This is a genomic window from Rhodoferax sp. OV413, from assembly GCF_900104385.1.
Lineage (GTDB): Bacteria > Pseudomonadota > Gammaproteobacteria > Burkholderiales > Burkholderiaceae_C > Rhodoferax_B.
Genome location: NZ_FNJA01000010.1, coordinates 1 through 57,671, shown reverse-complemented (window position 1 = coordinate 57,671; position 57,671 = coordinate 1). Strand labels below are relative to the sequence as shown.

Sequence of the window (57,671 nt, the reverse complement as noted above, 5' to 3'; positions counted from 1 at the left end):
CGGTGGTTTCGTCTTCGGCGAGCTTGAAGCTGGCGTTCTCGGCCGCTTCGGCGCCGGGGGCATCGTCGGGCGCTTGCATGGCGATGCCGCCCATCACCATGGTGGCCAGCGACTGGGTGCGCACCTTGAAGCCGCTGGCGCTGGCCTCCACGTCGACGCCGCTGGCATGCCAGAAGCGGGTATTGGCGCCGACAAACTTCTCGTACGGCGTGTTGACAAAGACCCGTAGCGTCACGCCCTTGCCGTCGGGGTCGAGCGCATAGGCGGCCACCTGGCCGACCTTGATGCGGCGAAAGTACAGCGGCGAGCCGACGTCGAGCGAGCCGATATTGCCGGCGTGCAGCACGAACTGCCGGCCCGAGGTGTCACGGGTGACGATGGGCGGGGCTTCCAGGCCGACGAATTTGTGGGTGGTGTCTTCGGACACGCCGGCATCGGCCCGGATGTAGGCGCCCGACAGCAGGGTGCCGAGTCCGCTGACGCCAGCGGCCTCCAGGCGCGGGCGAATCACCCAGAAGCGGGTGTCGTCGGCGATGAAGCTCTTGGCTTCTTTTTGCAGCTGCACCGTGGCCACGATGTGGGAACGGTCCTCGGCCAGGGTGATGGCGGTGACTGAGCCGATCTCCACCTCCTTGTACTTGACCTTGGTTTTGCCGGCCACCAGGCCTTCGGCGGTGCTGAAGCTGATCTCGATGGTCGGGCCACGGCCGAGTACGGTCTTGACCACCAGGGTCACGCCGACCAGTGCCGCCACGATGGGGACGATCCAGATCAGCGAGGGCAGCCAGCTGCGCTTCTTTTCGATGCTGGGCGTGGGCAGGTCGGACGCTGCGGGCGGATTAGGCAAGGGGTCTTGGCTCATGCGGTGGATTGTGCACAGGTGGTAAGGGGTGGGCCGGCGCAGGTGCTGGGGCATCGTCCCAGGTCAGGCGCGGGTCGAAGCTCAAAGAGGCCAGCATGGTCAGCACCACGACTGCGGCGAAAGCGGCAATGCCTACGCCGGCGGTGATTTCGGCAAAGCCCTGGATACGCACCAGGCCGGCCAGCAAGGACACCACGAACACGTCGAGCATGGACCAGCGGCCGATCAGCTCGACCATGCGGTACAGCCGGGCACGGTCTTCGCGGAAGCGCGGGCTGCGCCGCTGGGCCATCCAGACCAGGGTGGTCAGCGCGCCCAGCTTGAACAGCGGCACCAGAAAGCTGGCCACAAACACGATGGCGGCCAGGCCCCAGGCACCGGTGACCCAGAAGTAGATAACACCGCTGAGGATGGTGTCCACCTTGGTATTGAGCAGGTTGCTGGTGATCATCACAGGCAGCAGATTGGCCGGCAGGTACATCAGGTAGGCCGCCGCCAGCAGTGCCCAGGTGCGGTTCAGACTGTCGGTTTTGCGCCGGTGCAGCGGCGTGCCGCAAACGCCGCAGGCCTGGCCGTCGGCCGCACCTTGCCAGGCCGCACCGCAGTGGTGGCAGCCGACCAGGCCCAGGGAGGTGGCGGTGGCCGTGCCGGTCATTCCGTGGACTCGGCAAACGCCATGTGCCAGAAGTTGCGTGGCTGGAACGACAGGATCACGGTCAACAGCACGGTCAGCGCCACAAACGCGCCCAGCGCCGGGCCGATGATCACCTCGGCCGAGCTGGTGAGCTTGATGATGGCCACCAGCACGCCCAGCAGGAACACCTCGACCATGCCCCAGGGCAGTAGCGACTGCAGTATGCGCACCAGCCAGGCAAAGCCCAGCGGGCGGCGCTGGCGCGGCAGCGGCACCAGTAGATAGAGCAGGATCAGCAGCTGCGCCAGCGGAAACAGCAGGGTGGTGGCCAGCACCAGTAGCGCGACTTCGGCCATGCCCTCCTGGCTCAGCGCCTGCACGGCGCCGGCCAGCGTGACCTCGCTGTACTGGCCGCCGAGTGAGATGGCGACGATGGGGAACAGATTGGCCACCGCAAACATCAGCAAGCCCGCCACCACCATCGGCAGAATGCGCTGCTGCGCCCGGCCTGTGTAGCGCTCCAGCTCGGTGCCGCAGCGCGGGCAGCGCGCTACCTGGCCGCGGCCCAGAACCGTCTTGTGGTACACGGCGTCGCAGCCTTCACAAATGACGACGTGGGGGACTTGCTGCATGGCAGAGGTGCTCAAAGGGCGGGCGTAGGTGGTGTGCGATCAAGACCGGTACTTTAGTCGTTTTCCTGGGGCGGCCGGGTGTATTCCCTTACCAAGCCGTTGGGCAACTGCGACGACCGTCTTCGCTCTATTCAACGCCGTCTTCGTAAAGACATGATGAACGCCAAATGCGCACTAGCGGCATCGGCATGCTGTTCGGCCCGCGCCGCAATCAGGCGCTTTTGCTGCACCCCGAAACAGACAACCCTAACCAGCAGGTGTTTCCCATCTAGGCCACGCGGAACTGTCCCACGGTCTGCGACAGCGCCACGGCCTGCTGGCTCAGCGACTGGGCTGCGGCCAGGGCCTCTTCGACCAGCGCGGCGTTCTGCTGCGTACCCTGGTCCATCTGCGATATCGCCTGGTTCACCTGGGCGATGCCGGCACTTTGCTCGGCGCTGGCGGCACTGATTTCGGCCACCATGGTGGTGACGCTCTTTACGCCGTTGACCACCTCGCGCATGGTGGAGCCGGCCTGTTCCACCAGCTGGGTGCCCACGCCCACCTTGGCCACGGAGTCGTCGATCAAGCCCTTGATCTCCTTGGCAGCGGCTGCGCTGCGCTGGGCCAGGCTGCGCACTTCGCTGGCCACCACGGCAAAGCCGCGGCCTTGCTCGCCCGCCCGGGCAGCCTCTACGGCGGCATTCAGCGCCAGGATGTTGGTCTGGAAGGCGATGCCGTCGATGACGCTGATGATGTCCACGATCTTGCGCGAGGACTGGTCGATGGAGCCCATGGTGCTCACCACCTGCTGGACTACGTCACCGCCGCGCACAGCCATGTCGGAGGCGGAGCGCGCCAGCTCGTCGGCCCGGCGGGCGTTGGCGGCGTTCTGTTGTACGGTGGCGGTCAATTGCTCCATGGAGGCCGCCGTTTCCTCGAGCGCGCTGGCCTGCGACTCGGTGCGGCCGGACAGGTCGCTATTGCCGGCCGCGATCTCGGCTGAGGCGGTGTTGATCGACTCGGTGCTGTCGCGTACCTGGCGCACCAGATGGGCCAGCTTGTCGCGCATGGCATGGATGGCATGCAGGATGCTGGTCTGGTCGCTGGGCAGGGTATGCACCTCTACCGCTAGGTTGCCCTCGGCGATCTGGGTCACCACGTCTGCCGCGTACTGGGGCTCGCCACCGAGCTGTTGCACCAGCGTGCGCAGCATCTGCCAGGCCATCAGGGCAATGATGAGCATCAGCACCGCGCCGATGGACAGCAGGATGGCCGTATTGCGCCAGAAGGCATCCTCAATGTCGTCCACGTAGTCACCAAACCCGATGATCCAGTCCCAGGGTTCGAAATGGATGACGGCGTACAGCTTGTCTACCGGCTCCTTGACCCCGGGGCGCGTACCCGGTTGAATGACCGTGCCGACGGTCTTACCCTGCATCGATGCGCGGTAACGGTCTCCCGATTCCTTGCTGCCCTTTTCGTTGACGATGCCCACGCGCTTGGGGTTGGGGTGGACCAAGGAGACATCGTGCGAATAGCCGCGCACAAAAAAATACTTGTCTTTGTCCACGAAACTGCCAATGGTCTGGGAGGCTTCCTTGATCGCGGCCTCTCGCGAAAGGGCGCCGCTCTTTTCCTTCTCGTAGGATTTTTGCGCGGCGGCATGGGCCAATACCACCAGGTTGGTGAGCTGCGCCTTGCGCTCCTTCATCATCGATTGGTACAGCGTGGTCAAGGCCACGGCCGATAGCACAACCAGTCCCAGCAGGGTGGCTGCACACAGCCAAAGAATTCGGGTCTTGAGTTTCATGGGGGGCTTGTCAGGTTAGCTATTGAAGAAGTGACTACTGCTGTGGTGCACGCCTTATTGAATTAAAAGCGTATCCACGTGCGGGTTCGGCCGAGTGGTCGACGTTGCCCTGGTCACGCTGTCCAGCTTGAACAAGCCGACCATCCGCGTCAGATTGCCGGCCTGTTCTTTCAGCGACTCGGCGGCAGCGGCGGACTGCTCTACCAGTGCCGCGTTCTGCTGCGTCATCTGGTCGAGCTGGGCCACCGCTCCGTTGACTCTTTCAATGCCGTCGGACTGCGCGGTGGACGAGGCGGAAATTTCACCAATGATGTTGGCCACCTTTTGCACCGAGTCCACGATGTCTTGCATCGCGTGCCCGGCGTCGCCCACCAGGGTGGTGCCGGCCTGTACCTTGTCGACCGAGGCAGCGATCAGGCCCTTGATTTCCCGGGCTGCTTCGGCGGCCCGCCCGGCAAGACTGCGCACTTCGCTGGCGACAACCGCAAAGCCCCGCCCTTGCTCGCCAGCACGGGCCGCTTCGACTGCGGCATTCAGCGCCAGGATATTGGTTTGGAACGCGATGCCGTCAATCACGCTGGTGATGTCGGAAATCTTGCGCGAGCTGGTGTTGATGTCTTCCATGGTGGATACCACGCGCAGCACCACGGCGCCACCGCGGGCGGCCAGGCCCGCCGCCGAAGTGGCCAACTGGTGGGCGTTGTGCGCCGCATCCACACTCTGGCGCACCGTGTCGGTCAGCTCGGCCATGGAGGACGCGGCTTGCTGCAAATTGCTGGAGGTGTGCTCGGTGCGCAGGCTCAAATCCTGGGTACCCATGGCCACTTCTGCGCTGGCCGTTTGTATCGATTCGGCCGATTGCGAGATCTCGCCGACCAGGGATTTCATGCGGTCCTGCATGGTGCGGATGGCCTCCAGCAGCCGGCCGGTTTCGTCGGTGGCGTGTACTTCCACCGCCGATGTCAGATCGCAGTCGGCAATCCGCTCGGCCACCACCATGGCGCGTTGCACCGGTGCGGTGACGCTGCGCGTGATGCGCCAGGAAATCAGGCCGCCCAGCGCCAGCGACACCACGACCAGCACCAGCATGGTGGCCAGCGTATTGCGCTGCTGGGTTTTGGCCAGGGTCGATGCATCCAGCGACAGCTGGTCCTGCAAATCCACCAGCAGCGCTACTTTTTGACGCCACTGGGCTTCTTCTTCCTGCATCTTGCCGGTCAGGGTGCTGACCGCTGCCGTGCTGTCACCGCTGCTGCCCTGCGCGACCGCCTGGTCGATGGAGGGCAGGGCCCGCAGACTGGTTTTTACGATCTCCTGCAGGGCGGCCTTCTCTTCGTCTGTGGCCATGGCGGCGACCAGGCGCGACTGGGTCTGTGCATAGCGCGACTGGGCTTCGGCGACCTGTTTGACTTCGGCATCGATCTTCTGCATGTCGGTGAACAAGGTGACATTGCGGACGTGCAGCGCCAGTTCATTGATGTTGCCCATCAGGTTCCGGGCCAGCCGGATCTTGCTGGCGTTCACTTCGGTGATCTGTTCCAGCTGGCTGGCCATGCTGCGCAGGCCGAGCCCGCTGACCACGGCGACCGTCAGGAGAAGCGCCAGCACGGTGCCGAAGCCCAGGCCCAGGCGGCGCGCAATGGAGGAGGAAGATCTGGAGGTAGATGGCATGGAAGTCTTCGCTGGTTGGCAGGGCACTTAGGGGCTGATACGCTTGAGACGGAGCTCCAGACGGGAGCCGCGTTCTATCGCTGCATTGATTCGTTGCTGTCGGTCATTGGCAGACTGTGTTTTGTCGTTATCAATGGCTTGGCGGGTCTTGAACATTTCCAGATCGGCAATCGGCACGAGTTGCCGATTGCTAGATGGCCTGAACCGCGACAAGCCATTGACGGCCAACAGAATGCGCTGCTCTTCGGGCTTGCCGGCACCAAAGCCGGTCACAAATTTCTGAATGTTTTTCTTCAGCTCTGGTGGCAGGCTGGTTTTCCATAGCAGAGGGGATTGCGGTATCAGCGGCGACTCCCATACGACCTTGAGCTTGCGCGCCATGTCGGGAAAGTCGCGTTGAAAAAAGGCCAGCTCTTCGTTGTTGGCCGTGGCGACATCCACGGTGCCCTGGGCCAGCTTGGTCAGGTTTTGCTGGTGGCTGCCGACCTCCACCGACTGGAAAATTGTTTTTGTGTTGTTGATGCCGCTTTTATGGAACGCGAAGTACAGCGGCACCAAGTAGCCAGAGGTGCTTTTGGGGTCGCCGTCGCTGAAACGCAGGCTTTTGGCCTGCTGCAGTACCTGGTCGAGAGATGCAACCGCTGCCCCGCTCTGCGCGACCAGAATGGATTTGTAGCCCACGCTGCCATCCTGTGCGACCATTTGGGCAAATATTTCGCCCGCTCCACTTTCCACCACATCCAGGGCCGGGACATTGCCCATCCAGGCGATGTCTATTTCCCCGGCAGAAAATGCCTTGACGATGTCGCCCTGGTTTGTGTAAACCCTGAGCTCCACCGCTTGCGCCACGGCCAGGCCCAGGCGCTTCACGAATGGCTCCCAGTTGGCCCGGGTTTCGTCCGGGGCCCGGGGCGAGATCAGACCAAATACCAAGGCGGAATGGCCTGTCTTGGCCTGTGCTTGGGCGGGTGCCGGCAGGCCCATACAGACAGCCGCCAGACCCGCAATGATGTGCCGACGTGGATGGTGCATGTTCAGCAGACGGGTAGCTGCGCCGTCAGGCGGGAACGACCGAGATACCGCGGCTGGGCAGGTTCAAGGACACGGCGTCGCCCAGTTTCCAATCGGTGGCAACGTCGGACGACACCACAAAAATCGGTCCCAGGCCGGTATCCACCGTCAGCTCGTAGATGCTGCCCAGATAGGCTTTCTTGGCGATCACGCCGGCCAGTCCGCCGTCGCTCGGCTTGCCTACCGTCCAGGCCTCGGGCCGGATGGCCGCCTTGATGGGGCCGGGTTGGACCGGGTGCAGGGCTTTCAGGCGCAGCGTGCCCACCTGTATGCTGCCGTCGGCCAATGCCTGGCCTGGAAACAACATCGCCTCGCCCATGAAGCCGGCCACAAATTCGCTGCAGGGGCGCTCGTACAGATCCGAGGGCGTACCGGCTTGCGCGACCAGGCCCTGGTCCATCACGATGATCTGGTCGCTGACCGCCAGGGCTTCGCTCTGGTCGTGGGTCACATAGGCCACGGTCAGGCCCAGGCGCTGCTGCAGCCCGCGGATTTCTTCGCGCATGGAGCGGCGCAGCCGGGCGTCCAGGTTGGATAAAGGCTCGTCAAACAGCAGTACCGAGGGTTCGAGCACCAGGGCCCGGGCTACCGCCACCCGCTGCTGCTGTCCGCCCGATAGCTCGCTGGGCAGGCGCTCGTCGTAGCCATTCAGGCCCACAGCGGACATGGCGGCGTGTGCGCGCTCCAGGATTTCGGCAGCCTTGACGCCGCTGACGCTCAGGCCGTAGCTCACGTTTTCCAGCACGCTCATGTGTGGGAACAGCGCATAGCTTTGGAACACCATGCTGACGTTGCGCTCGGCCGGGCCCAGGTGGGTCACGTCACGGCCGTCGATCAGGATCTGGCCCGAGCTCGGCGTTTCCAGGCCGGCGATCATGCGCAGCGTGGTGGTTTTGCCGCAGCCGGAGGGGCCCAGAATCGTGGTCAAGCTGCCCTTGGGCACCGTGAAGCTGATGCCTTTGACGACCAGCGGCGAGCGCTCGCCGCCATAACGTTTGCCTACGTTCTTGAATTCAATGCCTGCTTGGGTCATTTGGAATATTCCTTGGTGTGTTGGGTGGGTAGGGGGTGGTGCGGACGCTGCAGCCATGGGCTACTTGTTGGCGCCCACTGCGCGGCGGCCCAGCTTGCGTTCGCCGACAAAAAATTGGATCAGGGCCGTGACCAGGGACATCAGCAGAATCAGTACCGTGCAGTAGGCCAGCGCGACCCCGTAGTCGCCATTGCCGACCCGGCCAATGATGTAGGTGGTGGCCAGTTCGTACTCGGCCGTGACCAGGAAAATGACCGCCGACACGGTGGTCATGGAGCGCACAAAGCTGTAGACCAGCGCGGCCACCAGGGCTGGCTTGAGCAGCGGCAGTACCACCCTGCGCAGGGTCGTCATGCTGCTGGCCCGCAGCATCACCGAGGCTTCGTCCAGCGACTTGTCCAGCTGCTTGAAGGACGCGGTGCCGGCCCGCACGCCGACAGGCAGGTTGCGGAACACAAAGCACAGCACGATCACCAGGCCGGTACCGGTGAGCTCGACCGGCGGCACATTGAAGGCCAGGATGTAGCTGACACCCAGTACCGTGCCGGGGATCGCAAAGGTCAGCAGCGCAGAGAACTCAAACAAGCCCTTGCCGCGGAATTCGGTGCGGGCCATCAGCCAGGCGATCAGCAAGCCGATGCTGGCGCAGATGGGCGCTGCAATGGCGGCCAGCGTGATGGTGGTGAACAGCGAACTCCAGGCCGTGCCCGCCCAGACCAGGCCATGCTCGCCCATCTGCACGTCGAACGCGGTCTTGAAATGCATCAGGGTCAGGCTGTAGTCGCGCCCCCAGATCTTGACGAAGCCGCCCGCGAAGGCGAACAGGTAGACCACCACCGTAAAGGCCAGCCAGGGGCCGGCCACCCAGGTGCAAACGCGGCGCACCAGGGTGGGCAATTCCATGGGCACGCCCGCATCGCCTTTGCCCGATACCGTGGTGAAGCTGGTGCTGCCCAGAATGCGCCGTTGGACGAAAAACACAGTCAGCGCAAAAACCGTCAGCACCAGGGCCAATGCAGCCGCCATGCCCTGGTCCAGCGAGGCGCCGACGATGGCAAAGAAGATGTCGGTGGACAGCACCGCGTAGTCGCCACCCAGCAGGATGGGGTTGCCGAAGTCGGCAATGCTCTCAATAAAGCCCACCAGGAAGGCATTGGCCAGGCCCGGCGCCAGCAGCGGCAGGGTCACGGTGGTAAAGGTCTTCATGCGGCTGGCCCGCAGGGTCTGCGCGGCTTCTTCCAGCGACGGGCTGATGCCCTGCACCACCCCGCGCATGATCATGTAGGCAATCGGGGTGAAGGCGAATAGCTGGGCCAGCCATACACCGAACACGCCGTAGAACCAGCGCGAAGGGACGATGCCAAACCACGACTCCAGCAACTGGTTAATGATGCCCGCCCGGCCAAACAACAGTATCAGCCCCAGACCAACCACAAAGGGTGGCGTGATGATGGGCAGCATGGCCAGCGCGCTCAGCGGCTTCTGGATGCGTTTGTCCGAGCCGCGTTCGGAGATCAGGGCAATCATGGTGCCCAGCACCGTGGTGCCGGCCGCCGTCAGCAAGGCCAGGTACAAGGTATTCCAGGCAACGCCGCAATGCACGCCGGAGCGCAGGCAGCCCAGGCCCCATACCCGTTCGGTGCCAATGCGGTTCCACACGGCAGCGATGGCAAAGTTACCGTCTTCGGTATAGAAGGCCGCGGCCAGGGATTTGGCCACCGGAAACACCACGAACAAGCACAGCAGTGCCGCGCAACCCACCACGGTGGCCGCCACAAACACATCGCCGCGGAAGTAGCCGAGCCGCGCAATGCCCGAGCCCAGCAGCATCACCAGGCAGACCAGCACCACGAAGCCGCCCCAGCCGATGCCAAATTGCCCTTGCGGTAGCGCACCCAGCGCGGCATTCAGCCATTCATACGACCAACCGGTGGCGCCGATGGTGAAGCCGCTGACCCCGATTCCCAGCAAGCCGACCAGCGCACCGGCAACCAGCACGCCACCCTGGCGTCGGCCGGCGGGCAACAAGGCGCCCAGCCCTGCGATCAGCAGGCCGGCCATGCCTGTCCAGAGCCAGGCGCGGCCATGCACGGCGGCTTGCGTCACACCATTGGCCGACACCTGCTCGGAAAACAGTTTGGACATGGCCGAAAGCAGCGAGCCGCTTTGCAGGAAGTACCACGGCAAGGCGAGATAGGCGGCGAAGCCTATGAGGACCCATGCGTATATCGCACGCTGGGTTCGTTCTGTAAATTGGACTGGCATAGAAGGGAACTCGGTGGAGATGGATAGGCTGCGCTGCAGGGCTGTATCGGCGGCCCCCGCGCGGGGCTCGCCGATACGGGCTTACTTGGCCTGGTTGAAGACCTTGCGTTCCCAGTTCAGGATCAGTTGGCGCCGCACGGCTGCCTGGCCGTACTTGGCGTAGTCGTAGTCGATCAGCTTGATTTTTTTGAAATCAGGGATGCGCGGGTCCAGCGGCGTGCTCTTGTTGGACGGCAGCTGGAACTGTTTGGCGGTCACGCCGAACTGCTGTGCGCCTGGTGTCAAGGCCCATTCGTAGAGCTTCTTGGCGTTGTCTAGATTGCGCGCGCCTTTGATGAGCGACATGGAGCCGATCTCGGCGCCTGTGCCGTCCGCCGGCGTGATGGCCTCTACCGGGAAGCCCTGGGCTTTTTCGCCTGGCGCATCGTGCACAAAGCTGATCGACACGGCAGCCTCGCCACGCGCCACCGCCTTGATCGGGCCAACGCCGGAGCGCGGGTAGGTGCTGACGTTCTTGTGCAGCGCCGCCAGGTACTCAAATGCCTTGTCTTCACCCATGAGCTGTACCAGCGTGGCAATCATGGTGTAGGCCGTGCCGCTGGCGCGCGGGTCGGATACCTGGATCTCGCCCTTGTACTCGGGCTTCAGCAGATCGGCCCAGACCTTGGGGATGGGCAGCTTCTTCTTGGCCAGCAACTCGGTGTTGTAGCCAAAGCCCAGTGGGCCCGAGTACACGCCCACCGTCTTGTAGCCAGCCTGTTCGGCTTGTTTTTGCGCCCAGACATGCAGCTGGGGTAGGGTGGCAGATTTGTATTCCAGGGTCAGGTTCTGTTCGGCTGCCAGCAGATGCGGATCGCCTGTGCCGCCAAACCAGAGGTCGGTTTTGGGGTTGGCGCGCTCAGCGGTGATTTGCGCCAAGGCCTCGCCCGAGCCTTTGAGGGTCATGTTGACCTTGATGCCGCGGGTTTTGGCAAAAGTGATCTGGATCAAATTACACCAGTCTGCCTGGGCGGAGCAAATCACGTTGACTTCGCCGCCGTCCTGCGCGAAGGCGGGCATGCCCAAGGCAAGCAACAAGGGGGCAATGAGGAAGCGGTTCTTTTTCACTCTGGTCTCCTGGAATATGGACCCCGTGGGTCCGTTTGAAAAATAGGGAATCTGTAGAAGCTGTGAACTCCAAGGGGCTGGCGTCACGGGTCGTTGCTAGCCTCGGAGCCCGACGGCATGACCACGCTGACCCCCAGGGTGTCCAGCTGTACGCTGACGGGCGAGTCCACCTGGCGCGGCTGGCCTTCGCCTTGCACCAGCACCAGCAGAGTGCCCAGTGCTGTAAGTACCTGGTATTCGGTATTGCGGCCCAGGAAGGCGCGCGACAGCACTCTGCCGGCCAGTCCGGTGCCGCTGGCCGGCTCCAGCCGCCAGGCGTGCGGCCGCACCACCAGGCGCACCTTGCCTTGGCGCCGCGTCAGCCCTGCGCCTACACGCAGCGGGCCTAGATGCACCGTGCCGGCCGCATCGGCCTCGGCATCGAACATCACGGCGTCGCCCATGAAGGCCGCCACGAACTCGCAGTGCGGCGTCGCATACACCTGTTGCGGCGTGCCTATCTGCATGATTTGGCCATCGCGCATGACCACCACGTTGTCGCTCACCGCCATGGCCTCGTTGTGGTCATGCGTGACGTAGACCACGGTCAACCCCAGGCTTTGCTGCAGCGCGCGGATGTCCTCGCGGATGTGGCGGCGCAGGCCTGCATCCAGGTTGGACAGTGGCTCGTCCAGCAACAGAACCTGGGGCCGCAAGGCCAGGGCTCGGGCCAGGGCCACGCGTTGCTGCTGGCCGCCGGACAGCATGGCGGTATTGCGGGTGGCGCTGGCCTCCAAACCGACGGCCGTGAGCGCCGCCATCGCATGGTGGTCGCACTCCTGCGCCGGCAGGTTCTGCATGCGCAGGCCGTAGCCCACGTTGTCCAGCACGTTCAGGTGCGGGAACAAGGCATAGCTCTGGAACACCATGCTGATCGGGCGCTGCGTGGCGTCCATATCGGTCACGTCGACGCCGCCGATCTGGATCCGGCCAGTGGTTGGCTGCTCCAGCCCGGCCACCATGCGCAGCAAGGTGGTTTTGCCGCAGCCGGACGGCCCGAGCAGGGTCGTCAGCTGCCCTGGCGGAATGCGCAGCTGCACATTGTTCAAGGCCCGCACGCCGTTGGGAAACACCTTGTGCACCGCCTCGAACTGCACCGCGCTAGCCATGCGACAACTCCTGCGGCCAGCGGACCACCGCGTCCACGCCAACGATGCGGTCTTGCTGCACGCGGTTGAACAAGTCCACCGTGGCATCCATGGACACCGCGATTTGCCGGCAGATCGACAGCCCTAAGCCCACGCCGGTGGCGCCAGACGAAGACTGGAAGGGCTCGAACAGGCGGGATTGCACGGCCTCGTCCATGCCGCCACCGTTGTCCCACACCAGCAGCTCGGTGCCGCTGGGCAGCACCCGTATCACCAGGCCCAGCGCACCGCCCTTGGGGGTGTGGTGGATGGCATTCGACAGCAGGTTGCGCACCATTTCCCCCAGCAGCCAGGGGTCGGTGAGCAGCCGCACCGGAATTGCCTGCAGCGCGAAGTCCAGCTTCTTGCGGGCCAGCAGCGGCGCAAATTCCAGCACCACGTCGCGGGCCACGGCCATCAGGTCGACTTCGGTCCAGTGTGCGCGGCGCACCAGCTGCTCCACCTTGGCCATGGCCAGCAGCTGGCGTACCAATGCGCTGGACCGGTCCACGGTGGCCAACATCTTGGGCAGGGTGTCGCGGGTTTCCAGCTGCCCGGACATCACGCCCTGCAGCTGGGTGCGCAGCACCGCAAACGGCGTGCGCAGCTGGTGCGAGGCGTCGGCCAGAAATTTCTTCTGCTGGTCCAGCGAGGCCTGTTGCTGCTGCATCAGGCCATTCACCGCGGTGGTCAGCAGCGCCAGTTCGGCGGGCTGCTGGTTCGGCACCGGGCGCAGGTCATCGGGCTTGCGGTCGGCCAGGTCTTGGCCCAGCAGCAGCACCGGCTGGAAGGCCTGGCGCAATACCCACCACAGCGCGCCGGCAAACAGCAGCGTTTTCAAGGCCCACCATTCCCCGGCGGACAGGTCCAGCGGCCACAGGCTGTGGAGCGCATCCAATGCCAGCAGCAAGCCGACAGCCCAGGCGAAGACAAACCAGCGGATGGAGCGGCCGACCTTCCAGGGCCGGACGGCGGCCAGGCGCCGCCAGGATCGGGGTGCACCCGCGCTCATGGTGCGTCCTGCTTGTCGGCCAGTGCATCGTCCATCAGGTAGTAGCCGACGCCGCGCAGGGTGACCAGGCTGGCGCCCGAGCCCTGGATGCGTTTGCGCAGGCGGTGCACCAGCACCTCGATGGCGTCCGAGCCGGCCTGGCCTTCGTCGCCAAACACGGTCTGGTGCAGGTTTTCCTTGGCCACGGCCTGGCCGGGGTGCAGCATCAAGGCCTTGAGCAGGGCCAGCTCGCGCCCCGGCATCTCTAGCGGCAGCGCACCGCGGAAGACACGGCCCTTGTCCAGATCCAGGCGCAGCGCCCCGCAGCGGAAGTCTTCCACGCCCAGGCTGCGGCGCACCAGCGCCTTCAAGCGGGCCACCAGCTCTTCCACGTCGAAGGGCTTGCTCAGGTAGTCGTCGGCGCCGGAGTTTAGGCCCAGTACCCGGTCTTCCACTGCAGTGCGGGCGGTCATCACCAGCACCGGCAGGCGCGAGCCTTCGTCGCGCAGGCGCTGCAGCACCTCCAGGCCATCCAGGCCGGGCAGGGTCAAATCCAGCAGGGCCGCATCAAACTGGCGCTGCCGCAGCATCACCAAGGCCTCGATGCCATCGGCGCAGCAAACCACCTGGAACCCGCGCGCCACCAGCATGCGGCTCAGCGCATCCACCAGGTTCAGATCGTCTTCCACCAACAGAATATTCATGCCTGCATCATGCCGGCCCGTACGGGGGGCAGCCACAGAGAAAACGCCGACAGTTGGTGATAGCTAGGTGAAAGCTTGGGCTGGCCCGTGGTGGACCGCGCCTTGTCTACCGCATTGCGGTTTCAGTATGAAAAAGGCTTCTGGCGCATATCTTACTTGTGCAAGATGCTATTTAATATGTAGCAAATGGGGCTGAAAGATGCCGCTTACAGTGCCTCTTCTTCGGCTTCACTTTTGGGCACGAACACCTTGTGGGTTTTGGCGTTGAAATCCATCAAACCCGCGTAGCGGCCCCAGGCGATCATGGTCTGGAAGATGCGCTCGGGGTTGTCGTAAGGCAGGGCGCTGGCGATGTCCTTGACCACGCGGTCGGCTTCTACTTCTTCATACTCGTGCAGCAGGGCAAGGATGATGTGGAACAGCCGCAGCTTGAACACCTGTTCGGCAAAGATGGCGCGGCGGCCGGCGGGCTCGGCGGCCACAAAGCGCCGCCCCAGTTCGGTGAACACCACCTGGTCTTTCGGCGTGTCGATCAGCTCCAGGATTTCTGCCGCCTTTACCAGCGCAATCGTTTCGCCAAACTCCTTGCCGATCTCGTCGGAAATGTCGTAGATATTGGATAGCTCTGGCGAGTCGTTCAAGATGCTCAGCAGGCCCAGGATCTGGCCCACCGGCACCAGCGGTATCGACTCCATGCGGCTGCGCGCACGCGAAATCGGCTGGCCGGCCACTGGTACCTCGGCGGGGATGTCCGGCAAGGTGGTGGTGGTGATGCATTCGTGGATCAGGCTCACCAGGCGTTGGAATTCGGGGCTCTTGGTGTCGCGCGGGTAGGGCAGCGGGTTGTCCAGCACCAGGCCGAGTCGGCCCGGGCGCGGGAACAGCACCACGATGCGGGTCGCCATCTCCACCGCTTCCTCGATGTTGTGCGTGACCATGAAAATCGAGCTCAGCCCCATGCCGGACGTGCGCCACAGGCTGATCAGTTCCTGGCGCAGGTTTTCGGCGGTCAGCACGTCGAGCGCGCTGAAGGCTTCGTCCAGGCACAGCAGGCGCGGCTGCGACACCAGAGCCCGCGCAATGCCTACGCGCTGGCGCATGCCGCCCGACAGCTCGCGCGGATAGGCCGCGTGGTAGTTGCCCAGGCCGATCAGCTCGATGGCGCGGTTGACGGCGGCGTCGCGCTCGGCCCGGCCGATGTTGTGTGCCATCAAGCCCACGGCCACGTTCTGCTCCACCGTCAGCCAGGGGTACAGCGCAAAGGTCTGGAACACCACCGAGGCTTCGTCGTTGATGCCGTGCAGGCTTTCACCCTTGTGCAGCACCCGGCCGGACGTGGGCTCGATCAGCCCTGTCAGGCAGCGCAGGATGGTGGATTTGCCCGAGCCCGACTGGCCCAGCAACGCCAGCAACTCGCCTTCGTGCACGGCCACGTCGATCTGGTCCAGCACCTTGAGTTCGTGCCCGCCCGCGGTGGTGAAGGATTTGGTGACGCCGCGCAGCTCGGCAATCGGCGGCTTGGTGCGGGTGGAAGTGTTTGGGGTGTGCATATCAAAGATCAATCGAGTCGGAAGCGGCGTTCTGCAAATCCATACAGCCGGCGCCACACCAGCTTGTTCATGGCCACGACGAAGAGCGACATCACGCCGATGCTGGCGATGATGAGCGGCGTGTCACCGCTTTTGGTGACTTCGGCAATAAAGGCGCCCAGGCCGTCGGCCTTGAGGGTGGTGCTGCCCCATGTGGCCAGCTCGGCGACGATGCTGGCGTTCCAGGCGCCGCCGGCCGCGGTACAGGCGCCGGTGACCCAGAACGGAAAGATGGCCGGCAGGATCAGCGTGCGCCACAGCTTCCAGCGGCGCAGGCCGTAGATGCGGGCCACTTCCTTCATTTCGTTCGGGATCGCCATGGCCCCGGCGATCACGTTGAACAGGATGTACCACTGCGTGCCCATGGCGATCAGCAGGATGCTGCCCCAGTTCATGGGCGTGTGGGTGGCGACAAACAGGCCGACCACGATGGGGAAGGTCATGTTCACCGGGAACGATGCGCCGATCTGCGCCAGCGGCTGGGCATAACGCGCCACGCGGGGGTGGAAGCCAATCCACACGCCAATCGGCGTCCACACCAGGGTGGCCAGCACCGTCATGGCCAGCACCCGCAGCAGGGTCAGAAAACCCAGCCAGACGATGTGCGCAAACGTGCCGGTGGTCAGTGCCCCATGCAGCGCCGCAATTGCGGCCAGCGCGCCGAGCACGGCCTCGTAGCCCAGCCAGGCGGCCAGCACCATGCCCGCTATCCGCAGCGGCCAGCCCACGGCCTCGGTCCGCCGGCGTTTGCGTGCCGGCTGCTGGCGCCGCAGGCGTGCCTCCAGGGCGTCGGCCAGGGGCTGCCAGACGCGCAGGTCCAGCCAGGTGAACACATAGCTGCCGCGCAGCAGTTGGTAGACCCAGGAGGTGGGTGCCAGGCCGGATTCGGTGAGCTCGATCTTGAACTTGTCGGCCCATACCAGCAGAGGCCGCCATACCAGCTGGTCGCTGGCCAGGATCAGGAACAGCATGGCGGCCACGGCCCACAGGGCCGCCTGGTTGTCGCCCCTTTCAATCGCCATCGCCATGTAGGAGCCAAGGCCCGGCAGCTTGATGTCCTGGTTCATCACGCTGATGGCTTCGCTCTGCGCCACAAAGAACCAGCCGCCGCCGAAGGACATCATCGAGTTCCAGATCAGGCTGTGCGCCGAGGCTGGCAGCTCCACCGTGCGAAAGCGCTGCCAGCGGCCCAGGCCGTAGGTGGACGCCGCCTCCTGCATGTCGGTAGGCACGGTGACCATGGAGTGGTAGAAACCGAAGGCCATGTTCCACACCTGGCCGGTAAAGATGGCGAAGATGGCCGCGCATTCCACCCCCAGCAGGCTGCCGGGGAACAGCGCCATGAAGCCGGCCACGGTGGCCGACAAAAAGCCCAGCACCGGCACCGACTGCAAAATGTCCAGCGCCGGGAGTATCACCGCCCGCGCGGCTTTGTTCTTGGCCGCCAGATAGCCTAGCGAGATGGCAAAGAACAGCGAGAAGCCAAAGGCAATCCACATGCGTAGCAGGGTGCGGCCGGCGTAGTAGGGGATCTGGCGGGTGGAGAAGTCCAGCTCCGGCACCGTGGCCGGATCAAAGGCCACCAGCATGCCGCGGCCGAAGTGCATCACGCTCCACAGCAGGCCGAACAGGCTCAGCAGTACCAGGCCATCGACCCAACTGAAACCTTGCCGCTGCGTATCTACCTTCAATTGGGGCGCGGTGCTTTTCATCGATGGGACGCAGTGGGCTGACAGTTAAACAGAGGGCAAGCGGGTCGGCCCGCTCGTTGGCAAGGCGGCCATTCTGGCGACGGTCGGTGTAAATTTGGTGAATCGATGCGCGGGTGGCGTGTAAATTTTTGATAAAGATGCGGCTGCAGGCGGCCTGGTGCCGGGCACGCACCGCCCCACCAGCGGTGGGGGCCTGGTTCTCAGTAAACTAGCGCAGCAGCCTTCTGGCCTTATCCCTATCCACCCCATCCACCCCTGGGCTCGGAGCCCGTCGTTAATGCCGTCATCTACGCCACGTATTTCCCTGGGGGCCTCGGGCCTCGACATCAGCCGCCTGGTCTATGGCGTCTGGCGCTTGGCCGAGAGTGCCGACACCTCGGTGCCGGCCACTCTGCGCAAGATCCACGCCTGTCTTGACCAGGGCATTACCACCTTTGACCATGCCGACATCTACGGCAATTACGCTTGCGAGGCCTTGTTTGGCGAAGCGCTGAAGGCCGAACCGGCGCTGGCCGCGCGCCTGCAGACCGTCACTAAGTGCGGCATCATGCTGGCCTCGTCCAAGTACCCGGAGCGCAAGGTCAAGCACTACGACACTTCGGCTGCGCACATCCGCGCCTCGGTCGATGCCTCGCTGCAGAAGCTCGGCGTGGAGGTGATCGACCTGCTGTTGCTGCACCGCCCCGACCCGTTCATGGACCCGGCTGAAACCGGCGCCTGCCTGGACCAGCTGGTGCAGTCCGGCAAAGTGCGCGCGGTCGGCGTGTCCAACTTCCAGCCCTGGGACTGCGAGCTGCTGCAGTCGGCCATGCAGACCCCGCTGGCCAGCAACCAGATCGAACTCAGCCTGCTGGCGCAGCAGCCGTTCACCGATGGCCAGTTGGCCTATCTGCAACGCAAGCAGTTGCCGCCCATGGCCTGGTCGCCATTGGCCGGCGGCGCGCTGTTTGGCGATGGCGCAGCGGCCCAGCGCGTGCGCCCGGTGCTGCAAGCCCTGGCCAGCCAGTATGGCGTGGGCCTGGACGCGGTGGCCGTGGCCTGGTTGCTCTCCCACCCGGCGCGCATCGTGCCGGTGCTGGGTACCAACGACCTGGGCCGGGTGCAGGCCCTGGGCGATGCCTTCAAGGTCCGCATCGACCGCGAGACCTGGTACCAGCTGTACAGCCTGGCGGCTGGTGTGGAGGTGCCATGAGCCGTGATTTGCGCGACGCCTTCGGCTGCTTTGCCACCGGCGTGACCTTGGTGACCACCCACTGGAACGGGCAGGACTACGGCATGACCTGCAGCTCGTTCAACGCGGTGTCGCTGGACCCGGCGCTGGTGCTGTGGAATATCCGGCACAACGCCACCAGCCATGAGGCCTTTGTGCGCGGCGGCGGCTATACCGTCAGCGTGCTGGGCAGCGAACACAAGGAGCTGGCCCAGGCCTTTGCCCGCGGTACCCAGGCCGAGCGCTTTGCGGCGGCCAAGTTTTCGCGGCGCAAGAGCGGGCGGCTGCAACTGGTCCATGCCCTGGCTTGGTTTGACTGCACCCTGCAGCAGGCCGTGACCGCGGGCGACCACGACATCCTGATCGGCCAGGTCGACCAGTACGGCAGCCGGGCCGGCAAGGGCCTGGTGTTCGAGCGCGGCCAGTTCGCCGTCGATACGCTGACGGTCGGCGCTGCGGCCAGCTCGCCGTTTTGACCATGCACACACCTACTGACTGGTTGCTACCAGATTGGCCGGCGCCCGCCCATGTGCATGCGGTGTTCACCACCCGGGCCGGCGGCCATTCGGTGGCACCGTATGACAGCATGAACCTGGGCGACCATGTGGGCGATGTGCTGGCCGACGTGCAAAGCAACCGCCAGGTGTTGGCTCAGGCGCTGGCGGCGCAGCCGGTGTTTTTGCAGCAGGTGCATGGCCGGGTGGTCGCGCGCTTGGAGGCGCCGAGTGCCGAGACCATCGTCGCCGATGCCAGCATCAGCACCCAGCCGGGTCTGGCCTGCACCGCCATGGTGGCCGACTGCCTGCCGGTGCTGTTCACCGACCGGCGCGGCAGCGTGGTGGCCGCCAGCCATGCGGGCTGGCGCGGCCTGCTGGGCGCAGACGGCCAGGGCGTGCTGGAAACGACTTACAAGGAAATAGTGGCTCTGGCGCAGGCAGAATCTGCGCCAAAAGCTACAGAAATAATAGCGTGGCTGGGTCCGTGCATCGGCCCGCAGCAGTTTGAGGTGGGGCCCGAGGTGCCGGCGGCCTTTATGGCCCAGCATCCGCAGGCGGCGGCCTTGTTCGTGCCGCACGGCCCGGGCAAATGGCTGGCCGATCTGCCCGGCCTGGCGCGTTTGCGGCTGCAGGCGCTGGGTGTGAGCGGCATTTATGGCAACGACGGCAGCCCAGACTGGTGCACCGTCAGCAACCCGTCACGGTTCTTTTCGTACCGGCGCGACGGGGTCTGCGGCCGCATGGCTGCCTGCATCTGGCTTGGCCGCTAGCTGGACTGCCTGCTGCGCAGCATGCTCGGCGGCCTCGCGCCGCTTGATGGCGCGGCGCCGCGCGGGCGCGCCCATCAGGTAAACCACCAGTGTCACAGGACCCAGTCCATAGAGTACAAACGTCATAACGCCACCCAGCACGGTGCCGTTACTATTAGTCGCTTCCGCGACAGCCATCATGAGGGCCACGTAAATCCAGCCAATGGGAACGATGTACATCAAATAGTGCTCTGTAGGGGGCGATTTTTAGCCGTATTGTTATCTTAGATAACATGCTTTGTGAGGAGCCACTATGCATTCTGAATCAGACTGGGCGCAAGCCGCCCAGCAATTCCAGCAAACCCTGGGAGACGGCTGGACCCGGGCTTGGGCCCAGGCCATCAAGCCTATCCAGGGGCTGGATCTGGGCACCACTGCCAGTCCGGCGGCATTGCCCAAAATCTCTTTTTCTCCCACCAAGCTGCAGGAATTGCAGCAGCAGTACCTGCAGGAGTCGGCCGCGCTGTGGAACCAGAGCGTAGACGCAGCCGCCATCCGCAAGGACCGGCGCTTCTCCGCCGAGGCCTGGACCGAGAACCCGCTCACCACCTACACCGCTGCCGCCTACCTGCTGACCAGCCGCACCCTGATGGGCCTGGCCGACGCGGTGGAGGCCGACGACAAGACCCGTTCGCGCATCCGCTTCGCCATCGAACAGTGGATGGCCGCATCGGCGCCCAGCAACTTCCTGGCGATGAACGCCGAGGCGCAAAAGCGCGCGCTGGAGACCCAGGGCGAGAGCATTGCCAAGGGCCTGAAGAACCTGATGCACGACATGCAGCAAGGCCATGTGTCGATGACCGACGAAAGCCTGTTCGAGGTGGGCCGCAATGTGGCGACTACCGAGGGCGCGGTGGTGTTCGAGAACGAGCTGTTCCAGCTGATCGAATACAAGCCGCTGACCGCCAAGGTCTACGAGCGCCCGTTCCTGCTGGTGCCGCCCTGCATCAACAAGTTCTACATCCTCGACCTGCAGCCCGAGAACTCGCTGATCCGCTACGCGGTAGAGCAGGGGCACCGCACCTTCGTGGTCAGCTGGCGCAACCCCGATGCCTCGCTGGGCAGCAAGACCTGGGACAACTACATCGAAGACGCTGCTATTAAAGCCATAGCGGTAACCCAAGATATCACGGGCGCCAAGACCATTAATGCCCTGGGCTTTTGCGTGGGTGGCACCATCCTCAGCACGGCGGTAGCGGTGCTGGCGGCGCGTGGCCAGAAGCCGGTCGCCAGCCTGACCCTGCTGACCACGCTGCTCGACTTTGCCGATACCGGCATCATCGACATCTTCGTCGACGAAGCCATGGTCAAGTACCGCGAGCAGCAGCTGGGCAAGGGCGGGCTGCTGCCGGGCGGCGATCTGTCCAGCACCTTCAGCTTCTTGCGGCCGAACGACCTGGTGTGGAACTACGTGGTGGGCAACTATCTGAAGGGCGAAACCCCTCCGCCGTTCGACCTGCTGTACTGGAACAGCGACTCCACCAACCTGCCCGGCCCGTTCTATTGCTGGTATCTGCGCAATACCTACCTCGAAAACAAGCTGGTCGAGCCCGGCAAGGCCGTGGTCTGCGGCGAAAAGGTCGACCTGCGCGATCTGGACATGCCGGCCTACATCTACGGATCGCGCGAAGACCACATCGTGCCGATTGGCGGCGCCTACGCGTCCACCCAGCATCTGCCGGGCAAGAAGCGCTTTGTGATGGGCGCCTCCGGCCACATCGCTGGCGTGATCAACCCCCCGGCCAAGAAGAAGCGCAGCCACTGGACCAGCGACAGCGCCAAGTTCCCGGCCGCGGTGGACGACTGGGTGGCCAGCGCCACCGAGCACCCGGGCAGCTGGTGGACCGACTGGTCGACCTGGCTCAAAGGCCATAGCGGCAAGCAGGTGGCGGCACCTACCAGCTACGGCCACGGCAAGTACAAAGCCATCGAACCCGCACCCGGCCGCTACGTCAAGGCGCGGGCTTCGTAAGTAATATTGAGTAACAAAACCTGTGTTTTCAGGCCCTACACTGCACCGCAGACCGGCCTGAGCACCGCAAAGAGTTCTAATAAACCCAACACCCAGGAGCAAGAAAATGGAAGACATCGTCATCGTTGCAGCAGCCCGTACCGCCGTCGGTAAATTTGGCGGCAGCCTCGCCAAAATCCCGGCCACCGAACTCGGTGCCCACGTCATCAAAGAGGTGCTGTCGCGCAGCGGCCTGAGCGCCGAGCAGATCGGTGAAGTCATCATGGGCCAGGTGCTGGCCGCCGGCGCCGGCCAGAATCCGGCCCGCCAGGCCGTGCTGAAAAGCGGCCTGCAGCAAGGCACGCCCGGCCTGACCATCAACGCAGTCTGCGGCTCCGGCCTCAAGTCGGTGATGCTGGCAGCCCAGGCCGTGGCCTATGGCGACAGCGAGATCGTGATCGCCGGTGGCCAGGAAAACATGAGCGCCTCGCCCCACGTGCTGCTGGGCAGCCGTGACGGCCAGCGCATGGGCGATTGGAAGATGACCGACACCATGATCGTCGACGGCCTGTGGGACGTGTACAACCAGTACCACATGGGCATCACCGCCGAAAACGTGGCCAAGAAATACGGCATCAGCCGCGAAGCCCAGGATGCACTGGCCCTGGCCAGCCAGCAGAAGGCCGCTGCCGCGCAGGAAGCCGGCAAGTTCGTCGCCGAAATCGCCGCGTTGAGCATTCCGCAGCGCAAGGGCGACCCCATCGTCTTCTCGGCCGATGAGTTCATCAACAAGAAGACCAGCGCCGAGGCCCTGGCCGGCCTGCGCCCCGCGTTCGACAAGGCCGGTGGCGTGACCGCCGGCAATGCCTCGGGCCTGAACGACGGCGCCGCCGCCGTGATGGTGATGACGGCCAAGAAAGCCGCCGCCCTGGGCCTGACCCCGCTGGGCCGCATCGCCAGCTTTGCCACCAGCGGCCTGGATCCGGCCTACATGGGCATGGGCCCGGTGCCCGCGTCGACCAAGGCCCTGGCCCGCGCGGGCTGGAAAGCCCAGGACCTGGACCTGCTGGAAATCAACGAAGCCTTTGCCGCCCAGGCCTGCGCCGTGAACAATGAAATGGGTTGGGACACCAGCAAGGTCAACGTCAACGGCGGTGCGATTGCCATCGGCCACCCGATTGGCGCGTCCGGCTGCCGTATTCTGGTGACCTTGCTGCATGAAATGGCCCGCCGCGATGCCAAGAAGGGCATTGCCTCGCTGTGCATCGGCGGTGGCATGGGAGTTGCACTCACCATCGAACGCTAGTTTTATTAGCGTATTTTTTAACAAGCAAACTATTCACCTCTTAGCATCAGCAAGAACGTAATGATCCCAGAGCATCCGTGGAACTGGCTTTGCCAGGCCACTGGATGCGCCCCCTGCAAGGGGGTGGGCGAAAAGCGCTTGCGCTGTAGCCTGGGGGTGTACCAATAACTCAGGAGATAAAAATGGGACAAAAAGTAGCGTACGTGACCGGCGGCATGGGTGGCATCGGGACCGCCATTTGCCAGCGGCTGCACCAGGATGGTTTCAAGGTCATCGCTGGTTGCGGCCCGACCCGCGACCACGCCAAGTGGATCGCTGAACAGGCGGCCCTGGGCTTCACCTTCTACGCCTCGGTGGGCAATGTCGGCGCGTGGGAGTCCACCGTCGAGGCCTTCACCAAGACCAAGGCCGAGCACGGCACCATCGACGTGCTGGTGAACAACGCCGGCATCACCAAGGACCGCATGTTCCTGAAGATGTCGCGCGAAGACTGGGATTCGGTGATCGAAACCAACCTGAACAGCATGTTCAATGTCACCAAGCAAGTGGTGGCCGACATGGTGGAAAAAGGCTGGGGCCGCATCATCAACATCTCGTCGGTCAACGGCGAAAAAGGCCAGGCTGGACAAACCAACTACTCGGCTGCCAAGGCCGGCATGCATGGTTTCTCCATGGCTCTGGCGCAAGAGCTGGCCACCAAGGGCGTGACGGTCAACACCGTCAGCCCGGGCTACATCGGCACTGACATGGTGAACGCCATCCGTGAAGACGTGCTGGCCAAGATCGTCGCTACCGTGCCGGTCAAGCGCCTGGGCAAGCCCAGCGAAATCGCCTCCATCATCGCCTGGCTGGCGTCGGAAGAAGGTGGCTACGCTACCGGTGCCGACTTCTCGGTCAACGGCGGTCTGCACATGGGCTGATAGCCCCTGGGCTACTGTAAAAACGCGCTTTGGCGGGTTTTTTTATGGCTGGGATGCTGGTGTGGCAGGCACGGCCGGCACCGGCACCACGGTCACGCTCTCGCGCAAAACGCCGCCGCTTTGCGCGCTGCCTTCCACGCTGGTGGGTGCGCGCATGCGGGCTTCGCAGGCGATGCGGTCCGCGCCCTGGAAGGCTTCGCAGCGCTGCACAGCATTCTTGTCGTACTGGCCGGGCGCGGCTGTCAGGCCGCCGCGGCGGGCTTCGGCCAGTGCGCGTTCGGCTTCGATGCGGCAGGTGGCGGCGTTCTGGTTCGAGCTGCCGTTGTTGCACACCGCCATCTCGCGCTGGTACTGGGCTTGGGCCGCAGCCGAGGGTGCGGGGTCGGCGGCCAGGGCACCTGCTGCCCACAGGCTGGCCAGGGTGGCAGCCAGCAAGGCGCGGCGTGGGAAGAAGGGGTGGAATGGCATGCGGGAGTCCTTGGGTAACACAGGCTCTTAATATGCACTGCGCAGCAGCCGCGGACTGTGCGCTTGCGCACACAAGTTTCGTTGCGGTTGATTTGCTATATTTTTAAGAGCTGCCTGCGCAATCAGAATATGCGCTACAGGCCATTTTTGTATAAATCCTTGGCCAGCTGACCCAGGGTGGCCATGGCAGCTTCCAGCTGCTCGGTCCACGGGTGGCCGTAGTTGAGCCGGATGCTGTGGCGCCAGCCCTGGCGGGCCGAGAACATCGGCCCCGGCGCGATGCTGATGCCCTGGGCCAGGGCCCGCTGGTGCAGCGCCAGGGTGTCGAAGCCTGGCGCAAATTCGACCCACAGAAAATAGCCGCCGCTGGGCTGCACCACCTTGATGTCGACCGGGAAGTAGCGGCCCAGCGCGGCCAGCAACTGCGCCTGCTGCGATTCCAGGGTGTGGCGCAGCCGGCGCAGATGCTTGTCGTAGCCGCCGTGCTGCAGGTAGTCGGCCAGGGCGGCCTGGGCCGGCTGGCTGGCGCTGAGGGTGGTCATCAGCTTCAGGCGTTCAATGGCCGGGCCAAAGCGGCCGGGGGCCACCCAGCCCACGCGGTAGCCGGGTGCCAGGGTCTTGCTGAACGAGCTGCAGTGCATTACCAGGCCCTGGCGGTCAAAAGCCTTGGCCGGCAGCGGCGCCTGGCTGCCGAAGTACAGCTCGCCGTACACATCGTCTTCGATCAGCGGGATCTGGCGACTCGCCAGCAGGGCTACCAGCCGCTCCTTGCTGGCCGCCGACAGGCTGGCGCCGGTGGGGTTCTGGAACGTAGTCATCAGCCAGCAGGCTTTGACCGGGTGGCGCTTCAAGGCCTGCTCCAGCGCGTCCAGGTCCAGGCCGTGCTGCGGGTGTACCGGGATTTCCAGCGCGCGCATCTTCAGCCGTTCCAGCGCCTGCAGGCTGGCGTAGAAGCCCGGCGACTCCACCGCGATCAGGTCGCCGGGCTGGGCCACGGCGCTCAGGCACAGGTTCAGCGCCTCCAGCGCGCCGCTGGTCACGACCAGCTCTTCGGCCGGCTGGGCCAGGCCCATGCCCAGGTAGCGCAGCGCAATCTGCTGGCGCAGGCTGGCGCTGCCCTGGGGCAGGTGCTGCACCGATTCCCAGGGCTGGGCGCGGCGCGCGCTGGCGGCCAGCGACTTTGCCAGGCGCGGCAGCGGAAACAGCTCGGGCGACGGAAAGGCCGAGCCCAGCGGCGCGATGTCGCGTTGCTGGGCCGCACCCAGCACGGCAAACACCAGTTCGCTGATGTCCACCTTGGCCGCCACCCGCGCCGGGGCGGGCGCAGCACGGGCTGTCGCCATGGGGGGCAGCGCCACGGCGCCGGTCACGTAGTAGCCCGAGCGCTGGCGCGCCCGCACCAGGCCTTTTTCTTCCAGCCGGTAATAAGCCTGGAAGGCGGTGGACGGGCTGATGCCGTGCTGCGCCGTCAGCGTGCGGATGGAGGGCAGGCGGCTGCCGGGCGCACGCTGGCCCGAGCGGATGTCGGCCGCCAGCAGCTCGGCCAGCTGTTCGTAACGTTTCATGCGTGCTCCAACTGAGCCGTAGATTTTTGCATTTTTGGCATCTGGTATGGTTTTTTAAATGCCAACTGCTGCTTACCAGATGGCCCCAAGTCCGGCATGATTTGGCCATCGTGAAAACCACTCTGCGCTCTCTTGTTCTGCCCTTCCTGCTGGCCGCGGCTGCCAGCCAGGCGGCCCCGCCCGTGTTTGAAGACAGCATTGCCCAGCGCACCCTGGCCTGCACCGCCTGCCATGGCAAGGAGGGCCGGGCCGCCAGCGACGGCTACTACCCGCGCATCGCTGGCAAGCCGGCTGGCTACCTGTACCACCAGCTGCTGAACTTTCGGGACAACCGGCGCCACTACGGGCTGATGACGCAGATGGTCGATCCGCTGAGCGACGCCTATCTGCTGGAGATCGCCCAGTACTTTGCGCAGCTGGATCTGTCGTATCCCGCGCCCCAGCCGAGCAGTGCACCCGCCCAGGTGCTGCGCCGCGGCCAGCAGCTGGTGACCCAGGGCGATGCGGCGCGGCAGATCCCGGCCTGCGCCCAGTGCCATGGCGCGGCGCTGACAGGCGTGGCGCCGAATATCCCCGGCCTGCTGGGCCTGCCGCGCGATTATTTGAACGCCCAGCTCGGCGCCTGGCGCACCGGCCAACGCCGCGCCCACGCGCCCGACTGCATGGCCACCGTGGCGCGCCAGCTGAGCCCCGAGGACGTGTCTGCCGCCACCGCCTGGCTGGCGGCCCAGCCGCTGCCCGCCAACCCGCACCCGGCCACGGCGCTGCCGGCCCTGCAGCCGGGAGCCCAGGCCATCGCTTGCGGTAGCGCGCCATGAAGAAGATCGCCTTCGCCTTGCTGGTCGCCTTAGGTTTGGCTGCCCTGGTCTGGCATCTGAACCTGCGCGACGAGGCCGATCTGGCCGCGCCCGTGCCTGCCATCGCAGTCACCCCCGAGCTGCTGGCGCGCGGCGCCTATTTGGCCCGCGTCGGCAACTGCGCGGCCTGCCACACCACCCGCGGCGGCACGCCGTATGCGGGCGGGCGCGGCATCGATACACCGTTTGGCACGGTCTACAGCAGCAATCTCACGCCCGATGCGCAGACCGGCATCGGCAATTGGTCGCCGGCCGAATTCTGGCGCGCGCTGCACAACGGCCGCTCTAAAGACGGCCGCCTGCTGTACCCGGCCTTTCCCTACACCAGCTACACCGCGGTCACGCGCGCCGATTCGGACGCGCTGTACGCCTATCTGCACAGCCTGCCGGCCACGGCCCAGGCCGCCACGCCGCATGCACTGCGCTGGCCTTTCAGCACCCAGCCGGCGTTGGCGGTATGGCGCGCGCTGTACTTCCAGCCCGGTGTGCTGCAGCCAGAGCCGCAGCAGTCGGCCGAATGGAACCGTGGCGCCTACCTGGTGCGCGGCCTCGGCCACTGCGGCGCCTGCCATACCGCGCGCAACGCGCTGGGCGCCAGCGACGACCAGCTGGACCTGGCGGGCGGCCTGATCCCGATGCAGAACTGGTACGCGCCAGCCTTGACCTCGCCGCACGAAGCCGGAGTCGCCGGCTGGCAGCGGGCCGACGTGGTGCGCCTGCTGCAAACCGGCGTGGCACCGGGGGCGACGGTGCTGGGCCCGATGGCCGAGGTGGTACGCCAGAGCACCCAGCATTGGTCGCCGGCGGACCTGGCCGCCGCCGCCACCTATCTGCAGGCCTTGCCCCAGTCCGAAGCCAAAGTGCCGGCGCGCGACCTGCCTCCGACGCCTGCCCGGGTGGCTGAGCGCGGTGCCCAGCTGTATGAAAAGCATTGCGTGCAATGCCACGGCGCCCAGGGCCAGGGCGTGGCCGGTGCGTATCCGGCGCTGGCCGGCAACCGCGCGGTCACCATGGCCAACACCGCGAACCTGGTGCAGACCGTGCTCAACGGCGGCTACGCGCCGGCCACGGCCGGCAACCCGCGGCCCTTCGGCATGCCGCCCTATGTGCTGGTGCTGAACGACAGCGATATCGCCGCGGTGCTCACGCATATCCGCAGCGCCTGGGGCAACCAGGCGGGCGCGGTGACCGAACTGGATATCAACCGATTGCGCGCCAACTAAAAGGATGAAAAAAAGCGCATACCTCAAATGAATGATGTACTTTTGGCTTGAATTGTCCACAATCCATGCTCGTCGGGAAAAATCACGAGGAGCACACCATGGGCATTCTTCTGGTTCGGGGCTCGCAAGGCCCAGAGGTTCAGCGGCTGCGCAAAGCGCTGGTGGCGAAACTGGGGGCCGATGCCCAGGCCTTTCCGAACCTGGCCCAGGGGGACCAGCTGGATGCCGATGTAGAGGCCGCGGCGCGGCGCTGGCAGTCGGGCGTGGGCCTGGTGGCCGACGGGGTGGTCGGGCCATACTGCCAGCAGCTGCTAGGCCTGCTTGCCGAGCCGGCCATGGATGTGCTGCTGAGCGTGGACACGGTGCGCAAGCTGTTCCCCGCCACCAAGCCGGCGAATATCGCGCGCTACCTGCCCTATGTGGCGGCCGCGCTGGGTGCGCTGGGCCTGACGGATCGGCCGATGATTTGCGCCGCCCTGGGCAGCATCCGCGCCGAGACCGAAGGCTTTTTGCCGATCTCCGAATTCCAGTCGCAGTTCAATACCGCCCCCGGCGGCCCGCCGTTCGGCCTGTACGACGGCCGCAAGAGCCTGGGCAATAGCAAACCCGGCGACGGCGCGCGTTTCAAGGGCCGCGGCTTTGTGCAGCTGACCGGCCGCTTCAATTACGAAACCTACGGCAAGCTGCTGGAGATCGACCTGGCCGGCAATGCCGACCTGGCCAACGCGCCCGAGGTGGCGGCCCTGCTGCTGGCCACCTTCCTGGCCGACCGCAAGGACGCCATGCGCGAGGCCCTGGCCAGCGGCGGCTATGCGGCTGCGCGCAAGCTGGTCAACGGCGGATCGCACGGGCTGGACCGCTTCCGCGATGTGTTCCGCCTGGCCGACGGCGTGTGGCCAGCCGAGGCAGTGGCTCCGCGGGTGGGCGCAACCAAAGGCAAGGGCAAAGCCGCTGCGAAGAAGGCAACCGCAAAAGCCGCACCGGTAGAGCGCCAGCTGACGGTGCGCAAAGACCCGACCGACCTGAACGACCGGCACTACCAGCCGCCGCCGCTGGGCCTGGCGGATGCGTTTCCGTCGGACGCCGACATCCAGGAGTTCCTGCCCGCCTACACCCAGGCCGGGCTGATCCTGGACCAGGGCAGCGAGGGCGCGTGCACCGGCTTTGGCCTGGCCTGCGTGGTCAACTACCTGCGCTGGTACAAGGCCGGCGGGCCGGCCAAGATGGCGTCGGTTAGTCCGCGCATGCTGTACAACTTTGCCCGCCGCTACGACGAGTACGACGGCGAAAACTATAGCGGCTCCAGCTGCAGGGGAGCGCTCAAGGGCTGGTTTAACCATGGCGTCTGCCTGGACGATGACTGGCCCTACAGCCAGCCCCAGCCGCGTTACGGCTATGCGCGCAACGCCACCAACCACACTCTGGGCGTGTACTACCGGATCGACCTGAAATGCATCACCGACCTGCAGGCGGCGATCCAGGCGGTGGGCGCGGTGTATGTGTCGGCCTTCACCCACGAGGGCTGGCACCAGCTGCCCCGGCAGAAGAAGGCGCCGGCCGGCCATGCCCAGATTCCGCTGATCCCGTTCGACGGCCGGCCGTCGGAAACCGATGGCCATGCGTTTGCGCTGGTGGGCTTCAACACCCAGGGCTTTGTGCTGCAGAACTCCTGGGGCAACGGCTTCGGCGTGGGCGGCTTTGCCGTGCTCAGCTATGCCGACTGGCTTGCCAACGGCATGGACGCCTGGGTGGTGGCCATGGGCGTGCCCGGGGTGGTGGTGGGCCGCGTCAGCGTGGTGGCTTCGCAAGCCCAGGCGGTGGCCGGCGGTGCAAATACCGGCCTGTGGTGGAGCGAAGACCAGGCCTACCAGCACAGCGTGGTGCTGGGCAACGACGGCCGCGTCAAGCGCTATCTGACCGAAGACGAACTCAGCCGCACCCTGGGTCACCAGGTCTGCGACCTGCCCGACCAGTGGTTCCGCGGCCCGGCCAGCGGTGCCGTCAAGCGCCTGGTGATCTACGCCCACGGCGGCCTGAACAGCGAGAACGACGCGATCCAGCGCGCCCGGGCCATGGGCCGGCATTTCGAGGGCAACGACTGTTACCCGCTGTTCCTGGTCTGGAAGACCGGCCTGATGGAGTCGCTGCGCGGCATCATCAGCGACGCCTTCCACAAGCAGCCGGCGCTGGCCGGCGGGGTGGCCGAATGGATTGCCGACAAGACCGACTTGGCGATCGAGAAAACCATAGGCCGGCCGCTGGCCCGGCCGATCTGGAGCGAGATGAAGGAAAACGCCGAGCTGGCCTTTAACTCCGGGCGCGGTGGCGAGCTGCTGATCAAGGCACTGGAAAAGCTCATGGCCACCTGGGGCAGCAAGCTGGAGATCCATCTGGTGGGCCACTCGGCGGGTTCTATCATTTTGGGCCACCTGCTCAGCACGCTGGCGCGGCGCGGCGTGCCGACGGCCGCCGTCACCTCCATCCACCTGTATGCGCCGGCCTGTACCGTGGCCTTTGCCAACAAGCACTATGCGATGGACCCCGAGGTGATGGCCCGCCTGCACCTGCAGGTGCTGTCCGACCGGGTGGAGCGCAACGATACCGTGGCGGCCGTTTACCGCAAGTCGCTGCTGTACTTTGTGTCGAACGCGCTGGAGGTGGATTTGCGCACGCCCATTCTGGGCATGGCCAATGTCTACAACGAGCGCTACGACGGCTGGGACGGCGGCTCCAGCACTGGCGATGCGCTGAAGGACTGGCGCCGCGCCGTGGCCAAGGCCGGCCTGGACACAGGGCGCCTGCAGCTGCTGGACCAGGACACGGTGCTTACCGCGCTGCCCGACCGCCAGATCAAGGCCAGCCACGGCGGATTTGACAACGACTTGGCGGTGATGACCCAGACCCTGGGCTTGATCCTGCGCGGCCCGCTGGTCCAGGTGGTGGACGATTTGCGCGGCTTTTAGAACCGGGTAGACGGCATCCTGTCCGGCACCCAGGTTTTTGCAGAGCAAGTACAGTGGCGTGATGAATGCTCCCACTCTCCAAGCCAACGGCCGCGCGTTTGCGCACATCGCCAAGTTCCACCCTGAATTGACGGCCTTGCGCCGCGACCTGCATGCCCACCCCGAGCTGGGCTACGAAGAGGTGTACACCGCCGCCCGGGTGGCCCAGTCGCTGGAGCTCTGCGGCGTGGACGAGGTGCACACCAACATCGGCAAGACCGGGGTGGTGGGCATCATCCGCGGGCGCAGCAACCACAGTGGCAAGATGGTTGGCCTGCGCGCCGACATGGATGCCCTGCCCATGACCGAGATGAACGACTTCGCCTGGAAGTCGGCCAAGGGCGGGCTGATGCACGGCTGCGGCCATGACGGCCACACCGCCATGCTGGTCGGCGCGGCGCGCTACCTGGCAGAGACCCGCAACTTCGACGGAACGGTGGCGCTGATCTTCCAACCCGGCGAAGAAGGCTACGCGGGCGCCAAGGCCATGATCGACGACGGCCTGTTCGATCGCTTCCCGGTGCAGGCGGTGTTCGCCATGCACAACTGGCCGCATATGCGACCGGGAACGATTGCGCTGAATTCGGGTGCGATGATGGCCGCGTCCGATCGCGTGACCATTGAGATCACCGGCCGTGGCGGCCATGGAGCCCACCCCTACCAAAACATCGACCCGGTGCTGGTTGCGGCCCATACCATCACGGCGCTGCAAAGCGTGGTGTCGCGCAACATCCGCGCGATCGACAGCGGCGTGGTCAGCATCTGTGCGGTGCAGACCGGCGACCTGGGCGCGATGAGCGTGGTGCCCAGCAAGGCCACCTTGGTTGGCACGGTGCGCACCTTCAACCCTTCGGTGCAGGATCTGATCGAGCGGCGCATCACCGAGCTGTGCAGCGCGGTGGCCCTGGGCTTTGGCGCCACGGCCTCGGTGAAGTACGAGCGCCTGTACCCGCCAACTATCAATTCCAGCACCGAGGCCTTGTTCACCATGCGGGTGGCCGAGTCCATCGTCGGTGCATCCCAGGTGGTGCGCGATCTGGACCCGAGCATGGGTTCGGAGGATTTCTCGTTCATGCTGCAGGTCAAGCCCGGCGCCTACATGCGCATAGGGCAGGGCACCGAGAACGGCCCGGGCAGCTGCGCGCTGCACAACAGCCGCTACGACTTCAACGACGCCATCCTGCCACTGGGCGCTGCCATGCATGCCAGCCTGGCCGAGCAGTTCATGCCCTTGGCTTGAGTCGATTTACTATCAAAATAGTAGCTGCTGGCGCTGGTGAAATATGCGCTAGAGCCGGATTTTTCTTGAATATCCGCTGGTGTGTATCAGCGGCAGCCTGACTTCAACGATGGGCACAGGTACAGGTCGAACGACTTGCCAGGCTCCAGGGTCAGGGTGTAGCCGCGGCAGACATGGCCGTGTATCGCAGTCACGTTGTAGGTGCCTTCGGGCAGGCTCAGCTCCACCAGCGGTCCGGCCGCGTCCTGGCTGAAAACCCGGCGGCCTTGCAGGTCGTCGATCTCCAGCCGCAGCACGGCATTGGGCCCGGGACGGGCGGTTTCACCCGCGGGGTACAGGCCGCGCAGCCATTGCAAGGTATGGGTCAGGTACTTGCCGTTGCCCGCAGGGTTGGCCGTAGCGTGGATCGACAAACGGGCTTCGGCGGCAGGTACATCTTGCGCGGTGGGGGTGGGCAAAGCGGTGGGCGTGTTGAGCGTCTGGGACATGTGCGGATGGGCCTGTCTGCGGTTCGGTTTAGGCTGCAATCGAGTCGCTGCTGTCATTGGCGCGGCGGTTGCGCGCGCGTTTGACCAGCACCGTCACCAGCAGCGCAGTCGCCGCCGAACCCGCCATCACCGGCGAGTTGCTGAGAATCTTCACCAGGCCATCGACGGCCTCTACCTGTACCTGCTGCACATGGTGGACCAAAGCTACCACGTCGCTCGGGCTCACGCTCTGCGCGTCTTCCATGCGCACCTGCAAATCCTGCCAGCCGCTGCGCAGACGGAACTGCGCAAAGATGCCGTTGGCCACCGCGACCAGCGACAGCACACCCAGCGGGCGCAACAAATGCTCGAGCAGGCGGCTTTGTTCGGCCGCCGGGCCGGCCGCATACACCTGGCCCACCAGTTGGGCGATGCGGTCGTCCGACACGGGTTCGCCCGGTTCTGGGGATGCGGCTGCTAAAGCATGGCGGTTGGGTTGCATGGCTGTCGTCCTGGTTATGGCCACCCGCCCGTGGCGCTGGTGGCTTTTATTGTTCCTGGGCAGCTGCGGATACACGCGCTGCCGAGAACAATTTTGCACCCTGCGCGGCCGCAACAGTATGTCTGCGACGTCTAGCTTATGTTGCATTTGTAATATTACGAAGGCAGCAGCAGCGCCAGGGCCCGCGCCAGGTCGGCGCGCTGCATGGGCTTGGTCAACAGTTTGGAGACCCCGGCGCTGGCCGCTCGCTGGGCCAGCGAGGCGCCGCCGTAGCCGCTGACCATCAGGATCGGCAGTGTGGGCGACAACTTGCGGATCGCCTCGGTCAGCTGGATGCCGGTCATGCCGGGCATGACCTCGTCGGTCACCACGGCGGCAAAACGATGGGGTTCGTCGCGCAGCGCCTGCAGCGCGGCGACCGGGTCGGTGTAGCCGACCGGCTGGTAGCCCATGCCGGTGAACATTTCTTCGGCCAGGGCCACCAGGGTGGGCTCGTCGTCGACCACCAGCAGGGTCTGGCCGCCACCGGCGGAGGCCAGTGCGGCGCCAGCCTTGGCCGCATCCAGCGCATCGGTGCATTCCGGGAAATACAGGGTGAAGCGCGCGCCCTGGCCGGGCTTGCTCTGTACATCGATGGCGCCGCCGAATTCGGCCACCACGCCGTGCACCACGGCCAGGCCCAGGCCGGTGCCCGCATGCGCACTGCGGGTGGTGAAGAAGGGCTCGAACAACCGTTCCATCACCTCGGGCGTGATGCCGGTGCCGCGGTCGGTGACGCTCAGCACCAGGTAGGGGCCGGGCAGCAACTGGGTGTGTGACAGCACCCGCAGCGCCGGCACTTGTTCGCGCACCAGCTGCACGCCGACCATGCCGCCCTGCGGCATGGCCTGCATGGCATTGGTACACAGGTTCATCACCGCCTCGAAGGCCTGGGTCGGGTCGCCGCGCAGCAGCGCGCCATGGGCTTCCAGTCCGCGCTCCAGCACGATGCCGGGGCGCAGAGTGGCGGCCAGCAGGGTCAGCACTTCTGCCACGATGGGCTCCAGTTCGAACACCGTGGACGCGCAGCCGCCGCCCCGGCCGAACGACAGAATCCGCTCCACCAGCGCCTTGCCGCGCAGCGCGGCCTGCAGCACCTTGTCGAGGTGCCGGGCCTGGGCGCTGCCGGGGGCGGCCGCGTCCTGCGCCATTTCGCCAAAGCCGACGATGGCCGCCAGCACGTTGTTGAAATCATGCGCCACGCCGCCGGCCAGCTCGCCCAGCGATTCCAGCTTGTTGGCGCGCGACAGCTGGGTTTGCAGGGCCGCCTGGGCGGTGGCGCGGCGCTGGTTGGCACCGTGCACCAGGTGTACCGAGGCAGCCAATACTGCCAGCAGCAGCACCAGGCCTACAGCGGTGAGCTGGGCGGCTTCGCGCCAGGACACCAGCATCACGTCGAGGTCGCGGGTCAGCACCACTTCCAGGCCGTAGCGCTCCAGGCTGTGCAAGGCCACCAGGCGTTCTGTGCCGTCGGGCAATTGGCGCAGTTCGGTGCTGCGCTGGGTGGCCAGGCGTTTGGCGATGGTGGCTTCGTCCCAGCGGGCCTTGTTGACCACGCCGCCGACCAGCAATACACCATCGCGCCGGAACACGGCCATGCGGGCGTCTGCCGCGGGCGAGGCTACCGAGAACGCGCCCAGCAGCGCTTCAGCTGGCATGGTGGCAAAGATCCAGCCGCCCGAACTATCCAGCGGCCGGGTGAAGGGCACGGCCATGGTCACCAGCATGGCGTGGCTGCGCGGGTCGGCGAAGGGCCGGCTGACGGCCACCGCGTCTTCGTCCAGCTGGTTGAGCCCGGGGGCGAACGAGGCCAGGTCGGGCATGGCGGTCGGGACGGATGCGGCCAGCAGCCGGCCGCTGCGGTCGACCAGCGACAGCGAATCGACCATGGACATTAGTTCGGTGCGGGTGCGCAGCGCGCGCTCTGCGGCGGTGCCGGTAGTCGGCAGGCTGCCTTCTTCCAGCTCGACCTGCATGGCGTGCAGGCCGGCGTTCATACCGCGCAGCTCGCGGTGGATCTCGTCGGTCAGCGCTAGTGACAGCAGGCTGAGTTCGCGTGCCTGGCTGTCTATGGTTTCGCCGCGCAGATGCCAGAGGGCCACCACGGCGGTCACCACCAGGGACAGACCCAGGCCCAGACCGACCGCCCACAGCCGCGGCACGGTAGCCCAGCGCTTGCGCAAAATGCCTTGCATACTTCCCCTGTTGCGTGTGCCGTTGGCTATCGCCGATACTTTGCGACTTAGCTAGCGTACGAATCCATGAACACTACCACCGCCCCGCACATTCTAGTGATCGACGACGACCCCAGTATCCGTGAGCTGGTGGTCGAATACCTGGGCAATAACGACCTGCGGGTCAGCGCCGGCGGCTCGGGCCGCGAGCTGTTCGAGCTGGTCGACCGCGAGGCCATCGACCTGGTGCTGCTGGACCTGAAGCTGCCCGGCGAAGACGGCATGCAGCTGGCGCGTACCCTGCGCGAGCGGGCTGCCGTGCCCATCATCTTCCTGACCGGCCGCAACGAAGAGGCCGACCGGGTGATGGGCCTGGAGCTGGGCGCCGACGACTATGTGACCAAACCGTTCAGCCCGCGCGAGCTGCTGGCCCGGGTGCGCGCCGTGCTGCGCCGCTACCAGGTGCAGGCCACGCTGCCTGAGCGCGACAACAGCCGGCGTGCGTTCCGCTTTTCGGGCTGGGAGCTGAACCTGCGGACCCGCCGCCTGGTGTCGCCGACCGGCGAATCGGTAGAGCTGTCGAACGGCGAGTTCAGCCTGCTGGGCGCGATGTGCCGGGCGCCGCGCCGGGTGCTGTCGCGCGACCAGCTGCTGTCGATGTCGCGGCTGCACGAAGCCGAGGTTTACGACCGCACCATTGATGTGCAGATCCGCCGCCTGCGGCTGAAGGTCGAGGTGGATTCGGCCAACCCGGCGCTGATCCTGACCGAGCGCGGCGCCGGCTACTTGCTGGCCAGCGAGGTCGAGACCCTGTACTGAGCGCATCGGCCAGCCGTCCGCTTAATCGGAGGTGCTGGTCGACCACATGCGCAGACGGCTGTGGACCTTGGTGGTACCGGGCACATTGCTGGCGATCTTGCGTGCCTGCGACTCCTGGATCGGGGAATTGATCCAGCCGCTGAGGGTGATGGCGCCGTCGTCGGCCAGTACTTTCACATTCTTCACCGTGCTGTCGCCCAGCGACTTGCCCAGTGCGTCGGCCACAGCCGCGGCCAGCGCCTTGTCATTGGAGGGCGCGGTACTGGTGGGGGCGGCGCTGGCCACGATGCTGGCTGCGTCCGTGGCGGCCACGCTGGAGGACATCAGGAAAGGGCCGGCGGCAAGAGCGAGCAGGGCGCCAGCGGCGATACGGGAAATGCGGGGTGTCATAAAAAGCTCCTTGTGGGATGCGCCCATGTGGCGCGATGGAGTGATCTTCGCGCCGCCGCGGTGCACCGGTATGACGGCCCAAGCCGGCTCTATGACATCTGTAACCTGTGGGTAACTTCGCGCTGATTTTGCTATTAATATAGTAGCTGCTAGCGCAGGTGGTTTGTGCGCTGCAAGGATTTTTGTTTCAAATTTCCGCAGCGTGGCCCAGACGGGCAAGCAGCCTGCGGGTTATCATTTGTCGCGCCTCGCGCCCCCTCTTTTCCAGGAACCTGCACACCATGAACACCAGTACCCGCACCGTCTCCATCGAACGCACCGAACGCCCCTGGGGCTGGTATGAAAACATGCACGAGGCGCCGGGCCACAAGGTCAAACGCATTGGGGTGCACCCCGGCCAGCAGCTGAGCCTGCAGAAGCACCACCAGCGCGCCGAGCACTGGGTGGTGGTGATCGGCACCGCCATCGTCACCGTGGGTGACAAGGTGGTCGAACTGCAACCCGGCCAGCATGTGGACATAGCCATCGGCGAAGTGCACCGCCTGGCCAACAAGACCAGCTCGCCGGTGGAAATCATGGAAGTGCAGTACGGCAGCTACCTCGGCGAAGACGATATCGTGCGCCTGCAGGACGATTACGGCAGAGAGTGATTGCACACCCCCCAGGCTTGCCCACTGCGTGTGGCCGCCAACCCCCTTGCAGGGGGCGATACCAGTGGCCCGGCGGAGCCGGTTCCACGGTATCTCTGGAAGGGGCCTCGCTGCGCTGGCCCTTGGGGTTTTAGGGGCTAGATTTGTGGCCGCAGGTTCTTCAGCATGTCCCGCACCATCGCATCCAGGTCGTATTCGGCCTTCCAGCCCCAGTCCTTGCGGGCGGCCTGGTCGTCGATGGAGCGCGGCCAGCTGTCGGCTATCGCCTGGCGGTAGTCGGGCACGCAGTCCAGGCTGAAGCCAGGTACGTAGCGTGCAATCGCCTCGGCGATCTGCGCGGGGGTGAAGCTGATGCCGCCCAGGTTGTACGAGCCGCGTTCGCGTATTTTTTCCGCGGGTGCTTCCATCAGTTCCAGCGTGGCGCGGATGGCGTCGGGCATGTACATCATCGGCAGGGCAGTGTCGGCGGCCAGGAAGCTGGTGTAGCGGCTGACTTTCAGCGCCGCGTGGAAGATCTCGATCGCGTAGTCGGTGGTGCCGCCGCCGGGTGCGGTCTTCCAGCTGATCAGGCCCGGGTAGCGCAAGCTGCGCACGTCCACGCCGTGGTTGCGGTAGTACCAGTTGCACCAGCCTTCGCCGGCCAGTTTGGAAATTCCGTACACCGTGGTCGGATCCATCACCGTCTGCTGCGGTGTGTTGTCGCGCGGGGTACTGGGGCCGAAGGCGGCGATCGAGCTGGGCCAGAACACCCGCTGCAGCTTGTGGGTGCGGGCCAGTTCCAGCACGTTCAGCAGGCTCTTCATGTTCAGATCCCAGGCCCATTTTGGGTGCTGTTCGCCGCGCGCCGACAGGGCCGCGGCCAGCAGGTAGATCTGGGTGATGTGGTTGCGCTCCACCACCTCGGTAAGCGCGCCGTTTTCGGTCACGTCCAGTGCTTCGTGGTGCACGCCGGACAAGCGGCCCTGGGGCACCTGGTCGCTGGTGATGACGGCCTCCGCGCCGTGGCGCTGTACCAGGGCCTGGGCCAGTTCGGTGCCGATCTGGCCGTTGGCGCCGATGATGAGAATTCGGGTATCCATATTTTCCTTTTGCGCTTAGGCATCACTGCAGTGAGGGCTTGCATACCCTCACTGCAGTGATGCCTAAGCGCATCCTTATTAATTAATCAGAGCTAACTCGCGTCCGGCCTGGATGAAGGCCGCCACGGCGCGTTCCAGGTCGGGCCGGGTGTGGGCTGCACTCAGCTGTACGCGGATGCGGGCCTGGCCCTTGGGTACGACCGGGAAGAAGAATCCCACCACGTACACGCCCAGCTCCAGCAGCCGGGCTGCCAGTTGCTGGGCCACCAAGGCGTCATACACCATGATGGGCACGATGGGGTGGTCGCCGGGCTTGATGTCAAAACCGGCCTGGGCAATCGCGCTGCGAAAGTAGGCGGTATTGTCAGCCAGGGTGTCGCGCAAATCGGTGGAGGCCTCGAGTAAATCCAACACCGCAATCGATGCGCCAACGATGCTGGGCGCCACGGTGTTGGAGAACAAATAGGGCCGCGAGCGCTGGCGCAGCAGCTCGATGACTTCGCGCCGCGCGCTGGTAAAGCCGCCGGACGCGCCGCCCAGCGCCTTGCCCAGGGTGCCGGTGATGATGTCCACTTTACCGAACACACCACGGTGCTCGTGCGTGCCGCGGCCGGTCGCGCCCAGGAAGCCACTCGCATGGCATTCGTCGATGCCGAGCAGTGCGCCGTACTGGTCGCACAGTTCGCGCATCACGTCCAGCTGGGCGATGGTGCCGTCCATGGAAAACACGCCGTCGGTGAACACCAGGGTGTGGCGCGCGCCGTCCGCTTTGGCCTGCTGCAGCTGGCGCTCCAGGTCTGCCATGTCGTTGTGCGCGTAGCGGTAGCGCTTGGCCTTGCACAGGCGGATGCCGTCGATGATGGACGCGTGGTTCAGGGTGTCGCTGATGATCGCGTCCTGCTCGCCCAGCAATGGCTCGAACAGGCCGCCGTTGGCATCGAAGGCCGCTGCGTAGAGGATGGTGTCTTCGGTGCCCAGGAATTTGGACAACCGGGCTTCCAATGTCTTGTGCAGGTCTTGCGTGCCGCAGATGAAGCGCACCGAACTCAGGCCGTAGCCATGGGTTTTGAGTGCATCTGCGGCGGCCGCCACCACCGCCGGGTGGCTGGACAGGCCCAGGTAGTTGTTGGCGCACAGGTTCAGCACCTCGCGCGTCGAACCGTCGGCGGCCAGGGTCTGGATGCGTGGGCCCTGGGCGCTGGAGATCACCCGCTCGGCCTTGTACAGACCAGCGTCTCGGATGCTGTCCAGCTCCTGCTGCAGATGGGCGTAAAACGGGGCGGTGGTGGTGCTCATGGCGTTCCTTCCGGGTAGGTGAGGTACTGGGGGTCGGGCACAATGGTGTGTGCAGTAAATTGAAATTGTGCTGTATATCGAACAAAAAATCAATATAGTGGATAAATTCTGGAGGCAGACCATGGCGCAACGCTCTCCCAACACCAGCCCTGCGGCAGCCACAAGCACCCCTAGCGCCGAGCCTCCGCGCGTGGGCGATACCCTGGCCGCGCTGCGCCAGGCGCAATCGCTGTCGCTGGACGCCTTGTCGCGCAAGGCCGGTGTCTCCAAGTCCATGCTGTCGCAGATCGAGCGCGCCCAGGCCAATCCCACGGTGGCGGTGGTATGGCGGCTGGCCAATGCGCTGGGTGTGCCGCTGGGCGATCTGCTCGGTGCGCCACCACCGCCGGCCGCTCCGGCGATTACCGTGGTGCCCGCCCATGCTACGCCGTCGCTGCGCAATCCGGATGGAGCCTGCGAGCTGCGCATCCTCGGGCCTATCGACCTGGCCGGCCAGTTCGAGTGGTATGCGCTAAGCCTGCAGGGCGGCGGCGCGCTGGAGTCACAGGCGCACGAGGACGGCACGCGCGAACATCTGACCTTGCTGACCGGCGCGGTAGAAGTTGTGTCGGGCGACGAAAAGCAACGCCTGAAGCCGGGCGAAACCGCCCGTTACGCCGCCGACCGGCCGCATCTGATCCGCAACCTGGGCAAGAGCGAAGCCACGGCCTGGCTGGTCGTGGTGCATGCGCTGTAAGCTATTAAAAGAATAGCTGCTTGCGCTGGTGGAATTTGCGCCGGAGGCCGTTTTTTATCTAAAGCGGCGGGCCAGAGTCAAACGCCCAGTTCCTTGAATACCTCTTTGGCGGTGCGGAAGCTGTCGATGGCCGCGGGTGCGCCGCAGTAGACAGCGGTTTGCAGGAACACTTCCTTGATCTCGTCCTTGCTGACGCCGTTGGTCAGCGCGCCGCGCAGGTGCAGCTTCAGTTCGTGCGGGCGGTTCAGCGCGGTCAGCATGGCCAGGTTCAGCAGGCTGCGGGTCTTGCGGTCCAGGCCTGGGCGGTTCCAGATCTCGCCCCAGGCGTACTGGGTGACCAGCTCCTGCATGTCGCGGTTGAAGTCGTCGGCGTTCTGGATGGCGGCGTCCACATACTCGGCGCCCAGCACCTCGCGGCGGGTTTTCAGGCCTTGGTCAAACAGCTCTTGGTTCATGGGGATTTCCGTCAAAAAAAGGATGCACCACTCTACGCGATGTGTTGCTGCAGCCCCTCGACCAGCGCATCAAAGGTGGCGCGGCAGCGCGGACTGTGGCGCAGGTTCTCGTGCATGGTGATCCAGGTCTCCAGCGGCAGGGCGACCTGCTCGGGCAGCAGCCGCTGCAGCTCTGGCTTGTGCCGGGCCAGCGCCACCTGGCAGATGCCGATGCCGGCGCCGGCCTGTATCAGCGCCCAGTGCGCGAGGTCGCTGTCGCTGCGCAGCGCAAAGTTGTCGCGCTTGAACACGCCCCGTAAGGACTTGCCGACGCTACGGATAAACGGGGTTTCGGTGTCGAAGCCGATCAGCGCGTGCTGCGCCAGGTCGGCCAGGCTGCGCGGTGTGCCGTGCTGCTCCAGGTAGCGCTGGTGGGCGTGCAGGCCCAGCTCGACCTGGCCGATGCGGCGCGCCACCAGCAGCTCTTGCTGAGGCCGCAGCATGCGCACGGCGATGTCGGCCTCGCGGTGCAGCAGGTCTTGCACGCGGTTGCTCAGCAGCAGCTCGATTTTCAAGTCGGGGTACTGGGCGCGCAGGCGGGTCAGGATGGGCGGCAGCACCTCCACGCCAATGATTTCGCTGGCCGTGATCCGCACCGTGCCGCGCACGCCTGCGCCCTGGCTGGCGGCGGTGCGCTGCAGGGCGGCCGCCGTGCTGGCCATGGCTTCGGCGTCGCTGCGCAAGGCCAGCGCGGCCTCGGTGGGCAGCAGGCCGGCCTGGGAGCGGGTGAACAAGGGCAGCTTCAAGGCTTTTTCCAGCGCCGCAATGTGCCGGCCCACCGTCGGCTGGGCCACGCCCAGCGCGCGGGCGGCGCCGGACAGCGAACCTTCCTGCAAGACGCCTAAAAACGAGCGGTAGAGTTCCCAGCCAATATCGGTTGCCATGCATAAATGTATAGCCGATGGTGCATGTTGGGTAATTCCATTTGAACGCCGCAGCTTCCAGAATCGCCCCATCACCACTTTTTTGGAGCACCTCATGGACAGCAAGCAGACAGTTTTGGTTCTCGGCGCGACCGGCGGCATAGGCGGCGAAATGGCCCACCAGCTGCGCGACGCCGGCTGGACGGTACGCGCCATGCAACGCAGCGTGCCGGCGGCCGGTGCGTTGAAGGACGGCATCCAGTGGCTGCGTGGCGACGCCATGGAGCGGGCCGATGTGCTGGCCGCGGCCCAGGGCTGCGGCGTCATCGTGCATGCGGTGAACCCGCCCGGCTACCGCCGCTGGGCCGAGCTGGTGCTGCCCATGCTGGACAACACCATCGCCGCCGCCAAGGCTGAGCGCGCCACCATCGTGCTGCCCGGCACGGTCTACAACTACGGGCCGGACGCGTTTCCGCTGCTGACCGAGACCTCGCCCCAGCAGCCGGTGACGCGCAAGGGCGCGATCCGGGTGGCAATGGAGCAGCGCCTGCAGGCCGCCAGCCAGCAGGGCGCGCGGGTGCTGGTCGTGCGGGCGGGCGACTTCTTTGGCCCGCAGGCTGGCAATAACTGGTTTGCCCAGGGGCTGGTGAAGCCGGGGCTGGCGGTGCGCAGCGTCAGCAATCCGGGCCGCGTCGGCGTGGGCCACCAGTGGGCTTATCTGCCGGATGTGGCTCGGACCATGGTCGCCTTGCTAGCGCGGCGCGAAACCCTGGATGCGTTTGCGAGCTTCCACTTTGGTGGCCACTGGGATGCCGATGGCAGCCAGATGGCCGAGGCGATCTGCCGGGTGGTGGCCCGGCGTACGGGGGCTACTGCGCGGGAGGCGGCTTTCCCCTGGTGGCTGCTGCGGTTGGCTTCGCCCTTCGTGGAAACGCTGCGCGAGATGCAGGAAATGCGCTATCTGTGGCAGCAACCAGTGCGGCTGGATAACGGCAAGCTGGTAGATGTGCTGGGGCGCGAGCCGCATACCGCGCTGGATGCGGCGGTGGAGGCGACGCTGGAGGGGCTGGGCTGTTTGCCGGTGGCCGGGGTGGAATCAGGTTTGCTATTGAATCAATAGCTGCTGGCGCATGTGGATGCTGCGCTAGGCCCTGTTTTTGTGCATGAAGATCAGGTGTAGCGCTTGTTGCGCAGGTTGTTCTTGATTTCCTGCAGCTTGGGCGTCAGGTGCTCGCCGCCGATGCGCAGCGCCACGCAGGTGGCGAGGATGTCGATGATCATCAGATGCAGCAGGCGCGACACCATGGGGCTGTAGCGCTCGTAGCCTTCGGGGTGGTTGGCGGCCAGGTGGATGTGGCCGGCGGATGCCAGAGGCGAGCCGCTGGTGGTGATGACGATGGTGGTCGCGCCGTTCTTGCGCGCGATGTCGCAGGCGTCCATCAGGTCGCGGGTGCGGCCCGAGTTGGAGATGATCACCACGCAGTCGCCCGGGTCCAGCATGGACGCGCTCATCACCTGCATGTGGCCGTCGCTGTAGGCAATGGTGTGCACGCCCAGGCGGAAAAATTTGTGCTGCGCGTCCTGCGCCACGATGCCGGAATTGCCGGCGCCGTAGAACTCGATGCGCTTGCCGGTCTTGTAGGTGGCGGCCAGGGTTTCGGCGGCTTTTTCCAGCGCGCTGGTGCTGGCTTCGTTGCGGTATTTGAGGAAGGCGGCGACGGTGTTGTCGATCACCTTGACCATCACATCGCTGGTCTTGTCGTCCACGTCCACACTGCGGTGGATGAAGGGCACGCCCTCGCTCACGCTGCCGGCCAGCTTGAGCTTGAAGTCACTCAGGCCGTCATAGCCCATGCTGCGGCAGAAGCGCACCACGGTGGGCTTGCTGACGTGGGCCCGGTCGGACAGCTCGCTGACAGGCAGGTTGGCAAAGGCGCGCGGGTCGGTCAGCACCAGCTTGCCCACGCGCTGCTCGGCCGGGGCTAGCGACGAAAGGGAAGCTTTGATGCGGTCTAGCATGATTTTTTAACTCTCTTCGCTCCAGCAGTAGCCATCACGGGCAATCATCGCGCTGGAGGCGCTGGGCCCCCAGGTGCCAGCCACGTAGGGGCGTGGGCCGGCGGCGTCGTTCTTCCAGTGTTCGATGATGGGCTCGACCCAGCGCCAGGCTTCTTCTTGCTCGTCGCTGCGCACAAACAGGTTCAGGCGGCCGTCGAGCACGTCGAGCAGCAGGCGCTCGTAGGCGCCCACGCGCTCGGAGCCGAAGCGCTTGTCGAAGTCCAGGTCCAGCTGCACCGGCGCCAGCGACTGGCTGGCCGAGCGGCTGCGGTTGCCCTGGGCTTGCGCCAGCAGGTGCAGTTCCAGCCCGTCCTTGGGTTGCAAATTGATCACCAGGCGGTTCGCGGCGCCGACCGGCGCGTTGAAGATCGGGTGCGGCGTCTGGTGGAAGTTGACCACGATGTGCGCGTCGCGTCCGGCCAGGCGTTTGCCGGTGCGGATGTAGAAGGGTACGCCGGCCCAGCGCCAGTTGGCGATTTCGGTGCGCAGTGCGACAAAGGTTTCGGTCTGGCTGTCGGGGCTCACGCCCAGCTCTTCGCGGTAGCCCGGCACCTTCGAGCTGCCCGACTTGCCGGCGCTGTACTGGCCGCGGATCACGTGCTGCGACAAGGTCTCGGCCGTCCAGGGCTTGAGCGAGCGCAAGACCTTGAGCTTTTCGTCGCGGATCGCATCGGCGTGCGAGTTGATCGGCGGCTCCATGCCGATGGCGCACAGCAATTGCAGCGCATGGTTTTGCACCATGTCGCGCAGCGCGCCGGTGTTTTCGTAGAAGGCACCGCGCTTTTCCACGCCCAGGTCTTCGGCAATGGTGATCTGGATGTTGGCGATGTGCTCGCGCTTCCACAGCGGCTCGAACAAGGCGTTGCCAAAGCGCAGCGCAAACAGGTTTTGTACCGAAGGCTTGCCCAGGTAATGGTCGATGCGGAAAACCTGGTTTTCCTTGAAGCAGCGGCGCACGGTTTCGTTGATCGCGCGGTTTGAGGCAAGGTCGTGGCCCAACGGCTTTTCCAGCACGATGCGGGTCTTGTCGGTGTTCAGGCCGGCGGCAGCCAGCTGTTCGCAGACGGTGGTGAACAGGCCGGGCGCGGTGGCCACGTACATCACTACCGAGTCGGCGTTGCGTTCTGTGAGCGTGGCGGCCAGGGTGGCGTAGTCGCCGGGCATGGACAGGTCCATGCGCTGGAATTCCAGCAGGGCGGCGAAGCGTGCGAACTCTTCGGCGTTCGGGCGCTTGGCGCCTTCGACGCTGTCAAAGCGCGACTTGATGAGTTCGCGGTACTGGTCGTGGCTCAGGTTGTCGCGGCCTACGCCGATGATGCGGCCGCCTTCGGGCAGGGTGCCGTGGCGGAAAGACTGGAACAGGGCGGGCATCAGTTTGCGCCAAGCGAGGTCGCCGGTGCCGCCGAAAAGGACTAGATCAAAGCTCATGGGGAAGGTGCATCCAAAATGATGATCGACAATGTAACTTAGTTTCAGGTTTTTGCAAATGCAGCCGCTAAAAATACTTTTTCCGGCCAGTTTACTTGGTGTTTTCCCGCTTGTGGCGCTTTCAAACTGCAGGATAAGCTGGGTTGGTAATCTAGTTACTCTTGGGTCTCTATGAAACAAACTATTTGGGCTGTAGCCGTGGCTGCCTTGGCGATGGGCGTACCGGTTGGTGCCATGGCCCAGGGGCAGGTCAACATCATCTGTTCGGTGCAGGCCGAGTGGTGCAGCATGCTGTCTACCGTGTATGCGCGGACCACCGGGGTCAAGGTGAATATGTCGCTCAAAGGCTCGGGCGAAGCCCTGGCCCAGCTGACGGCCGAGAAAGAAAACCCCAAGACCGACCTGTGGTTCGGCGGCACCGGCGACCCGCATCTGCAGGCCGCCGAGCAGAACCTGAGCCTGGAGTACAAATCGCCGCTGCTGGCCCAGCTCCATCCCTGGGCCCAGCAGCAGGCCCAGCAGTCGGGCTACAAGACCGTGGGCATTTATTCGGGGCCCTTGGGTTTTGGCTACAACACCGAGCTGGTCGCCAAGAAGAAGCTGCCCATTCCCAAGACCTGGGCCGACCTGCTCAAGCCCGAATACAAGGGCGAGATCCAGGTGGCGAACCCGGCCTCCAGCGGCACGGCCTACACCATGATCGCCACCCTGGTGCAGCTGATGGGCGAGGACAAGGCTTTTGACTACCTGAAGGGCTTGCACCAGAACGTCAGCCAGTACGCCCGCTCTGGCACCGGCCCGATCAAGGCGGTGGCACGCGGCGAAACCGCCATCTCCATCAGCTTTGTGCACGACGCGCCGGGCGAGAGGATGCAGGGCTTTCCGGTGGACACGGTGACCCCGGCGGACGGCACCGGCGCCGAGATTGGCTCCATGAGCCTGATCAAGGGCGCGCGGAATCTGGAGGCCGCCAAAAAGTTCTACGACTGGGCGCTGGCTCCGTCGACCCAGGAAATGGGTGCCGCGGCCAAGCAGTTCCAGCTGCCCAGCAACAAGAGCGCCAAGCTCGACGAGCGGGTGCCCGACTTCAAGAAGATCAAGTTCATCAACTACGACTACGCCAAATACGGCTCGAGCGCCGAGCGCCGCCGCCTGATAGCCCGCTGGGAAAAGGACGTGAACTCGCTCCCCCGGTGATTGACACACCCCCAGGCTACACACTTCGTGTTTTCGCCAACCCCCTTGCAGGGGGGCAACAGCAGCAGCCTGGCGGAGCCAGTTCTGCGCTGTTCTGGAAGGTGCTGCGTGGCGCTTACCGGTGGACCAGTGGCAGGGAGGCTGGCCCGCAAGATTTCGTAACCCGAAAGATGGCCGCACAGCCGCTGCAGGGCGGTTTTGTTTGTACCATCCAAGAGTTTGCACCGCGTGGGTGCGGCTCTTGCTACAGCGAAGGAACCCCGCGTCTCCTTGGGTTCTGACTACTTTGAAGACAACCATGTCCCAACTCGACTCCCTCAAGCAATTCACCACCGTGGTGGCCGATACCGGCGACTTCAAGCAGCTCGGCGTGTTCCTGCCCACCGATGCCACCACCAACCCATCGCTGATCCTCAAGGCAGTGCAAAAAGCCGACTACCAGCCGCTGCTGGCCGAGGCCGTGGCCAAGTACCGCGGCCGCCCGCTGGACGAGATCACCGACCGGCTGATCGTGCGTTTTGGCTGCGAAATCTTGTCCATCGTGCCGGGCCGTGTGTCCACCGAAGTCGATGCGCGCCTGAGCTTTGACACCGCCGCCACCGTGGCCCGCGGCAAGCGCCTGATCGAGATGTACGCGTCCGAGGGCATTGCCAAAGAGCGCATCCTGATCAAGGTGGCTTCCACCTGGGAAGGCATCCAGGCCGCAGCCCAGCTGGAAAAAGCCGGCATCCGCACCAACCTCACCCTGCTGTTCAGCTTTGCCCAGGCCGTGGCCTGCGGCCAGGCCAAGGTGCAACTGATCTCGCCCTTCGTCGGTCGTATTTACGACTGGTACAAGAAGACCGCCGGCGCAGCTTGGGTCGAAGCCGATATGGCCGGCGCCAACGACCCCGGCGTGATCTCGGTGACGCAGATCTACAACTACTACAAGCGCTTCGGCATTGCCACCGAAGTCATGGGTGCGAGCTTCCGCAACGTGGGCCAGATCACCGCCTTGGCCGGTTGCGACCTGCTGACCATCAGCCCCGACTTGCTGGCCCTGCTGGCCGAGTCCAATGCACCGCTGAACCGCACGCTGGACGCGAAAGCCGCCAAGGCCATGGACCTGGAAGAAGTCAAGCTCGACGAGGCGGCTTTCCGCTTCGCCCTGAACCAGGACGCGATGGCCACCGAAAAGCTGGCCGAAGGTATCCGCGGCTTCGTGGCCGACGCCATCAAGCTCGACAAACTGCTGGCGGCCTAACCAGGAACTCAGGAAATCAAAAAATGGACGCATTCCACCGCCCCCGTTGTGACAACGTGCCCGCCTGGGCACAGCTCCAGGCCCAGTACGCTGCCACCGGTGCGGCGCTGGATTTGCGCCAGGCTTTTGCCGCCGACCCCGGCCGCTTCGCCGCCTTCAGCCAGGACGCGCCCTATGTGTTCGCCGATCTGTCGAAGAACCGGATCGACGCGGCCACCCAGAGCCTGCTGTTCGACCTGGCGCGCCAGACCGGGGTGGAGGTACACCGCGACGCGATGTTCGCCGGCGCCAAGATCAACACCACCGAAGACCGCGCGGTCATGCACTTTTTATTAAGAAAAAGTGCTCCAACGCAGACAGTGCCTGCGCCAGCAGCTATCAAAAATGAACTTGCCGAGGTGCATGCCACCCTGGATGCGATGCTGGCGTTTGCCGAAACCATCCGGTCCGACAGCGGCATCACCGACGTGGTGAACATCGGCATCGGCGGCTCCGACCTGGGCCCGCTGATGGCCACGCTGGCGCTGGATGCGTTTGCCACGCCAGCCAAGCGCATGCACTTCGTGTCCAACGTCGACGGCCATGAGTTGGCGGCGCTGCTGCCGCGGCTGCAGGTGGGCAGCACGCTGTTTCTGATCGCTTCCAAGACCTTCACCACCACCGAGACCATGACCAACGCCCGCTCGGCCAAGGCCTGGTTCGAGGCGCAGGGCGGTACCGACACGGCCCGCCACTTTGCTGCACTGACCACCAATGTGGCGGCGGCCAAGGACTTTGGTATCAGCACCACCTTCGGCTTCTGGGACTGGGTGGGCGGGCGCTATTCCATGTGGTCGGCGATCGGCCTGCCGGTGGCGATTGCGATTGGTGCGGCCAACTTCCGCGACTTCCTGGCCGGTGCCGAGGCCATGGACGAACACTTTCGTACCGCGCCGCTGGAGCAGAACCTGCCGATCCGGCTGGGCCTGCTGGATGTCTGGTACCGCAACTTCCATGGCTTCACTAGCCGCAGCATCGCGCCGTACCACAGCGCGCTGCGCCGCCTGCCGGCCTATCTGCAGCAGCTGGAGATGGAGAGCAATGGCAAGCAGGTGGACATGCAAGGCCAGGCATTGCCATTCGATACCTGCCCGGTGCTGTGGGGCGAAGCCGGTACCAATGGCCAGCACGCGTACTTCCAGATGCTGCACCAGGGCACGGACGTGGTGCCGGTCGAATTCATTGCCGTCAAGAAAGCCCGCCACAGCCTGGCCGGCCACCATAACACCTTGCTGGCGAATGTGGTTGCGCAGGCCCAGGCGTTGATGGTCGGCAAGGCAGATGCCGGCGGGCACCGCAACTTCCCGGGCAACCGCCCCAGCACCTTCTTGCTGCTGGACGACCTGACCCCGGCCAGCTTTGGCGCGCTGATTGCGCTGCAGGAGCACCGCGTGTTCGTCAGCGGCGCGCTGTGGGGCATCAACAGCTTCGACCAATGGGGCGTGGAGCTGGGCAAGGTGCTGGCCAAGGACATCGAGCCGCGCCTGCAGTCGGGCGATGTGACCGGGCTGGACGGCTCGACCGCCGGCCTGTTGAACCGCCTGCGCTAAACCTTCATGGGGCTGGGGGCTGCGGGGCGCACAGGCGCTGGAAGTTGGCCTCCAGGTTGCGCACGAACAAGGGCGTGTCGAACAGCACGCCGTGTTCGTGCACTTCTTGTAGATGCGCGCGCAGCCGGCTGCAGGCTTGCGGGTCGGTCGCCAGAGCCACGGCTTTTTCCTCGTAGTCCTGCAGGTTGTAGGTGATCAGCTCGGGCAACTGGGCCGCGGTGAGCAAAGCGCCGGCCATGCGCGAGGCAAACGAGCGGCCGCAGTAGGTCAGCACCGGCAACCCCATCCACAGCGCATCGTTGGCCGTGGTGCCGGCGTTGAACGGAAAGGTGTCGAGGAACAGATCGGCCACCGGAAACCGCCCCAGGTAGTTCTCCGGCGAGACCCGGGGGGCGAAAAACAGACGCGACGGGTCCACGCCGCGGGCCTGTGCTTCGCGCACCAGGTTCTGTTCGGCCCAGGGGTTGTCTGACAGCAGCCACAGCAGGCTGCCTGGCGTGCGCTGCAGGATGCGCATCCAGGTGTCAAATACTTCAGGCGTGTATTTGTAGTTGTTGTTCAGCGAACAAAACACAAAGCCTTCGGCCGGCAGGCCGCAGCTGGCCCGGCTGGGCGTGGCGGCTACGCCGCGTTGCCGGTCGCTGACCTGGTAGATGTCCGGCATGTAGAGCGGCTTTTCCGAGTACTGTGGCGCAATTTCCTCAGGGATCAGGAAGCGGTCGGCGATCACGTAGTCGATCGACGGCAGGCCGGTGGTGGCGGGCAGGCCCAGATAGGTGATCTGCACCGGGGCAGGGTGGTAGGCCAGCATATTGGCCCGCGCACCCGAGGTCTGGCCCTGCAGGTCGACCAGGATGTCGATTTCATGGTCGCGCATCAGCTGGGCTGCGGCTTCATCGCTCATCTTGTCGATGCGGAAGAAATGGTCCATCGCGGTAATCACCCGTTGGCGCATCGCCGAGCCGTCTTCCGGGCTCCAGCAAAAGCCGTAGACCTCAAACTGCGAACGGTCGTGCAGTTCAAACAGTTGGGCGGTGAGCAGCGACACCGGGTGCATGCAAAAGTCCGACGAGGCGTAGGCAATGCGCAGCTTGCGGTGCTGGTAGTCTTGCGCCGGCGCCAGTCGGGGCACGTCGGAGATGACCTTCTTGTGCACAAAGCGGCGGGCGGCGGCCAGTTGCACCGCCGGGTCGTCGGTCACGCTCAGCATGGCCAGGGCGGAGGTGCATTCCAGCATGGTTTCCACGCTGATGCCATCGAGCGGGGCGTAGATGGGCCAGACGCATTGCTTCTGGCGCAGATGCACCCAGTGGTGCACGACATCGGGCTGGTGCGGGTCGATGGCCAGGCTGCGGCCCAGGAACTGCAGCGCGTCCTGAAGCTGCTTCCGGGTGTCCAGCACGCGCCCGAGGTGGTTCAGTGCCATCAAGACCAGGGGGCGATTCTCCGGCGCGGCAGGCGAAATGTTCTGTTCGACCCAGCGCCATTCCAGCAAGGCCTGGTCGATTTGCCCCATGCGTTCGTAGAGCATGCCCAGGTTCAGCCGTGGCTGGATAAACGCTGGGGCGATGGCGATGGCGCGCCGGTAAGCAGCTTGCGCTCCCGGCAGGTCGTTCTGGTTGGAGAGGGATACGCCCAGATTGAAGTTGACGGCGTGGGCGTAGGGGGAGTCGGTGCGGGTAAGCCAGGTTTGGTACAGCACGATGGCCAAGGGCCCCAGTTGTTGGGCTTCGAGTTGCGAAGTGCATTCAATCAGCTCTGGAAATTCAAGTTCTTGCCGCCATGCACGCAATACTGCGGACGCGAATGTCTCTTCCATTGTTTTCACAGGCGACCCAAAAAGTACGGATTGAAAACCATCGTACATCAATAAATGCACCGGTTTTGGCGCCCACTTCCAGCCCACGCTGGCGGGCGACTGCCTCAATAATTAGCCACCCATATTCGAATCCAAAGCGCCACCCCACCATGTCCAGGGCTACCATTTTGTTTGCTGCAGTGCTTTTGTCGGCATGCGCGCAGACAACGGAGTTTCAGCGCCCGTCGCTGCCCGTGCCCAATGCCTGGCCGGGCAAGACCGGGGCTGAGGGCCAACTGGCCGCGGCTCAGATCCATTGGCACGCATTCTTTTCCGACCCGCAGTTGCAGGCCTTGATTGAAACCACTCTGGAAAACAACCGGGACTTGCGCATCGCCGCAGCCCGGGTGGTGGAGGCGCGCGCGCAGTACAGCGTGGTGCGGGCAGACCAACTGCCGCTGCTGAATTTTTTAGGCTCCAGCAACAGCACCCATACGGCGACCGATTTCATTGGTGACGGAGTCAAGTCTTCCAGCCAGCGGTTTGATGTGTCGCTTTCGTCCGTGTCTTACGAGCTGGATTTCTGGGGCCGCTTGGCCAGCCTGTCGGAGGCCGCCCGCCGAAGCTATCTGGCCACCGAAGAGGCACAGCGCGCGGTACAGCTGTCCTTGATTTCCGATGTGGCAACCTCGTATTTCATGCTTTTGCATACCCGGGAGCTGACCGATCTGACACGCCGGACCCTGGATTTGCGCGAGCAATCCCTGGCCTTGATTGCCAAAGGCAAGGACGTAGGTGGTATGGACGATTACGTGTTTCAGCAGGCCGAGGGCATGGTGGAGTCCACGCGGTCGATGCTGGCGGAGATCGAGCACCAGCACACCATGGCCGAGAACCGCCTGAATCTGCTGGTCGGCAAGGTGGCCGAGCTGCCGACCGGTGGTCGGACGATCCAGGAGCAAGGCCTGGATACGGAACTGGCCGCCGGTTTGCCTGCCGAGGTCTTGCTGCTGCGCCCGGATGTGATGTCGGCCGAACAGCGCTTGCTGGCGGCGCACGCCAATATTGCTGCGGCCCGCGCGGCGTTTTTGCCCAAGGTCACCCTCACGGCCAGCCTGGGTCTGGCGAGCCAGGGTTTGTTTGGCCTGTTCAGTGGCGGCGGTGCCTGGGTTTTCCAGCCCTTGCTGTCGTTGCCGATTTTTGACGGTGGGCGCCTGGCCGCCGGGTTGGACATTGCACAGGCACGCAAGGTGATCGCTGTGGCGGAGTATGAAAAGACCATACAGCAGGCGTTTCGCGAGGTGGCCGATCTGCTGTCGGCGCGCGCCTCGTTGTCCCGGCAGCTGCGTTCTTCTACGGCGAACGTGAACGCCCAGGCCAAGCGCTTGCAGATTGCCGAGGCCCGCTTCAAGGCCGGGATGGTTGGTTACCTGGAGGTGCTGGACGCGCAGCGCGATACCGTGGCGGCGCAGCAGGCTACCGCCCAGGTGCGCAGGCAGCAGCTGGAATCGGCCGCCCAACTCTATAAGGCATTGGGCGGAGGTTCGGCGGCATGAGCGTCTGCATCGTGGTAGCTGCCGTAGCTGGGGTTGTATGGCGCTGAAAAGCCCGGCGTACGAGAAGCGCACCTTCATCAATACCCTGAAGTCGGCACGGCTTGGGCTGCGCGACGCCCAGTACGAGGTGGGCCTGATGTATGCCAATGGCATCGGAGTCGAACAAGACTTTGAGCAGGCCATCCACTGGATCCACCAATCGTCGGAGCGCGGCTACGCGGCGGCCCAGTATCTTCTGGCAACGCGCTTTGTGAGCGGCGTGGGGATCGAGCAAGACCACTCCAAGGCGGCTTACTGGTTTCAGAAGGCCGCTGAGCAAGGGCATGCCAAATCCTTGTACCGGCTGGGCAAACTGTATGCGGCAGAGTCGCAGGACTTGTCGCGTGGATGCATGGCCAAGGCCGCGGAGCTGGGGGTGGCGGAAGCGCAGTTTGCTCTGGGAGCCATGTTTGCTGGGGGCAAGAGTGTCCCCGCAGACAACAAGCAGGCGGCGTACTGGTACGGATTGGCGGCGGAGCAGGGTCTGGCATCTGCGCAATGCGCGCTGGCAGATTTGCTTGCTGACCCGCGCAGCGGGGTGTTGAATATCGATTCCGCGCTGTTCTGGTACCGCCGGGCTGCGCAGCAGTGCTCGCCGGTTGCGCAGGTTGCGTTGGAATATATGGACGCCAGCGGCATGGGGCGCTCCAAGGCACGCGGCCGTACGCGTCCCAAACCCGGTGGTATCGAACGCCGGCAGACCGACGGAGACTGGGCCGCAGTGGCCGAGCAAGGCGATGCGAATGTGCAGTACCACCTGGGTCTGATGTACGACCTGGGGCTGGGTGTCGAACAGGATGCCGGTCAGGCGGATACCTGGTACCTGGCCGCGGCCCAGCAGCAGGATGTCCGGGCGCAGCTGGCTCTGGCCAAGCGGTACGAGGCGACCGAGGACGCATTGGCCGTGTCTTGGTACCACAAGGCCGCAGCGCAGGGTGACGTGGAAGCCCAGTTTGCTTTGGGCCGCAGATACTGTTCGGGCCAGAGTGTGGAGCAGGACTTCATGGCCGGTTTGGCCTGGTACTTCAAGGCGGGTGAGGTGGGTAACGCGCCGGCTTTGATGACATTGGGCAGCTTTTTCAGCAGTGGGCTGGAACATGTTGCTGCTGCCTGTTTCAAGAAGGTTGCCGAGCAAGGCGATGCGGAAGCGCAGTTTCTGCTTGGACAGCAGTACGCCGCTGGCAAAGGCGTAGAACAAGACTTGGTCCAGGCATTTCTATGGTGCCAGCGGTCTGCGATGCAAGGGCACGCCCAGGCCCAATGCGACCTAGGCGGCATGTACCTCAAGGGCAAGGGCGTCGAAAAAGACTTCCAACTGGCGCTCTCTTGGTACCAAAAGTCTGCAGACCAGGGTGACGCTAAGGCGCAATGGAATCTGGGTTCCATGTATGCCGGCGGTGGTGATGGCTTGAAAAGGAATCTCCGACAGGCGTTTGTCTGGTGCCAAAAAGCCGCCGACCAGGGATTTGTGGCCGCCCAGTCGTCACTGGGGCTGCTGTTTTCACTCTCTAAGAAACCCGAGCAGGCCGTTCTGTGGTGGAGCAAGGCGGCCGATCAGCAGGACCCCGAAGCCCAGTACAACTTGGCGTTGATGTATGGAAAAGGCGAGGGAGTAGAGAAAAACCCCTTGCGCGCTTTTCATTGGTTTCGCAAAGCCGCACTGCAGGGAGTGCTCAATGCCCAATCCAGGCTGGGAATTTTGTATGCAACTGGGGATGGCGTTGCACTGGATTCCATCGAAGCCCATAAATGGTTTGTGATTTCAGCCGCCGCCGGTGACGCTGCTGCGCTTGCGAATCAGAAGCGTTCTGAATCTCAGTTGAGCACTGCACAGCTACTGGAGGCGCAACGCCGCGCAAAAGAGTTCATCGCACATGACTTACCGCACTAAAGAGTGCGGTAAGTCATTACATAATCTTACGTTTAGTACATTCTTCAATTTAAATTTACTTTTTCTTAACAAAGTGTTTAAGTTGGTAAAAAAGCTGCCGAAGACAGGGATGTGCGTTGAAGCGTAGCTGGTTTTTGGTTGGTGTGTCAAAAAATTGCGGCATATCTGTTGGGTCGATGGAGTGGTTTCTTTTTTGGAAGCCGCTCTTCAAAAATACTGTGATGACATCCTGGTGTCGAAGGGCTAAAAAATGAGTATTGTTACTGGGCTAACAACTGCGCAAATTGCAGTCCTAACGACGTTCCAAATCCAATCTTTGTCGACCAGCGATATCGCGGCGTTGACAACTGCACAGGTGGTGGCTCTCACGACCGATCACATCGTTGCGCTGAAAACTGCGCAAATTGCTGCCTTGACGACAGCCGAGATGGCTGCGTTGACCACCACGCAGATAGCGGCCATAGAAACAGTTGACATCGCTGTTTTGAAAACGGCGCAGATAGCGGCATTGACCACGGCGGGCGTGGCCGCGTTGACCACCAGCCAGATCCAGGCGGTAAGCACGGCAGGTGTTGCAGCATTGCAAACCGCGCAGGTGGCCGCGCTAACTACCAATCAAGTTGTAGCGCTGACAACTGGCCAGGTCTCTTCACTATCTACCAGCGGTGTGGCTGCCTTGACGACCAGCCAGGTGGCTGCGATTGAAACAGCAGACGTTGCCGCCCTGAAGACCAACCAGATTGCGGCCTTGACAACCGCCAGTGTGGCCGCTCTGACGACCAACCAGGTTCAGGCAGTAAGCACGGCCGGTATTGCGGCTCTGAGCACAAACCAGGTGACGGCGTTGACAACCAACCAGGTTGTGGCATTGACGACGGGCCAGGTCTCATCTTTGACAACCACCGGTGTCGCTGCGCTGAGCACCAGCCAGGTGGCTGCGATTGAAACGGTTGACATTGCCGCCCTGAAGACCAGCCAGGTTGCGGCTTTGACGACCGCAGGTGTGGCCGCTCTGACAACCAACCAGATCCAGGCGGTGAGCACGGCCGGTGTGGCTGCCTTGCGTACCTCGCAAGTCGCCGCGTTGACAACCAACCAGGTCGTGGCCTTGACGACGGGCCAGGTGGCATCGCTGACGACGGCCGGCGTAGCCGCCTTGAGCACCAGCCAAGTAGCTGCCATCGAGACCGTAGACATCGCTGCCTTGACGACCAACCAGGTCGCGTCGCTGACCACGGCAGGCGTAGCTGCGCTGACGACCAACCAAGTCGTAGCGTTGACGACGGCACAGGTTTCTTCATTGACTACAGCGGGTGTCGCTGCATTGACGACTACCCAGGTAGCTGCTATCGAAACGGCCGATGTGGCCGCATTGAAGACTAGTCAAGTTGCCGCACTGACCACGGCAGGCGTAGCCGCGCTGACCACCAACCAGGTCGTAGCGTTGACGACGTCACAGGTTTCTTCGTTGACTACAGCGGGTGTTGCTGCATTGACGACTACCCAGGTAGCTGCTATTGAAACGGCCGATGTGGCCGCGTTGAAGACTAGCCAAGTTGCCGCACTGACCACGGCAAGCGTAGCCGCGCTGACGACCAACCAGGTTCAGGCTGTGAGTACCGCCGGTGTTGCAGCTCTGAGCACCGCTCAAATAACGGCTCTGACAACGAATCAAGTTGTGGCCTTGACGACGGGTCAGGTTGCATCGTTGACCACGGCCAGCGTGGCAGCTCTCAGTACCAATCAAGTGGCGGCGATAGAGACCGTCGACGTAGCAGCTCTGAAAACCAGCCAGGTTGCGGCTTTGGGCACGGCCAGCATTGCAGCGCTCACCACCAACCAGATCCAGGCAGTCAGCACGGCTGGCATTGCCGCTTTGAGCACGGGACAAGTGTCGGCTCTGACCACCAACCAGGTTGTGGCGTTGACGACAGCCCAGGTGCCTGCGCTGAGTACAGCCGGTGTTGCTGTACTGAGTACTTCGCAGGCTGCTGCGATTGAAACAAGAGATATTGCCACGCTAACCAGCACGCAGGTGGTGGCGCTGACGACGGCGCAAGTCGTTGCACTGACCACGGCGCAGATCGTCGCCTTGACCACTTCGCAGATCAGTACCCTGACAACGAACAGTGTGGCAGCGCTGACGACCACCCAAGTCGCGGCGATAGAGACTGCCGATGTAGCTGCATTGAAGACTAGCCAAGTTGCGGCTTTGACCACCGCCAGCGTGGCAGCTCTGACGACGAACCAAGTCCAGGCGGTTAGTACGGCCGGTATTGCGGCTTTGAGCACGGGCCAAGTGACAGCCCTGACGACGAACCAGATTGTGGCGTTGACCACAGGCCAGGTCGCGTCGCTGAGCACTGGCTCGGTTGCTGCCCTGAGTACCAACCAAGTGGCCGCCATCGAGACTGCGGATATTGCGGCTCTCAAGACCAACCAGGTTGCAGCACTGACCACGGCCGGTGTGGCCGCGTTGACCACCAGTCAAATCCAAGCCGTGACCACGGCTGGCATCGCAGCACTGGGTACAGGCCAAGTTTCTGCTTTGACTACAAACCAAGTGGTGGCTCTGACGACAGGCCAGGTCGGTTCGTTGACGACAGCTGGACTAGCTGCGCTGACGACCAACCAGGTTGCAGCGATTGAGACGGTTGATGTCGCAGCACTCAAGACCAGCCAGATCGCTGCTCTGACGACCACTGAGGTCGCAGCTTTGACGACCAACCAGATCCAGGCATTGAGCACTGCCGGTATTGCGACCCTGAGCACCAGCCAGGTGGCAGCGTTGACGACGAACCAGGTTGTGGCGCTGACGACAGCCCAGGTGTCTGCTTTGACTACGGCCGGCGTAGCGGCCCTGAGCACCAGCCAGGTTGCGGCGATTGAGACCGTGGACGTTGCGGCCCTGAAGACCAGCCAGGTTGCGGCACTGACGACAGCCGGTGTGGCCGCGCTGACGACTACTCAAATTCAAGCAGTCAACACTGCGGGCATTGCTGCACTGCGTACTGCACAAGTGGCAGCGCTGACCACCAACCAGGTCGTGGCATTGACGACGGGCCAAGTGGCATCGTTGACAACAG

General features: G+C 64.4%; 47 protein-coding genes (1 of these 47 running past the window's edge). 20 read left to right on the top strand and 27 right to left on the bottom strand.

All coding sequences use genetic code 11. The features are described from left to right. The 14 genes from BLT66_RS24660 to BLT66_RS24595 form a co-directional block, all read right to left on the bottom strand. A protein-coding gene (locus BLT66_RS24660; protein WP_092762297.1) for a PqiB family protein crosses the window boundary here: on the bottom strand, positions 1-862 show its 5' portion. 797 nt of this gene lie to the left of the window's left edge; 862 of the gene's 1,659 nt are visible here — the first part of the coding sequence; the start codon lies at positions 860-862; the stop codon falls past the left edge of the window. Beyond that, complete coding sequence (locus BLT66_RS24655) at positions 840-1,517, bottom strand: paraquat-inducible protein A (protein WP_092762295.1); 678 nt, start codon at positions 1,515-1,517, stop codon at positions 840-842. The genes BLT66_RS24660 and BLT66_RS24655 overlap by 23 nt, the downstream gene beginning before the upstream one ends. Next, positions 1,514-2,128, bottom strand: coding sequence for a paraquat-inducible protein A (locus BLT66_RS24650; protein ID WP_092762293.1), 615 nt, complete (start codon positions 2,126-2,128; stop codon positions 1,514-1,516). Before BLT66_RS24650 ends, BLT66_RS24655 begins: the two co-directional genes overlap by 4 nt. A 268-nt stretch (positions 2,129-2,396) precedes the next feature. Next, a complete protein-coding gene (locus BLT66_RS24645; protein ID WP_092762291.1) occupies positions 2,397-3,920 on the bottom strand; it encodes a methyl-accepting chemotaxis protein in 1,524 nt (507 codons plus the stop codon). A 54-nt stretch (positions 3,921-3,974) separates the two neighbouring features. Next, on the bottom strand, positions 3,975-5,591 hold the full coding sequence (locus BLT66_RS27455) for a methyl-accepting chemotaxis protein (RefSeq protein ID WP_092762289.1): 1,617 nt from the start codon (positions 5,589-5,591) through the stop codon (positions 3,975-3,977). Between the two features lie 27 nt (positions 5,592-5,618). Beyond that, positions 5,619-6,623 (bottom strand): phosphate/phosphite/phosphonate ABC transporter substrate-binding protein, encoded by a 1,005-nt coding sequence (phnD, locus tag BLT66_RS24635; protein ID WP_092762287.1) that lies wholly within the window; start codon positions 6,621-6,623, stop codon positions 5,619-5,621. A 25-nt stretch (positions 6,624-6,648) separates the two neighbouring features. Continuing rightward, positions 6,649-7,695, bottom strand: coding sequence for an ABC transporter ATP-binding protein (locus BLT66_RS24630; RefSeq protein WP_092762285.1), 1,047 nt, complete (start codon positions 7,693-7,695; stop codon positions 6,649-6,651). A 60-nt stretch (positions 7,696-7,755) separates the two neighbouring features. Next, positions 7,756-9,960, bottom strand: a complete 2,205-nt coding sequence (locus BLT66_RS24625; RefSeq protein WP_092762283.1) for an ABC transporter permease — start codon at positions 9,958-9,960, stop codon at positions 7,756-7,758. A gap of 81 nt (positions 9,961-10,041) precedes the next feature. Beyond that, positions 10,042-11,019, bottom strand: coding sequence for an ABC transporter substrate-binding protein (locus tag BLT66_RS24620; protein WP_092762404.1), 978 nt, complete (start codon positions 11,017-11,019; stop codon positions 10,042-10,044). Positions 11,020-11,150: 131 nt separating this feature from the next. Continuing rightward, on the bottom strand, positions 11,151-12,215 hold the full coding sequence (locus BLT66_RS24615; RefSeq protein WP_176955161.1) for an ABC transporter ATP-binding protein: 1,065 nt from the start codon (positions 12,213-12,215) through the stop codon (positions 11,151-11,153). Next, complete coding sequence (locus BLT66_RS24610) at positions 12,208-13,245, bottom strand: sensor histidine kinase (RefSeq protein ID WP_092762279.1); 1,038 nt, start codon at positions 13,243-13,245, stop codon at positions 12,208-12,210. Before BLT66_RS24610 ends, BLT66_RS24615 begins: the two co-directional genes overlap by 8 nt. Next, a complete protein-coding gene (locus tag BLT66_RS24605) occupies positions 13,242-13,928 on the bottom strand; it encodes a response regulator transcription factor (RefSeq protein WP_092762277.1) in 687 nt (228 codons plus the stop codon). The genes BLT66_RS24610 and BLT66_RS24605 overlap by 4 nt, the downstream gene beginning before the upstream one ends. 206 nt (positions 13,929-14,134) lie before the next feature. Continuing rightward, positions 14,135-15,478, bottom strand: coding sequence for an ABC transporter ATP-binding protein (locus BLT66_RS24600; RefSeq protein WP_092762401.1), 1,344 nt, complete (start codon positions 15,476-15,478; stop codon positions 14,135-14,137). A gap of 8 nt (positions 15,479-15,486) precedes the next feature. Further along, on the bottom strand, positions 15,487-17,229 hold the full coding sequence (locus BLT66_RS24595; protein WP_092762275.1) for an ABC transporter permease: 1,743 nt from the start codon (positions 17,227-17,229) through the stop codon (positions 15,487-15,489). A gap of 277 nt (positions 17,230-17,506) precedes the next feature. Here BLT66_RS24595 and BLT66_RS24590 point away from each other — a divergent pair, with 277 nt between their 5' ends. The 6 genes from BLT66_RS24590 to phbB all read left to right on the top strand — a co-directional run bounded on the left by BLT66_RS24590 (position 17,507) and on the right by phbB (position 23,922). Further along, a complete protein-coding gene (locus BLT66_RS24590) occupies positions 17,507-18,421 on the top strand; it encodes an aldo/keto reductase (RefSeq protein ID WP_092762273.1) in 915 nt (304 codons plus the stop codon). Next, entirely contained in the window at positions 18,418-18,915 is a 498-nt protein-coding gene (locus tag BLT66_RS24585) for a flavin reductase family protein (RefSeq protein ID WP_092762271.1), read from the top strand. Before BLT66_RS24590 ends, BLT66_RS24585 begins: the two co-directional genes overlap by 4 nt. 2 nt (positions 18,916-18,917) lie before the next feature. Beyond that, a complete protein-coding gene (gene pgeF, locus BLT66_RS24580; protein WP_092762269.1) occupies positions 18,918-19,706 on the top strand; it encodes a peptidoglycan editing factor PgeF in 789 nt (262 codons plus the stop codon). A gap of 292 nt (positions 19,707-19,998) precedes the next feature. After that, positions 19,999-21,717, top strand: coding sequence for a class I poly(R)-hydroxyalkanoic acid synthase (gene phaC, locus BLT66_RS24570; RefSeq protein ID WP_092762265.1), 1,719 nt, complete (start codon positions 19,999-20,001; stop codon positions 21,715-21,717). 106 nt (positions 21,718-21,823) lie between these two features. Continuing rightward, positions 21,824-23,002: an acetyl-CoA C-acetyltransferase gene (locus BLT66_RS24565; RefSeq protein WP_092762263.1), complete on the top strand. Its 1,179-nt coding sequence runs from the start codon at positions 21,824-21,826 to the stop codon at positions 23,000-23,002. 182 nt (positions 23,003-23,184) lie between these two features. Further along, positions 23,185-23,922 (top strand): acetoacetyl-CoA reductase, encoded by a 738-nt coding sequence (gene phbB, locus BLT66_RS24560; protein WP_092762261.1) that lies wholly within the window; start codon positions 23,185-23,187, stop codon positions 23,920-23,922. Positions 23,923-23,964: 42 nt separating this feature from the next. Here the strand turns inward: phbB and BLT66_RS24555 are convergent, their stop codons facing one another. Next, positions 23,965-24,390, bottom strand: coding sequence for a hypothetical protein (locus BLT66_RS24555; protein WP_092762259.1), 426 nt, complete (start codon positions 24,388-24,390; stop codon positions 23,965-23,967). Between the two features lie 134 nt (positions 24,391-24,524). After that, positions 24,525-25,955, bottom strand: coding sequence for an aminotransferase-like domain-containing protein (locus BLT66_RS24550; RefSeq protein WP_092762257.1), 1,431 nt, complete (start codon positions 25,953-25,955; stop codon positions 24,525-24,527). A gap of 110 nt (positions 25,956-26,065) precedes the next feature. Between BLT66_RS24550 and BLT66_RS24545 the strand changes: the two genes are divergently transcribed. The 4 genes from BLT66_RS24545 to BLT66_RS24530 all read left to right on the top strand — a co-directional run bounded on the left by BLT66_RS24545 (position 26,066) and on the right by BLT66_RS24530 (position 32,277). Next, on the top strand, positions 26,066-26,773 hold the full coding sequence (locus BLT66_RS24545) for a c-type cytochrome (protein ID WP_092762398.1): 708 nt from the start codon (positions 26,066-26,068) through the stop codon (positions 26,771-26,773). Next, a complete protein-coding gene (locus BLT66_RS24540; RefSeq protein ID WP_092762255.1) occupies positions 26,770-28,035 on the top strand; it encodes a c-type cytochrome in 1,266 nt (421 codons plus the stop codon). Before BLT66_RS24545 ends, BLT66_RS24540 begins: the two co-directional genes overlap by 4 nt. Positions 28,036-28,133: 98 nt before the next feature. Next, on the top strand, positions 28,134-30,998 hold the full coding sequence (locus tag BLT66_RS24535) for a C1 family peptidase (protein ID WP_092762253.1): 2,865 nt from the start codon (positions 28,134-28,136) through the stop codon (positions 30,996-30,998). A 61-nt stretch (positions 30,999-31,059) separates the two neighbouring features. Beyond that, positions 31,060-32,277 carry a M20 aminoacylase family protein gene (locus tag BLT66_RS24530; RefSeq protein ID WP_092762251.1) on the top strand — a complete coding sequence of 406 codons (1,218 nt, stop codon included), beginning with the start codon at positions 31,060-31,062 and terminating at the stop codon, positions 32,275-32,277. Between the two features lie 86 nt (positions 32,278-32,363). On the opposite strand, the gene BLT66_RS24525 is transcribed toward BLT66_RS24530, so the two are convergent. The 3 genes from BLT66_RS24525 to BLT66_RS24515 form a co-directional block, all read right to left on the bottom strand. Next, on the bottom strand, positions 32,364-32,765 hold the full coding sequence (locus tag BLT66_RS24525) for a hypothetical protein (RefSeq protein WP_092762249.1): 402 nt from the start codon (positions 32,763-32,765) through the stop codon (positions 32,364-32,366). A 28-nt stretch (positions 32,766-32,793) separates the two neighbouring features. After that, on the bottom strand, positions 32,794-33,246 hold the full coding sequence (locus tag BLT66_RS24520) for a hypothetical protein (RefSeq protein WP_092762247.1): 453 nt from the start codon (positions 33,244-33,246) through the stop codon (positions 32,794-32,796). Positions 33,247-33,401: 155 nt separating this feature from the next. Further along, positions 33,402-35,480: a sensor histidine kinase gene (locus BLT66_RS24515; protein ID WP_092762245.1), complete on the bottom strand. Its 2,079-nt coding sequence runs from the start codon at positions 35,478-35,480 to the stop codon at positions 33,402-33,404. A gap of 66 nt (positions 35,481-35,546) precedes the next feature. On the opposite strand from BLT66_RS24515, the gene BLT66_RS24510 reads away from it, so the two are divergent. Then, entirely contained in the window at positions 35,547-36,278 is a 732-nt protein-coding gene (locus BLT66_RS24510) for a response regulator (RefSeq protein ID WP_092762243.1), read from the top strand. Between the two features lie 21 nt (positions 36,279-36,299). Here BLT66_RS24510 and BLT66_RS24505 read toward each other — a convergent pair whose 3' ends face one another. Then, positions 36,300-36,668, bottom strand: coding sequence for a BON domain-containing protein (locus BLT66_RS24505; RefSeq protein ID WP_176955160.1), 369 nt, complete (start codon positions 36,666-36,668; stop codon positions 36,300-36,302). A 281-nt stretch (positions 36,669-36,949) separates the two neighbouring features. Between BLT66_RS24505 and BLT66_RS24500 the strand changes: the two genes are divergently transcribed. Further along, entirely contained in the window at positions 36,950-37,318 is a 369-nt protein-coding gene (locus BLT66_RS24500) for a phosphomannose isomerase type II C-terminal cupin domain (protein WP_092762239.1), read from the top strand. A 137-nt stretch (positions 37,319-37,455) separates the two neighbouring features. On the opposite strand, the gene BLT66_RS24495 is transcribed toward BLT66_RS24500, so the two are convergent. Both BLT66_RS24495 and kbl read right to left on the bottom strand, forming a co-directional pair. Then, positions 37,456-38,397 (bottom strand): NAD-dependent epimerase/dehydratase family protein, encoded by a 942-nt coding sequence (locus BLT66_RS24495; protein ID WP_092762236.1) that lies wholly within the window; start codon positions 38,395-38,397, stop codon positions 37,456-37,458. A 78-nt stretch (positions 38,398-38,475) separates the two neighbouring features. Next, the gene (gene kbl / locus BLT66_RS24490) at positions 38,476-39,693 is read right to left on the bottom strand and encodes a glycine C-acetyltransferase (RefSeq protein WP_092762234.1); all 1,218 of its coding nucleotides are present in this window, start codon (positions 39,691-39,693) and stop codon (positions 38,476-38,478) included. Positions 39,694-39,814: 121 nt separating this feature from the next. Here kbl and BLT66_RS24485 point away from each other — a divergent pair, with 121 nt between their 5' ends. Then, positions 39,815-40,429, top strand: coding sequence for a helix-turn-helix domain-containing protein (locus tag BLT66_RS24485; RefSeq protein WP_092762396.1), 615 nt, complete (start codon positions 39,815-39,817; stop codon positions 40,427-40,429). Positions 40,430-40,506: 77 nt separating this feature from the next. Here the strand turns inward: BLT66_RS24485 and pcaC are convergent, their stop codons facing one another. Both pcaC and BLT66_RS24475 read right to left on the bottom strand, forming a co-directional pair. After that, the gene (gene pcaC, locus BLT66_RS24480) at positions 40,507-40,884 is read right to left on the bottom strand and encodes a 4-carboxymuconolactone decarboxylase (RefSeq protein ID WP_092762232.1); all 378 of its coding nucleotides are present in this window, start codon (positions 40,882-40,884) and stop codon (positions 40,507-40,509) included. A 32-nt stretch (positions 40,885-40,916) separates the two neighbouring features. Further along, on the bottom strand, positions 40,917-41,807 hold the full coding sequence (locus BLT66_RS24475; protein WP_092762230.1) for a LysR family transcriptional regulator: 891 nt from the start codon (positions 41,805-41,807) through the stop codon (positions 40,917-40,919). A gap of 94 nt (positions 41,808-41,901) precedes the next feature. Between BLT66_RS24475 and BLT66_RS24470 the strand changes: the two genes are divergently transcribed. Continuing rightward, positions 41,902-42,906 carry an NAD-dependent epimerase/dehydratase family protein gene (locus tag BLT66_RS24470; RefSeq protein ID WP_092762228.1) on the top strand — a complete coding sequence of 335 codons (1,005 nt, stop codon included), beginning with the start codon at positions 41,902-41,904 and terminating at the stop codon, positions 42,904-42,906. A 50-nt stretch (positions 42,907-42,956) separates the two neighbouring features. Here BLT66_RS24470 and BLT66_RS24465 read toward each other — a convergent pair whose 3' ends face one another. Beyond that, positions 42,957-43,805, bottom strand: a complete 849-nt coding sequence (locus BLT66_RS24465; RefSeq protein ID WP_092762225.1) for a MurR/RpiR family transcriptional regulator — start codon at positions 43,803-43,805, stop codon at positions 42,957-42,959. A gap of 6 nt (positions 43,806-43,811) precedes the next feature. After that, on the bottom strand, positions 43,812-45,272 hold the full coding sequence (gene zwf / locus BLT66_RS24460; protein WP_092762223.1) for a glucose-6-phosphate dehydrogenase: 1,461 nt from the start codon (positions 45,270-45,272) through the stop codon (positions 43,812-43,814). A gap of 171 nt (positions 45,273-45,443) precedes the next feature. Here zwf and BLT66_RS24455 point away from each other — a divergent pair, with 171 nt between their 5' ends. The 3 genes from BLT66_RS24455 (at position 45,444) to pgi (ending at position 49,301) form a co-directional block, all read left to right on the top strand. Then, positions 45,444-46,469, top strand: a complete 1,026-nt coding sequence (locus tag BLT66_RS24455; RefSeq protein WP_092762221.1) for an ABC transporter substrate-binding protein — start codon at positions 45,444-45,446, stop codon at positions 46,467-46,469. A gap of 298 nt (positions 46,470-46,767) precedes the next feature. Then, positions 46,768-47,712, top strand: coding sequence for a transaldolase (gene tal / locus BLT66_RS24450; protein ID WP_092762219.1), 945 nt, complete (start codon positions 46,768-46,770; stop codon positions 47,710-47,712). Positions 47,713-47,735: 23 nt separating this feature from the next. Beyond that, positions 47,736-49,301 carry a glucose-6-phosphate isomerase gene (pgi, locus tag BLT66_RS24445; RefSeq protein ID WP_092762217.1) on the top strand — a complete coding sequence of 522 codons (1,566 nt, stop codon included), beginning with the start codon at positions 47,736-47,738 and terminating at the stop codon, positions 49,299-49,301. A 4-nt stretch (positions 49,302-49,305) separates the two neighbouring features. On the opposite strand, the gene BLT66_RS24440 is transcribed toward pgi, so the two are convergent. Beyond that, entirely contained in the window at positions 49,306-51,120 is a 1,815-nt protein-coding gene (locus tag BLT66_RS24440) for an O-linked N-acetylglucosamine transferase, SPINDLY family protein (RefSeq protein ID WP_092762215.1), read from the bottom strand. Positions 51,121-51,269: 149 nt separating this feature from the next. Here BLT66_RS24440 and BLT66_RS24435 point away from each other — a divergent pair, with 149 nt between their 5' ends. The 3 genes from BLT66_RS24435 to BLT66_RS24425 form a co-directional block, all read left to right on the top strand. After that, positions 51,270-52,655: an efflux transporter outer membrane subunit gene (locus BLT66_RS24435; RefSeq protein ID WP_092762212.1), complete on the top strand. Its 1,386-nt coding sequence runs from the start codon at positions 51,270-51,272 to the stop codon at positions 52,653-52,655. 37 nt (positions 52,656-52,692) lie between these two features. Beyond that, positions 52,693-54,585: an SEL1-like repeat protein gene (locus BLT66_RS24430; RefSeq protein ID WP_092762210.1), complete on the top strand. Its 1,893-nt coding sequence runs from the start codon at positions 52,693-52,695 to the stop codon at positions 54,583-54,585. A 316-nt stretch (positions 54,586-54,901) separates the two neighbouring features. Next, a partial coding sequence (locus BLT66_RS24425) for a beta strand repeat-containing protein (protein ID WP_369821634.1) occupies positions 54,902-57,671 on the top strand: 2,770 nt, incomplete at its 3' end.

Coding starts and splice junctions, on each gene's coding strand:
- BLT66_RS24655 (WP_092762295.1), bottom strand. CDS start 1,517: ATGACCGGCACGGCCACCGCCACCTCCCTGGGCCTGGTCGGCTGCCAC.
- BLT66_RS24650 (WP_092762293.1), bottom strand. CDS start 2,128: ATGCAGCAAGTCCCCCACGTCGTCATTTGTGAAGGCTGCGACGCCGTG.
- BLT66_RS24645 (WP_092762291.1), bottom strand. CDS start 3,920: ATGAAACTCAAGACCCGAATTCTTTGGCTGTGTGCAGCCACCCTGCTG.
- BLT66_RS27455 (WP_092762289.1), bottom strand. CDS start 5,591: ATGCCATCTACCTCCAGATCTTCCTCCTCCATTGCGCGCCGCCTGGGC.
- phnD (WP_092762287.1), bottom strand. CDS start 6,623: ATGCACCATCCACGTCGGCACATCATTGCGGGTCTGGCGGCTGTCTGT.
- BLT66_RS24630 (WP_092762285.1), bottom strand. CDS start 7,695: ATGACCCAAGCAGGCATTGAATTCAAGAACGTAGGCAAACGTTATGGC.
- BLT66_RS24625 (WP_092762283.1), bottom strand. CDS start 9,960: ATGCCAGTCCAATTTACAGAACGAACCCAGCGTGCGATATACGCATGG.
- BLT66_RS24620 (WP_092762404.1), bottom strand. CDS start 11,019: ATGCCCGCCTTCGCGCAGGACGGCGGCGAAGTCAACGTGATTTGCTCC.
- BLT66_RS24615 (WP_176955161.1), bottom strand. CDS start 12,215: ATGGCTAGCGCGGTGCAGTTCGAGGCGGTGCACAAGGTGTTTCCCAAC.
- BLT66_RS24610 (WP_092762279.1), bottom strand. CDS start 13,245: ATGAGCGCGGGTGCACCCCGATCCTGGCGGCGCCTGGCCGCCGTCCGG.
- BLT66_RS24605 (WP_092762277.1), bottom strand. CDS start 13,928: ATGAATATTCTGTTGGTGGAAGACGATCTGAACCTGGTGGATGCGCTG.
- BLT66_RS24600 (WP_092762401.1), bottom strand. CDS start 15,478: ATGCACACCCCAAACACTTCCACCCGCACCAAGCCGCCGATTGCCGAG.
- BLT66_RS24595 (WP_092762275.1), bottom strand. CDS start 17,229: ATGAAAAGCACCGCGCCCCAATTGAAGGTAGATACGCAGCGGCAAGGT.
- BLT66_RS24590 (WP_092762273.1), top strand. CDS start 17,507: ATGCCGTCATCTACGCCACGTATTTCCCTGGGGGCCTCGGGCCTCGAC.
- BLT66_RS24585 (WP_092762271.1), top strand. CDS start 18,418: ATGAGCCGTGATTTGCGCGACGCCTTCGGCTGCTTTGCCACCGGCGTG.
- pgeF (WP_092762269.1), top strand. CDS start 18,918: ATGCACACACCTACTGACTGGTTGCTACCAGATTGGCCGGCGCCCGCC.
- phaC (WP_092762265.1), top strand. CDS start 19,999: ATGCATTCTGAATCAGACTGGGCGCAAGCCGCCCAGCAATTCCAGCAA.
- BLT66_RS24565 (WP_092762263.1), top strand. CDS start 21,824: ATGGAAGACATCGTCATCGTTGCAGCAGCCCGTACCGCCGTCGGTAAA.
- phbB (WP_092762261.1), top strand. CDS start 23,185: ATGGGACAAAAAGTAGCGTACGTGACCGGCGGCATGGGTGGCATCGGG.
- BLT66_RS24555 (WP_092762259.1), bottom strand. CDS start 24,390: ATGCCATTCCACCCCTTCTTCCCACGCCGCGCCTTGCTGGCTGCCACC.
- BLT66_RS24550 (WP_092762257.1), bottom strand. CDS start 25,955: ATGAAACGTTACGAACAGCTGGCCGAGCTGCTGGCGGCCGACATCCGC.
- BLT66_RS24540 (WP_092762255.1), top strand. CDS start 26,770: ATGAAGAAGATCGCCTTCGCCTTGCTGGTCGCCTTAGGTTTGGCTGCC.
- BLT66_RS24535 (WP_092762253.1), top strand. CDS start 28,134: ATGGGCATTCTTCTGGTTCGGGGCTCGCAAGGCCCAGAGGTTCAGCGG.
- BLT66_RS24530 (WP_092762251.1), top strand. CDS start 31,060: ATGAATGCTCCCACTCTCCAAGCCAACGGCCGCGCGTTTGCGCACATC.
- BLT66_RS24525 (WP_092762249.1), bottom strand. CDS start 32,765: ATGTCCCAGACGCTCAACACGCCCACCGCTTTGCCCACCCCCACCGCG.
- BLT66_RS24520 (WP_092762247.1), bottom strand. CDS start 33,246: ATGCAACCCAACCGCCATGCTTTAGCAGCCGCATCCCCAGAACCGGGC.
- BLT66_RS24515 (WP_092762245.1), bottom strand. CDS start 35,480: ATGCAAGGCATTTTGCGCAAGCGCTGGGCTACCGTGCCGCGGCTGTGG.
- BLT66_RS24510 (WP_092762243.1), top strand. CDS start 35,547: ATGAACACTACCACCGCCCCGCACATTCTAGTGATCGACGACGACCCC.
- BLT66_RS24505 (WP_176955160.1), bottom strand. CDS start 36,668: ATGACACCCCGCATTTCCCGTATCGCCGCTGGCGCCCTGCTCGCTCTT.
- BLT66_RS24500 (WP_092762239.1), top strand. CDS start 36,950: ATGAACACCAGTACCCGCACCGTCTCCATCGAACGCACCGAACGCCCC.
- BLT66_RS24495 (WP_092762236.1), bottom strand. CDS start 38,397: ATGGATACCCGAATTCTCATCATCGGCGCCAACGGCCAGATCGGCACC.
- kbl (WP_092762234.1), bottom strand. CDS start 39,693: ATGAGCACCACCACCGCCCCGTTTTACGCCCATCTGCAGCAGGAGCTG.
- BLT66_RS24485 (WP_092762396.1), top strand. CDS start 39,815: ATGGCGCAACGCTCTCCCAACACCAGCCCTGCGGCAGCCACAAGCACC.
- pcaC (WP_092762232.1), bottom strand. CDS start 40,884: ATGAACCAAGAGCTGTTTGACCAAGGCCTGAAAACCCGCCGCGAGGTG.
- BLT66_RS24475 (WP_092762230.1), bottom strand. CDS start 41,807: ATGGCAACCGATATTGGCTGGGAACTCTACCGCTCGTTTTTAGGCGTC.
- BLT66_RS24470 (WP_092762228.1), top strand. CDS start 41,902: ATGGACAGCAAGCAGACAGTTTTGGTTCTCGGCGCGACCGGCGGCATA.
- BLT66_RS24465 (WP_092762225.1), bottom strand. CDS start 43,805: ATGCTAGACCGCATCAAAGCTTCCCTTTCGTCGCTAGCCCCGGCCGAG.
- zwf (WP_092762223.1), bottom strand. CDS start 45,272: ATGAGCTTTGATCTAGTCCTTTTCGGCGGCACCGGCGACCTCGCTTGG.
- BLT66_RS24455 (WP_092762221.1), top strand. CDS start 45,444: ATGAAACAAACTATTTGGGCTGTAGCCGTGGCTGCCTTGGCGATGGGC.
- tal (WP_092762219.1), top strand. CDS start 46,768: ATGTCCCAACTCGACTCCCTCAAGCAATTCACCACCGTGGTGGCCGAT.
- pgi (WP_092762217.1), top strand. CDS start 47,736: ATGGACGCATTCCACCGCCCCCGTTGTGACAACGTGCCCGCCTGGGCA.
- BLT66_RS24440 (WP_092762215.1), bottom strand. CDS start 51,120: ATGGAAGAGACATTCGCGTCCGCAGTATTGCGTGCATGGCGGCAAGAA.
- BLT66_RS24435 (WP_092762212.1), top strand. CDS start 51,270: ATGTCCAGGGCTACCATTTTGTTTGCTGCAGTGCTTTTGTCGGCATGC.
- BLT66_RS24430 (WP_092762210.1), top strand. CDS start 52,693: ATGGCGCTGAAAAGCCCGGCGTACGAGAAGCGCACCTTCATCAATACC.